The organism is Rhizobium sp. CCGE 510 (assembly GCF_000292525.1).
Lineage (GTDB): Bacteria > Pseudomonadota > Alphaproteobacteria > Rhizobiales > Rhizobiaceae > Rhizobium.
The window spans coordinates 224,666-279,331 of sequence record NZ_AEYF01000040.1 but is presented as its reverse complement, the minus strand read 5'-3'; the positions used below and the strand labels follow the sequence as shown (position 1 = coordinate 279,331).

General features: G+C 61.8%; 57 protein-coding genes and 1 tRNA gene (2 of these 58 only partly in view). 31 read left to right on the top strand and 27 right to left on the bottom strand.

Annotated features, from left to right (window positions below; all coding sequences use genetic code 11):
• On the top strand, positions 1-407 hold the final stretch of the coding sequence (locus RCCGE510_RS19505) for a methyltransferase domain-containing protein (protein ID WP_007632763.1). The gene continues 478 nt to the left of window position 1, outside the view; 407 of the gene's 885 nt are visible here — the last part of the coding sequence; its start codon lies beyond the left edge, outside the window; the stop codon is at positions 405-407.
• Positions 408-422: 15 nt separating this feature from the next.
• Here the strand turns inward: RCCGE510_RS19505 and RCCGE510_RS19500 are convergent, their stop codons facing one another.
• The 6 genes from RCCGE510_RS19500 to RCCGE510_RS19475 form a co-directional block, all read right to left on the bottom strand.
• Positions 423-590, bottom strand: a complete 168-nt coding sequence (locus RCCGE510_RS19500) for a Flp family type IVb pilin (protein ID WP_007632762.1) — start codon at positions 588-590, stop codon at positions 423-425.
• Positions 591-660: 70 nt separating this feature from the next.
• Positions 661-978, bottom strand: a complete 318-nt coding sequence (locus RCCGE510_RS19495) for a hypothetical protein (RefSeq protein WP_007632761.1) — start codon at positions 976-978, stop codon at positions 661-663.
• 227 nt (positions 979-1,205) lie between these two features.
• Positions 1,206-1,619 carry an 8-oxo-dGTP diphosphatase MutT gene (mutT, locus tag RCCGE510_RS19490; protein WP_007632760.1) on the bottom strand — a complete coding sequence of 138 codons (414 nt, stop codon included), beginning with the start codon at positions 1,617-1,619 and terminating at the stop codon, positions 1,206-1,208.
• Positions 1,616-2,422 (bottom strand): GNAT family N-acetyltransferase, encoded by an 807-nt coding sequence (locus tag RCCGE510_RS19485; protein ID WP_007632759.1) that lies wholly within the window; start codon positions 2,420-2,422, stop codon positions 1,616-1,618. Before RCCGE510_RS19485 ends, mutT begins: the two co-directional genes overlap by 4 nt.
• Positions 2,403-3,644 (bottom strand): bifunctional glutamate N-acetyltransferase/amino-acid acetyltransferase ArgJ, encoded by a 1,242-nt coding sequence (gene argJ, locus RCCGE510_RS19480; protein WP_007632757.1) that lies wholly within the window; start codon positions 3,642-3,644, stop codon positions 2,403-2,405. The genes RCCGE510_RS19485 and argJ overlap by 20 nt, the downstream gene beginning before the upstream one ends.
• Before the next feature lie 216 nt (positions 3,645-3,860).
• Positions 3,861-4,742: a peptidylprolyl isomerase gene (locus RCCGE510_RS19475; protein WP_007632756.1), complete on the bottom strand. Its 882-nt coding sequence runs from the start codon at positions 4,740-4,742 to the stop codon at positions 3,861-3,863.
• Positions 4,743-4,987: 245 nt separating this feature from the next.
• On the opposite strand from RCCGE510_RS19475, the gene secA reads away from it, so the two are divergent.
• The 3 genes from secA (at position 4,988) to RCCGE510_RS19460 (ending at position 10,578) form a co-directional block, all read left to right on the top strand.
• A complete protein-coding gene (gene secA / locus RCCGE510_RS19470) occupies positions 4,988-7,705 on the top strand; it encodes a preprotein translocase subunit SecA (protein ID WP_007632755.1) in 2,718 nt (905 codons plus the stop codon).
• 179 nt (positions 7,706-7,884) lie between these two features.
• Positions 7,885-9,300, top strand: coding sequence for an oligosaccharide flippase family protein (locus RCCGE510_RS19465; protein ID WP_037079260.1), 1,416 nt, complete (start codon positions 7,885-7,887; stop codon positions 9,298-9,300).
• Positions 9,301-10,578 carry a GNAT family N-acetyltransferase gene (locus RCCGE510_RS19460; protein ID WP_007632753.1) on the top strand — a complete coding sequence of 426 codons (1,278 nt, stop codon included), beginning with the start codon at positions 9,301-9,303 and terminating at the stop codon, positions 10,576-10,578.
• On the opposite strand, the gene RCCGE510_RS19455 is transcribed toward RCCGE510_RS19460, so the two are convergent.
• Entirely contained in the window at positions 10,575-12,206 is a 1,632-nt protein-coding gene (locus RCCGE510_RS19455) for an AMP-binding protein (protein ID WP_007632752.1), read from the bottom strand. The two genes, RCCGE510_RS19460 and RCCGE510_RS19455, sit on opposite strands and share 4 nt — an antisense overlap.
• Positions 12,207-12,456: 250 nt before the next feature.
• Here RCCGE510_RS19455 and RCCGE510_RS19450 point away from each other — a divergent pair, with 250 nt between their 5' ends.
• Positions 12,457-13,437, top strand: coding sequence for an aldo/keto reductase (locus RCCGE510_RS19450; RefSeq protein ID WP_007632750.1), 981 nt, complete (start codon positions 12,457-12,459; stop codon positions 13,435-13,437).
• A 46-nt stretch (positions 13,438-13,483) separates the two neighbouring features.
• Here RCCGE510_RS19450 and RCCGE510_RS19445 read toward each other — a convergent pair whose 3' ends face one another.
• Positions 13,484-14,062, bottom strand: a complete 579-nt coding sequence (locus RCCGE510_RS19445) for a TetR/AcrR family transcriptional regulator (protein ID WP_007632748.1) — start codon at positions 14,060-14,062, stop codon at positions 13,484-13,486.
• A 128-nt stretch (positions 14,063-14,190) separates the two neighbouring features.
• Here RCCGE510_RS19445 and RCCGE510_RS19440 point away from each other — a divergent pair, with 128 nt between their 5' ends.
• Together RCCGE510_RS19440 and RCCGE510_RS19435 are read left to right on the top strand one after the other, a co-directional pair.
• Positions 14,191-15,486 carry an MFS transporter gene (locus tag RCCGE510_RS19440; protein WP_007632746.1) on the top strand — a complete coding sequence of 432 codons (1,296 nt, stop codon included), beginning with the start codon at positions 14,191-14,193 and terminating at the stop codon, positions 15,484-15,486.
• 125 nt (positions 15,487-15,611) lie between these two features.
• Positions 15,612-15,696, top strand: a tRNA-Leu gene (locus tag RCCGE510_RS19435).
• Between the two features lie 182 nt (positions 15,697-15,878).
• Here RCCGE510_RS19435 and RCCGE510_RS19430 read toward each other — a convergent pair.
• Both RCCGE510_RS19430 and RCCGE510_RS19425 read right to left on the bottom strand, forming a co-directional pair.
• On the bottom strand, positions 15,879-16,166 hold the full coding sequence (locus tag RCCGE510_RS19430; RefSeq protein WP_007632744.1) for a hypothetical protein: 288 nt from the start codon (positions 16,164-16,166) through the stop codon (positions 15,879-15,881).
• A 169-nt stretch (positions 16,167-16,335) separates the two neighbouring features.
• Positions 16,336-16,620: a hypothetical protein gene (locus tag RCCGE510_RS19425; RefSeq protein WP_007632743.1), complete on the bottom strand. Its 285-nt coding sequence runs from the start codon at positions 16,618-16,620 to the stop codon at positions 16,336-16,338.
• 200 nt (positions 16,621-16,820) lie between these two features.
• Here RCCGE510_RS19425 and RCCGE510_RS19420 point away from each other — a divergent pair, with 200 nt between their 5' ends.
• Positions 16,821-18,569 (top strand): cation:proton antiporter, encoded by a 1,749-nt coding sequence (locus RCCGE510_RS19420; protein WP_007632742.1) that lies wholly within the window; start codon positions 16,821-16,823, stop codon positions 18,567-18,569.
• A gap of 38 nt (positions 18,570-18,607) precedes the next feature.
• On the opposite strand, the gene RCCGE510_RS19415 is transcribed toward RCCGE510_RS19420, so the two are convergent.
• Positions 18,608-18,892: a hypothetical protein gene (locus RCCGE510_RS19415; protein ID WP_007632741.1), complete on the bottom strand. Its 285-nt coding sequence runs from the start codon at positions 18,890-18,892 to the stop codon at positions 18,608-18,610.
• A 233-nt stretch (positions 18,893-19,125) separates the two neighbouring features.
• Between RCCGE510_RS19415 and RCCGE510_RS19410 the strand changes: the two genes are divergently transcribed.
• Complete coding sequence (locus RCCGE510_RS19410; protein ID WP_007632740.1) at positions 19,126-19,716, top strand: YqaA family protein; 591 nt, start codon at positions 19,126-19,128, stop codon at positions 19,714-19,716.
• Positions 19,717-19,789: 73 nt separating this feature from the next.
• The gene (locus RCCGE510_RS19405) at positions 19,790-20,305 is read left to right on the top strand and encodes a disulfide bond formation protein B (protein WP_007632739.1); all 516 of its coding nucleotides are present in this window, start codon (positions 19,790-19,792) and stop codon (positions 20,303-20,305) included.
• On the opposite strand, the gene RCCGE510_RS19400 is transcribed toward RCCGE510_RS19405, so the two are convergent.
• Together RCCGE510_RS19400 and RCCGE510_RS19395 are read right to left on the bottom strand one after the other, a co-directional pair.
• A complete protein-coding gene (locus tag RCCGE510_RS19400) occupies positions 20,306-20,863 on the bottom strand; it encodes an HNH endonuclease (protein ID WP_007632738.1) in 558 nt (185 codons plus the stop codon).
• Between the two features lie 111 nt (positions 20,864-20,974).
• Positions 20,975-21,667, bottom strand: coding sequence for a DNA-3-methyladenine glycosylase (locus RCCGE510_RS19395; protein ID WP_007632737.1), 693 nt, complete (start codon positions 21,665-21,667; stop codon positions 20,975-20,977).
• Between RCCGE510_RS19395 and gluQRS the strand changes: the two genes are divergently transcribed.
• Positions 21,666-22,547, top strand: a complete 882-nt coding sequence (gluQRS, locus tag RCCGE510_RS19390) for a tRNA glutamyl-Q(34) synthetase GluQRS (protein WP_007632732.1) — start codon at positions 21,666-21,668, stop codon at positions 22,545-22,547. The genes RCCGE510_RS19395 and gluQRS overlap by 2 nt on opposite strands.
• Here gluQRS and RCCGE510_RS19385 read toward each other — a convergent pair.
• Positions 22,512-23,435: a YihY/virulence factor BrkB family protein gene (locus RCCGE510_RS19385; RefSeq protein WP_007632731.1), complete on the bottom strand. Its 924-nt coding sequence runs from the start codon at positions 23,433-23,435 to the stop codon at positions 22,512-22,514. The two genes, gluQRS and RCCGE510_RS19385, sit on opposite strands and share 36 nt — an antisense overlap.
• Before the next feature lie 76 nt (positions 23,436-23,511).
• Between RCCGE510_RS19385 and RCCGE510_RS19380 the strand changes: the two genes are divergently transcribed.
• The 7 genes from RCCGE510_RS19380 to RCCGE510_RS19350 all read left to right on the top strand — a co-directional run bounded on the left by RCCGE510_RS19380 (position 23,512) and on the right by RCCGE510_RS19350 (position 29,573).
• The gene (locus RCCGE510_RS19380) at positions 23,512-24,345 is read left to right on the top strand and encodes an SDR family oxidoreductase (RefSeq protein WP_007632730.1); all 834 of its coding nucleotides are present in this window, start codon (positions 23,512-23,514) and stop codon (positions 24,343-24,345) included.
• 14 nt (positions 24,346-24,359) lie between these two features.
• On the top strand, positions 24,360-24,563 hold the full coding sequence (locus RCCGE510_RS19375; protein ID WP_007632729.1) for a twin transmembrane helix small protein: 204 nt from the start codon (positions 24,360-24,362) through the stop codon (positions 24,561-24,563).
• Between the two features lie 574 nt (positions 24,564-25,137).
• Complete coding sequence (locus tag RCCGE510_RS19370; protein WP_007632728.1) at positions 25,138-25,716, top strand: cob(I)yrinic acid a,c-diamide adenosyltransferase; 579 nt, start codon at positions 25,138-25,140, stop codon at positions 25,714-25,716.
• A gap of 32 nt (positions 25,717-25,748) precedes the next feature.
• Positions 25,749-26,534 (top strand): rhomboid family intramembrane serine protease, encoded by a 786-nt coding sequence (locus tag RCCGE510_RS19365; protein WP_007632726.1) that lies wholly within the window; start codon positions 25,749-25,751, stop codon positions 26,532-26,534.
• A 178-nt stretch (positions 26,535-26,712) separates the two neighbouring features.
• On the top strand, positions 26,713-27,462 hold the full coding sequence (locus RCCGE510_RS19360) for an electron transfer flavoprotein subunit beta/FixA family protein (RefSeq protein ID WP_007632723.1): 750 nt from the start codon (positions 26,713-26,715) through the stop codon (positions 27,460-27,462).
• Between the two features lie 23 nt (positions 27,463-27,485).
• Entirely contained in the window at positions 27,486-28,415 is a 930-nt protein-coding gene (locus RCCGE510_RS19355) for an electron transfer flavoprotein subunit alpha/FixB family protein (RefSeq protein WP_007632722.1), read from the top strand.
• 276 nt (positions 28,416-28,691) lie between these two features.
• Entirely contained in the window at positions 28,692-29,573 is an 882-nt protein-coding gene (locus RCCGE510_RS19350; protein WP_007632721.1) for a 3-hydroxybutyryl-CoA dehydrogenase, read from the top strand.
• 230 nt (positions 29,574-29,803) lie between these two features.
• Here the strand turns inward: RCCGE510_RS19350 and RCCGE510_RS19345 are convergent, their stop codons facing one another.
• Positions 29,804-30,505 (bottom strand): TlpA disulfide reductase family protein, encoded by a 702-nt coding sequence (locus RCCGE510_RS19345; protein WP_007632719.1) that lies wholly within the window; start codon positions 30,503-30,505, stop codon positions 29,804-29,806.
• A gap of 26 nt (positions 30,506-30,531) precedes the next feature.
• Here RCCGE510_RS19345 and argH point away from each other — a divergent pair, with 26 nt between their 5' ends.
• The 4 genes from argH (at position 30,532) to RCCGE510_RS19325 (ending at position 36,567) form a co-directional block, all read left to right on the top strand.
• Positions 30,532-31,935 (top strand): argininosuccinate lyase, encoded by a 1,404-nt coding sequence (gene argH / locus RCCGE510_RS19340; RefSeq protein ID WP_007632717.1) that lies wholly within the window; start codon positions 30,532-30,534, stop codon positions 31,933-31,935.
• Between the two features lie 152 nt (positions 31,936-32,087).
• A complete protein-coding gene (locus RCCGE510_RS19335) occupies positions 32,088-32,282 on the top strand; it encodes a lipoprotein (protein ID WP_007632716.1) in 195 nt (64 codons plus the stop codon).
• Positions 32,283-32,293: 11 nt separating this feature from the next.
• The gene (lysA, locus tag RCCGE510_RS19330) at positions 32,294-33,562 is read left to right on the top strand and encodes a diaminopimelate decarboxylase (RefSeq protein WP_007632714.1); all 1,269 of its coding nucleotides are present in this window, start codon (positions 32,294-32,296) and stop codon (positions 33,560-33,562) included.
• Positions 33,563-33,900: 338 nt separating this feature from the next.
• Positions 33,901-36,567 carry a TIGR02302 family protein gene (locus tag RCCGE510_RS19325; RefSeq protein WP_007632712.1) on the top strand — a complete coding sequence of 889 codons (2,667 nt, stop codon included), beginning with the start codon at positions 33,901-33,903 and terminating at the stop codon, positions 36,565-36,567.
• A gap of 181 nt (positions 36,568-36,748) precedes the next feature.
• Here the strand turns inward: RCCGE510_RS19325 and RCCGE510_RS19320 are convergent, their stop codons facing one another.
• The 3 genes from RCCGE510_RS19320 to RCCGE510_RS19310 form a co-directional block, all read right to left on the bottom strand.
• Positions 36,749-37,108 (bottom strand): response regulator, encoded by a 360-nt coding sequence (locus RCCGE510_RS19320; protein ID WP_007632710.1) that lies wholly within the window; start codon positions 37,106-37,108, stop codon positions 36,749-36,751.
• 153 nt (positions 37,109-37,261) lie between these two features.
• Positions 37,262-37,804 (bottom strand): hypoxanthine phosphoribosyltransferase, encoded by a 543-nt coding sequence (gene hpt / locus RCCGE510_RS19315; RefSeq protein WP_007632706.1) that lies wholly within the window; start codon positions 37,802-37,804, stop codon positions 37,262-37,264.
• Between the two features lie 135 nt (positions 37,805-37,939).
• Complete coding sequence (locus tag RCCGE510_RS19310) at positions 37,940-38,590, bottom strand: hypothetical protein (protein ID WP_007632701.1); 651 nt, start codon at positions 38,588-38,590, stop codon at positions 37,940-37,942.
• Positions 38,591-38,796: 206 nt separating this feature from the next.
• On the opposite strand from RCCGE510_RS19310, the gene ftsE reads away from it, so the two are divergent.
• The 4 genes from ftsE (at position 38,797) to RCCGE510_RS19290 (ending at position 42,241) form a co-directional block, all read left to right on the top strand.
• Positions 38,797-39,456, top strand: a complete 660-nt coding sequence (ftsE, locus tag RCCGE510_RS19305; RefSeq protein WP_003567051.1) for a cell division ATP-binding protein FtsE — start codon at positions 38,797-38,799, stop codon at positions 39,454-39,456.
• Positions 39,449-40,462 carry an ABC transporter permease gene (locus tag RCCGE510_RS19300; protein WP_037079224.1) on the top strand — a complete coding sequence of 338 codons (1,014 nt, stop codon included), beginning with the start codon at positions 39,449-39,451 and terminating at the stop codon, positions 40,460-40,462. Before ftsE ends, RCCGE510_RS19300 begins: the two co-directional genes overlap by 8 nt.
• A 67-nt stretch (positions 40,463-40,529) precedes the next feature.
• Positions 40,530-41,246, top strand: coding sequence for a YdcF family protein (locus tag RCCGE510_RS19295; protein ID WP_037079221.1), 717 nt, complete (start codon positions 40,530-40,532; stop codon positions 41,244-41,246).
• A 197-nt stretch (positions 41,247-41,443) separates the two neighbouring features.
• Positions 41,444-42,241 (top strand): 1-acyl-sn-glycerol-3-phosphate acyltransferase, encoded by a 798-nt coding sequence (locus tag RCCGE510_RS19290; protein WP_007632695.1) that lies wholly within the window; start codon positions 41,444-41,446, stop codon positions 42,239-42,241.
• Positions 42,242-42,301: 60 nt separating this feature from the next.
• On the opposite strand, the gene RCCGE510_RS19285 is transcribed toward RCCGE510_RS19290, so the two are convergent.
• Complete coding sequence (locus RCCGE510_RS19285) at positions 42,302-42,832, bottom strand: gamma-glutamylcyclotransferase (RefSeq protein WP_007632693.1); 531 nt, start codon at positions 42,830-42,832, stop codon at positions 42,302-42,304.
• Between the two features lie 50 nt (positions 42,833-42,882).
• On the opposite strand from RCCGE510_RS19285, the gene RCCGE510_RS19280 reads away from it, so the two are divergent.
• Complete coding sequence (locus tag RCCGE510_RS19280; RefSeq protein WP_007632691.1) at positions 42,883-43,899, top strand: DUF2125 domain-containing protein; 1,017 nt, start codon at positions 42,883-42,885, stop codon at positions 43,897-43,899.
• A 68-nt stretch (positions 43,900-43,967) separates the two neighbouring features.
• On the opposite strand, the gene RCCGE510_RS19275 is transcribed toward RCCGE510_RS19280, so the two are convergent.
• The 3 genes from RCCGE510_RS19275 to RCCGE510_RS19265 form a co-directional block, all read right to left on the bottom strand.
• Positions 43,968-44,894 carry a prephenate/arogenate dehydrogenase family protein gene (locus RCCGE510_RS19275; RefSeq protein WP_007632689.1) on the bottom strand — a complete coding sequence of 309 codons (927 nt, stop codon included), beginning with the start codon at positions 44,892-44,894 and terminating at the stop codon, positions 43,968-43,970.
• Positions 44,891-45,988 (bottom strand): histidinol-phosphate transaminase, encoded by a 1,098-nt coding sequence (gene hisC, locus RCCGE510_RS19270; protein WP_192815325.1) that lies wholly within the window; start codon positions 45,986-45,988, stop codon positions 44,891-44,893. The genes RCCGE510_RS19275 and hisC overlap by 4 nt, the downstream gene beginning before the upstream one ends.
• Before the next feature lie 88 nt (positions 45,989-46,076).
• Positions 46,077-46,853, bottom strand: a complete 777-nt coding sequence (locus RCCGE510_RS19265; protein WP_007632685.1) for a class I SAM-dependent methyltransferase — start codon at positions 46,851-46,853, stop codon at positions 46,077-46,079.
• A gap of 53 nt (positions 46,854-46,906) precedes the next feature.
• On the opposite strand from RCCGE510_RS19265, the gene gloB reads away from it, so the two are divergent.
• Both gloB and RCCGE510_RS19255 read left to right on the top strand, forming a co-directional pair.
• Positions 46,907-47,677 (top strand): hydroxyacylglutathione hydrolase, encoded by a 771-nt coding sequence (gene gloB, locus RCCGE510_RS19260; protein ID WP_007632682.1) that lies wholly within the window; start codon positions 46,907-46,909, stop codon positions 47,675-47,677.
• A complete protein-coding gene (locus RCCGE510_RS19255) occupies positions 47,677-48,099 on the top strand; it encodes a cupin domain-containing protein (protein ID WP_007632680.1) in 423 nt (140 codons plus the stop codon). The genes gloB and RCCGE510_RS19255 overlap by 1 nt, the downstream gene beginning before the upstream one ends.
• A 2-nt stretch (positions 48,100-48,101) precedes the next feature.
• Here RCCGE510_RS19255 and RCCGE510_RS19250 read toward each other — a convergent pair whose 3' ends face one another.
• Positions 48,102-48,989, bottom strand: coding sequence for an EamA family transporter (locus RCCGE510_RS19250; RefSeq protein ID WP_007632677.1), 888 nt, complete (start codon positions 48,987-48,989; stop codon positions 48,102-48,104).
• A gap of 30 nt (positions 48,990-49,019) precedes the next feature.
• Positions 49,020-49,796 (bottom strand): DUF3108 domain-containing protein, encoded by a 777-nt coding sequence (locus tag RCCGE510_RS19245; protein ID WP_007632675.1) that lies wholly within the window; start codon positions 49,794-49,796, stop codon positions 49,020-49,022.
• A 243-nt stretch (positions 49,797-50,039) separates the two neighbouring features.
• Here RCCGE510_RS19245 and rpmB point away from each other — a divergent pair, with 243 nt between their 5' ends.
• Positions 50,040-50,345, top strand: a complete 306-nt coding sequence (gene rpmB / locus RCCGE510_RS19240) for a 50S ribosomal protein L28 (protein WP_007632672.1) — start codon at positions 50,040-50,042, stop codon at positions 50,343-50,345.
• A gap of 111 nt (positions 50,346-50,456) precedes the next feature.
• Positions 50,457-51,092: a VUT family protein gene (locus tag RCCGE510_RS19235; protein WP_007632669.1), complete on the top strand. Its 636-nt coding sequence runs from the start codon at positions 50,457-50,459 to the stop codon at positions 51,090-51,092.
• Positions 51,093-51,162: 70 nt separating this feature from the next.
• On the opposite strand, the gene RCCGE510_RS19230 is transcribed toward RCCGE510_RS19235, so the two are convergent.
• The 3 genes in view from RCCGE510_RS19230 to cobS are tightly spaced (at most 24 nt apart) and all read right to left on the bottom strand, a layout consistent with a single transcriptional unit that may run on beyond the window.
• A complete protein-coding gene (locus RCCGE510_RS19230; RefSeq protein ID WP_007632667.1) occupies positions 51,163-52,182 on the bottom strand; it encodes an esterase-like activity of phytase family protein in 1,020 nt (339 codons plus the stop codon).
• Positions 52,183-52,206: 24 nt separating this feature from the next.
• Positions 52,207-54,108: a cobaltochelatase subunit CobT gene (gene cobT / locus RCCGE510_RS19225; RefSeq protein ID WP_007632664.1), complete on the bottom strand. Its 1,902-nt coding sequence runs from the start codon at positions 54,106-54,108 to the stop codon at positions 52,207-52,209.
• Between the two features lie 12 nt (positions 54,109-54,120).
• On the bottom strand, positions 54,121-54,666 hold the 3' portion of the coding sequence (gene cobS, locus RCCGE510_RS19220; protein ID WP_007632662.1) for a cobaltochelatase subunit CobS. Its footprint extends 447 nt past the window's final position; 546 of the gene's 993 nt are visible here — the last part of the coding sequence; the start codon falls outside the window, past its right edge; its stop codon occupies positions 54,121-54,123.

The following is a 54,666-nucleotide window of genomic DNA, read 5'->3' as shown; positions in this document are numbered from 1 at the left end:
TGACCGGCGGCGCCAGCCCGCGTGTCATCCCCTTCGCCGATGTGCGCGATGTCGGCAGCCTCTTGCAGCGCGCCGGCTTCACACTGCCGGTGATCGACGCGGAAAACTACACGGTCCGATATGATTCGCTATTTCCGCTGATGCGCGATCTGAAAGCGATGGGCATGAGCAATCCGCTTGCAGCCCGCGGCCGGGTGCCGCTGACGCGCGCCTTCTTCCTGCGTGCAGCCGAGATCTATGCCGAGCGCTATTCCGATCCAGACAGGCGCATCCGCGCGACCTTCTCGATCATCTATGTCTCGGGATGGGCGCCGCACGAAAGCCAGCAAAAGCCGCTGAGGCCGGGTTCGGCCAAGGCACGCCTTGCCGATGCGCTGAAAGTGGACGAGCACAAGCTCAGCCAGTAAGAGCCGGTTGCCTCTTCAATTCGCGGGCATACCGTTGTTGATCACGTTGAAGACATTCTGAAGGGCGCCGGTGAAGAACCCGAGACCCGAAACGAGCGCGCCGCAAATGATCGCGGCGATCAGACCGTATTCGATGGCCGTCGCACCTCTGTTATCTGCAAGAAATGCTTTCAAAAGACGCATGACCCCAACCCCCGGCGCGAACTGACAGCAAACGACCATTCCACGACCATCGGGCGATGGCCGGCATTTTTCAGCAACCGGCGCCGACGCCATAGCCCTGGACGACGCAGACCGAACCGGGCGTATCCTGGAGGACGCTGCGGCGAATCGTATAACGCTTGCCGCTTTCGCTCTTCGGGATCGATCCGGTTGTCATCGTGTCGAATTCAACCGGCGCGCTGGCAAAGACGCTCTTCTTCGAGGAATCCGCAAGCATCGGCGTCAGGATAAGCGTCAGGGCGACCACCGCCGTGCCGAACAGAAGAGCGATATTGAGCGCACCCGTCCTGCGCGAGGCAGACGAAACCCGTTCCTTTTCCCGGACAGCTTTCCAGAAATCATCGTCCATGACGTCAAGCCTTTTAATACACGCACGCCAGATGCTTGATTGAGGCCGATCTTTGGCAGAAGGTGTTAAACGATCCATTAATATCCACAGCCGAAAATGGCTCGACGTGATAATAATCAGGTAACGCTAATACATATCATCGGGAAATTTGCAGCGGTTCCGAGGATACATCATGCAAAAGACAAAGACTAAAGCGCATCATCCGAATCCGGATGGCATGATGCGCTTTAAAGTAAATCCTGCAGCATCGGGATGAGCGGCTCGTCGGCCGGCGGCATCGGGTAATCGCGCAGCGCCTGCGGACGCACCCATTTCAGTGCCTGGCCCTCGCGGCCCTGGGGAATGCCCTCATAGCGCCGGCAGATATAAAGCGGCATCAAAAGGTGGAAGGTCTCGTAGGAATGGCTGGCGAAGGTCAGCGGCGCTAGGCAGGCGATCTTGGTGTTGATGCCGAGCTCTTCTTCGAGCTCCCGCACCAGCGTTTCCTCCGGCGTCTCGCCAGGCTCGACTTTGCCGCCGGGAAACTCCCACAACCCGGCAAGCGATTTGCCCTCGGGGCGCTGTGCCAACAGGATACGCCCGTCGGCATCGATCAGCGCACAGGCGACGACCAGCAATATCTTCCGGCCGGCATCGCTCATCGCGGCTCCTGCTGCCAATAGCAATAATGATAGGCGTCGCGAAAACCGAGGCGTTCATAGAGTGCGATGGCCGGACGGTTGGAGAGCTTCACCTGCAGCCAGGCCGACCGGGCGCTGCGCATGCGCGCCCAGCGCAACGCCGAGGTCAGGATCTCGGTACCCAGTCCCTCGCGCCGCCGCGTTTCGGAGACCGAAAGCGACATGATGCCGGCTAGGTCGTTGTCCTGGACGCAGAGCACGGTCGCAAGCGGGCCGTCCGCCGCGTTCTCGATCATGAACAGGCCCGACGGCGGCTTGATCGCCGAAATGATTTCGGCAAGCGCCGGCTTCAAGCTCAGTGGCGCGCGATCGACGGCGAGGTTGGCATCGACGAAACGGCCGACATCATGGGTCGGCAGGTGATCGAGCGTATCCGGCAGCTCGGCTTCGGCAAGGTCGCAGGTCATCACCACCGTCTCGTCGAACCGCGTCCAGCTCTGCGCGCGCAAAAGCTCGATCAGCACCGGCGAAGCAAGCGGCGTCTGGCGGATGACGGCGGCGCGGCCATAAGCCTCGAACTTCCGCCTTGCCTTTTCCAGGCGGATTTCGACGTCGCGATGATCCGAGGGATCGAGCGGCACAATCGAATTCAACCGATTGGACGGATGGCCGGCGGTCAGCCGTACCTGCCAGCTGCCGTCATATTGCACAGATGCCGCCGGCCAAGCACGGAAACCGACGGCCTCCAGTCTGCGCACCAGCGGTAGATTGTGTGAAGAGATCAATGCCTGCACCAAAGAACGATCAGCTCCGATAGTCGCCATTGATCGCAACATATTCCTTGGTGAGGTCGCAGGTCCAGACGGTTGCCGAACCCGCGCCGAGTCCAATGTCCACTTTGACGGGGATATCCTGCGCCTTCATGACATTCGAGGCCGCTTCCTCGGAATAATCGGGATCGCGTTCGCCATTGACGGCGACCCTGATGTCACCAAACCAGATGGCGAGCCGGTCGCGGTCGGCCATCTCGCCCGATTTGCCGACCGCCATGACGATGCGGCCCCAATTGGCGTCTTCGCCGGCGGCCGCCGTCTTGACCAGCGGCGAATTGGCGATCGACAGTCCGATGCGCTTGGCTGCGGCATCGCTCTCGGCGCCCGTCACGGTGATTTCGAGCATCTTGGTCGCGCCCTCGCCGTCACGCACCACCTGCAGCGAAAGATCCTTCAGCACGTCGTTGAGCGCGGCCCGGAATGCGGCAAGGCGCGGGTCGTCGGCGCGTTCGATACGGGCCTGGCCGTCCTCGATCGCTGCACCCGTCGCAAACAGCATCAGCGTATCGGAAGTGGAGGTGTCGCTGTCGACGGTCATGGAATTGAAGGTCGGACCGACGCCATCGGACAGAAGCACCTGCAGCACCTCGGGCGCGATGTCGGCATCGGTGACGACGAAGGAAAGCATCGTCGCCATATCGGGCGCGATCATGCCGGCGCCCTTGGCAATGCCGTTGATCGTCACGACGACGCCGCCGATCTCAGCGCTGCGGGTCGAAACTTTTGGATAGGTGTCGGTCGTCATGATCGCTTTGGCGGCCTCGAACCAGAAATCGCCGGTCGCCTCGTCCCGCATCCGCTCCAGAACGCCTGAGAATTTGGTGGCGTCGAGCGGTTCGCCGATGACGCCGGTCGAGGCCAGATAGACTTCGTTTTCAGCGCAGCCGACCGCAGATGCAGCCGACTTCGCCGTTAGTGCGGTCGCCTGCCGGCCCTTCAGGCCGGTGAAAGCATTGGCATTGCCGGAATTGACGACGACGGCGCGGGCAGTGCCATGCGGCAAATTGGCCCGGCAGAAATCGACCGGAGCCGACGGGCACTTCGAACGGGTGAAGACCCCCGCAACAGCCGCCGGCTTGTCGAAGACCATCATCAGCACGTCGGTGCGGTTCTTGTACTTGATACCGGCGGAAGCCGTCGCCATGCGCACGCCGCGCAGCGGCGGCATCGAGACGAAGGATTTCGGAGCGAGCGGAGAGACGGAACCGGACATGATGAAGCCTGTCAATGGGCATTTCCAGGCGAAATGGAAACCGGTTCGCCGTCCGGAAATGCAACAACAACGATATTACAGCGCCGCGCGTCTTTTCAGACGCGCAAAGGACGCTGTAACACTTTAAAATTGCTGCATAATTTTGCCCTTAAATCGATTCCGATTTAAGGAATTATGCAGTAAAGGGCCCGGAAAAACCGGGCCCTGATGCGAATATTACTGCTTCGGCGCCGGCGCGACGGGCTCACTGCCCGGCTCCGGCTGCTTGTTGGCCTGATCGTAACCCTTGCGCAGCGTCTCGTCGGTGATTTCGATCTTGGCGGAGGCCTTCGCCTTGTTCAGAAGCTCAAGATACTTGTCGCGCATGACGAGCTGACGAACCTGATCCTGCACCTGCTCGAAGGGCGGCGGCGCGGCGTCGCGCTTATCCTCGACCTTGATGACGTGATAGCCGAAATCGGTTTTGACAGGCGTCTTGGAATAGGTGCCCTTCTCCATCGCGAAGGCCGCGTCCTCGAATTCCTTGACCATGCGGCCGCGCGAGAAATAGCCGAGGTCGCCGCCTTCCGATTTGTTCGGATCGGTGGACTTTTCCTTGGCGAGTTCGGCGAAATCCTTGCCGGCGTCGAGCTGCTTGATGATGTCCTTGGCTTCGTCCTCGGTCTTCACGAGGATATGACGGGCGTGAACTTCTTCCTGCTTCGGCAGAGCAGCCACTTCCTTGTCGTAGCGGGCCTTGACTTCCTCAGGCGTCACGATGTCGACGACATGCTTCTTGAAGTAGGCGTTGTGCAGCTCGCGGTCGGTGAGATACTGCATGCGCTTCTTGAATTCGTCGGTCTGATCGAGCTTCTCGGCCGCAGCGTCGGCAGCGAGCAGCTTCACGTCGATGGCGGCGGAAAGGGCTGCGACCTTCTTCTGGTCATCGGGAAGCTGCGCCAGCTGCGGGTCGAGATTGGCGACGGCGAGGTCGAGTTCCGACTGGTGAATTTCCAGCGTGCCGACCTTGGCGATGACGGCGTCATCGGCATAGGCCGGGGCCTGGAGCGCAACTAAAGTTGCAAACGCCAGTACGGCAAGTTTGTTGGTGCTCAACATGAAATACCCTTCACAGTTACATCGCCGGTTTCAGCATCGCCTGAATCGGCCCAAAATAGCCATCAACACCGGATTGTGGCCTTTCTGTATCCGCCAAATCCGTTGACATCATTCGACCCCCCTCTTATCTGTCACGCAACCTCGCGTCCAGAACAGTTTCCGGGCGTTTTAGCCGCGCGCCTGATTTTCGGCTGGGCCGCGAACAACAAACGTCGGGGATGAATATTTGAGAAAGGACCAGTCATATGGTCAGCTTTGGCGGTCTAGCCCGCAAGTTGTTTGGATCTTCCAATGACCGCCGCGTGCGGTCCTTCCAGCCGAACGTCACTGCCATCAACTCTATCGAAGAGAAGACCAAGGCCCTGACGGACGAGCAGCTCGCGGCAAAGACCGTAGAGTTTCGTGCGCTGCTTGCCGAGGGCAAGACGCTCGACGACATTCTGATCCCGGCCTTTGCCGTCGTGCGCGAAGCCTCGCGCCGCGTTCTCGGCCTGCGACCTTTTGACGTACAGCTGGTCGGCGGCATGATCCTGCATTCCAATGCGATCGCCGAGATGAAGACCGGCGAAGGCAAAACCCTCGTCGCCACCCTGCCGGTCTATCTGAACGCGCTTTCCGGCAAGGGCGTGCACGTCGTCACCGTCAACGATTACCTCGCCCAGCGCGATGCCGCGACCATGGGCCGCGTCTACAGCTTCCTCGGCATGACTACCGGCGTCATCGTCCACGGCCTCTCCGACGAGGAACGCCACGCGGCCTATGCCTGCGACATCACATACGCCACCAACAACGAACTCGGCTTCGATTATCTGCGCGATAACATGAAGTACGAGAAGAACCAGATGGTCCAGCGCGGCCACAACTTCGCGATCGTCGACGAAGTGGACTCGATCCTCGTCGACGAGGCGCGCACGCCGCTGATCATCTCCGGTCCGCTCGACGACCGCTCCGAACTCTATAATACGATCGACGCCTACATTCCGATGCTGGTGCCCAGCGATTACGAGATCGACGAGAAGCAGCGCTCGGCCAACTTCTCCGAAGAGGGCACCGAGAAGCTGGAAAACCTGCTTCGTCAGGCCGGCCTTTTGAAGGGCAACGCACTCTACGACATCGAGAACGTCGCGATCGTCCACCATGTCAACAACGCGCTGAAGGCCCACAAGCTGTTCCAGCGCGATAAGGACTATATCGTCCGCAACGACGAAGTCGTCATCATCGACGAATTCACCGGCCGAATGATGCCGGGCCGCCGTTATTCGGAAGGTCAGCACCAGGCGCTCGAAGCCAAGGAAAGGGTGCAGATTCAGCCGGAAAACCAGACGCTGGCCTCGATCACCTTCCAGAACTATTTCCGGATGTACGCCAAGCTTGCCGGCATGACCGGTACGGCGCAGACGGAAGCAGAAGAATTCGCCAACATCTACAATCTCGACGTCATCGAGGTTCCGACCAATCTGCCGATCCAGCGCCTCGACGAGGACGACGAGGTCTACCGGACCTTCGACGAGAAGTTCAAGGCGATCATCGAGGAGATCCTCGACGCCCACAAGCGCGGCCAGCCGGTACTCGTCGGCACCACCTCGATCGAAAAATCGGAACTGCTCGCAGAGCGCCTGCGCAATCAGGGCTTCGACGACTTCAAGGTGCTGAACGCCCGCTATCACGAGCAGGAAGCCTATATCGTCGCCCAGGCCGGCGTGCCGGGTGCCATAACGATCGCCACCAATATGGCGGGCCGCGGCACCGACATCCAGCTCGGCGGCAACCTCGACATGCGCATCGAGCGCGAACTCGGCGAAGTCGAAGCCGGTCCGGAGCGTGACGCCCAGGTCCAGGCAATCGTCGAGGAAATCAAGGAACTCAAGCAGAAGGCGCTCGCCGCCGGCGGTCTCTACGTCATCGCTACCGAACGCCATGAAAGCCGCCGCATCGACAACCAGCTGCGCGGCCGCTCCGGCCGTCAGGGCGACCCCGGCCGCTCGAAATTCTACCTCTCGCTTCAGGACGACCTGATGCGGATCTTCGGCTCCGACCGCATGGACAGCATGCTGACGAAGCTCGGCCTCAAGGAGGGCGAGGCAATCGTCCATCCGTGGATCAACAAGGCCCTGGAGCGCGCCCAGAAGAAGGTCGAAGCCCGCAACTTCGATATCCGTAAGAACCTCTTGAAGTATGACGACGTTTTGAACGATCAGCGCAAGGTGATCTTCGAGCAGCGCCTCGAACTGATGGAATCGACCAATATTTCCGAGACCGTTTCCGACATGCGTCGTGAGGTGATCGAGGATCTGGTCGAAAAGCACATCCCCGAGCGCGCTTATGCCGAACAATGGGATGCTGCCGGCCTGAAGACCGGTGCTTTGAACATCCTCAATCTCGACCTGCCGATCGACGACTGGGTGAAGGAAGAAGGCATTGGCGAAGACGATATTCGCGAGCGCCTGACGGAAGCCACCAACGCCGCCTTCACTGAGAAAGCCGAGCGTTTCGGTGACGATATCATGCATTATGTCGAACGCTCGGTCGTCATGCAGACGCTCGATCATCTCTGGCGCGAGCACATCGTCAATCTCGACCATCTGCGTTCCGTCATCGGCTTCCGCGGCTATGCCCAGCGCGATCCGCTGCAGGAATACAAGTCGGAAGCCTTCGAGCTGTTCACCGCGCTGCTCAATAATCTGCGCGAGGCGGTGACTGCCCAGTTGATGCGCGTCGAGTTGGTGCAGCAGGCCCCCCCTGAGCCCGAACCGCCGCTGATGCAGGCCCATCACCTGGATCCGACCACCGGCGAGGACGATTTCGCCCCGGCGATCTACCAGGCGTCGGAAGTCATCGTTTCCCCTGAGAATCGTAACCCCGACGACCCGGCCACCTGGGGCAAGATCGGCCGTAACGAGACCTGCCCCTGCGGTTCCGGCAAGAAGTACAAGCATTGCCACGGCGCCTTCGAACAGGTCTGAGGCAAGCCGCAAAGACTGCGAAAATGCCGCCTTCGGGCGGCATTTTCTTTTTTGGCCGCGGCGCCGGAAAACGCAATTTCAGCGTCGAGCAGCAAGCCCGATCCGGAACCGTTTCTTAACCCTGTTCTGTCAAGACTTCGGGACGATTTGCCTGACCTTCAGAGTTTTGCGTGTTCATCATGGCGGTCATAGAAACAGCGGAGAAGATGCTGCCCGCGGGTCTGCGCCCGATCGGCGGCCGCACGCTGCGCATGCTTGCTGCCGTGCTCACCGAACGGGGTGAGAAGGCGGCCGCTCAGCGCATGGCGCTGACGGCCTTTTCGATCCGCATCCTCAGCGCAGCTCTCGCCTTCGTCTCCCAGATCGTGCTTGCCCGGCTGATGGGCGAATATGAATACGGCATCTTCGTTTTCGTCTGGGTGCTGGTCGTCGTCTTCGGCGATCTCTCATGCCTGGGTTTCCACACGGCGATCATCCGCTTCCTGCCGCAATACAGGGCAGCCGGCGCCTTCGAGGAAATCCGCGGCCTCACCGGCACGGCACGCATCTTCGCGCTGCTTTCGGGCACGGCGGTGCTCGCCGCCGGCATGCTCGGGCTGCATTTCTTCGGCCACATGATCCAGGTCTACTATCTCGTCCCGATATTCCTCGGCCTGCTCGCCATGCCGATGATCGCGCTCGGCGACATTCTCGAAGGCACGTCGCGGGCAAACCACTGGCCGGTGATGGCGCTTGGCCCGGTCTATATCGTCCGGCCGATCCTCATCATCCTCTTCATGCTGATCGCCATTGCAAGCGGCGCCGAGCATACGGCCGTCACCGCGATGCAGGCAGCACTCGCCGCAACCTTCGTCACCGCGCTCGGCCAGTATGCCGCAACGCTCTATCGCCTTCGCCGGCACTATGACAAAGGGCCGCACAAGGTCGATTTCCTTGCCTGGATCAGCGTCGCCTTTCCGATTTTCCTGATCGAGGGCGTGAGCTTCCTGCTCACCAATTCCGATGTCGTCGTCGTCGGCATCTTCCTCGAGCCGCACGACGTCGCCATCTACTTCGCCGCCGCCAAGACGATGGCGCTGGTGCATTTCATCAATTTCTCGGTCAAGGCCGCCTCCGGCCCGCGCTTTTCCTCGATCATCGCCGAAGGCGACCATGCGCAGTTGGCTGCTGCCGCCATCGACGCCGCCCGCTGGACCTTCTGGCCCGCACTCGGCGTCGGCCTTGCGGTGCTCGCCGCCGGCCATCTTCTGCTGTCGCTCTTCGGCGGCGCCTTCACTTCGGGTTATCTGGTCATGGCGATCCTGCTTGCCGGCATCCTCGCCAAGTCCTTGGTCGGCCCGGCCGAAACGCTGCTGATGATGGCCGGCAAGCAGAACCTCTGCGTCGCGCTCTACGCCGGCGCGCTGACGGCCAATGTCGGCCTCAACCTTGCTTTGATCCCGCATTACGGCATCGAAGGCACGGCGATCGCCACGGCTTCGGCCATGGCGGTCGAGGCAATCCTGCTGCATCTTGCCGTGCGCCGCTCGCTCGGCATCGTCCTCTTCGCCTTCGCCAGCCCCTCCGCCGCAACGCCAGAAATGAGAGTTCGATAGATGGTGCGTATTCCTCCCGTTACCGAAAGCACCGACAGCGCTGCCAACCGCATGGTGCATGATCTCGCCGCGCTGCATTTTGAAGCGCCGCGGGCCGAGGCGCGCGCCGAGATCGGCCGGCCGGGGCGCGAGCTCTGCCTCTATCCCGGCAAGCTCGGCTATGAACTGCAGGAAGAGCTCGACTTTCTCTCCCACCGGGCGATGGAACCGAACGTCTTCTTCTCCGGCCGCTTTCTTGCTCCCGCCATGCCGCGGCTCGAAGACCGGCAGGTAAACTTTGCCCTGATCCGCGACCATAATGCCGGCCGCAGCCGCATGCGGTTTCTGATGCCGTTTTCGATCGACAAGCCGGGCTTTGCCGTCGGCCCGTCGATCATCCGCGGCTGGTCGAACAGTTTCGGCCCACTCGGCACGCCGCTGGTCGACAGCGAGGATGCCGCCGAGACCCTCGACAACCTCTTCGAGGGACTGACTGCGCGCGATCTCAACCTGCCCGGTATATTGGTTCTTCCGGATCTCAGGCTGAACGGCCTCTTCGTGCGCATGATCAAGGCCGTGGCGCTCAGCCGCAATCTCCCCGTCACCGTCACCAATCCCTACTTGCGCCCGATGCTGCAGAGCGACGAAGAGGCGCCGGCCTATCTTGGCCGCACCATCTCTTCCTCGCACATGCGCGAGATGCGCCGCCAATGGCGTCTGCTGGAAGAACAGGGGACGGCGGTTTATACCGTCGCCCGCCAGCCGCGCGAAATCCACATCCGTTTCGAGGAATTCCTGGCGATGGAAGCCGGCGGCTGGAAGGGCAAGCGGCGAAGCGCTCTCGTCACCGATCGCTATCATACGGCCTTCGCCCGCGAGGCGGTGTCGAACCTTGCCGCCGTCGATGCCGTGCGTATTCACACGATCGATCTCAACGGCAAGGCGATCGCCGCCATCGTCGTTTTGATGATGGGCGGCGAAGCTTATACCTGGAAGACCGCCTATGACGAGAGCTATGCCCGCTATTCGCCGGGCAAGTTGTTGATGAGCGAACTCACCGAATGGCATCTCGACGACGCCAATATCGTGCGCTCCGATTCCTGCGCCGTCTCCGATCATCCGATCATGAGCCGCTTCTGGCAGGAGCGCGAGGAGATGGGGACACTGGTGATCGGCCTGACGCAGAACGGCGACCGTGACATGCGCCAGGTTTCGGCCCAGCTCCACATGTATCGCAGCACCCGCAACATGGCGAAGATGCTGCGCGAGAAGATCATGTCGCTCGCCGGCCGGGGCTAACCTTCAATCGCTGCCCTTTCGCGCAGCAGCCGGCGGATTACCTTGCCGGTGGTCGTCAGCGGCAATGCATCGATGAATTCCACCTCGCGCGGATATTCGTGCATTGAGAGCCGCGTCTTCACCCACTCTCTTATCTCGGCGGCCAGCGCCTCGCTGGGATGATGGCCTGGTGACAGAACGATATAGGCCTTGACGATTTCGGTGCGCACAGCATCGGGTTTACCGACAGCGGCGGCAAGCTGCACGGCGGGGTGCCCGATCAGACAATCCTCGATTTCGGCCGGGCCGATGCGGTATCCCGACGAGGTGATGACGTCGTCGTCGCGGCCTTCGAAGGTGACGTAGCCGTCCGCATCCTGCCGGCCGATATCGCCGGTGAGCATCCAGCCTTTGGCGAATTTTCGCGTCGTCGCCGCCGCATCGTCCCAATAGCCGAGGAACATCACGGGATCGGGACTGGCGATAGCGATCTGGCCGGGTTCGCCGACGGGCAACGCGTCACCCGCTTCGCTGACGATCGCAACGCGATGCCCAGGCACCGCCCGTCCGATGGCACCCGCCTTGGTGACGCCATGGGCAGCGCTCGAAGCGAGCACGAAATTGCACTCCGTCTGGCCGTAGAATTCGTTGACGGTGATGCCGAGCGCGCGCTGTGCCCATTCATAGGTCTTGCGGCCGAGCGCCTCCCCAGCCGAGCCGATCGTGCGCAGCACCAGATCGTATTTCGAGCGCGGATCGGTCACGGATCGCATCAGCCTCAATGCCGTCGGCGGAATGAAGGCGTTGCGCACCCTCATCTCGGCCATGATCCGGTAGGCCGTGTCGGCATCGAATTTCTGCGCCGGCGACGAGACGACGGGGACGCCGAGCAGCAGGCTCGGCAGCAGCGCGTTGAGCAGCCCACCCGCCCAGGCCCAGTCGGACGGCGTCCAGACCTTGTCGTCCACTTTTGGAAAGCCCTCATGGGCGAACTGCATGCCCGGGATATGGCCGGGCAGAACCCGGTGGCCATGCAGCGCACCCTTCGGCGGCCCCGTGGTTCCTGAGGTGAAAATCATCAGCGCCGGATCGTCCGGACTGGTTTTGAGGCCGTCGAAGACGGGGGAGTGGCGGTCCACCAGTTCGCCGAAGGCGGCAGCATCGGCACTCGCCCCGTCGATGCTGACGATATGTTTCAGCGTCGGCAGGCGACCGCGGATCTGGCGGATGCGTTCGAGACCGAAGCCATTGGTGACGACGGCCACCACGCCTGCCGCCTTCAGTCGGTATTCCAGCGCATCGACGCCGAAGAGCAGCGCCAGCGGCAGCGCGATCGCTCGGGTCTTGTAGATCGCCACATGCGCGATCACGGTCTCGAAAGACTGTGGCAAGAGCAGCGCGACGCGATCGCCGCGTTCGATGCCAAGCGAAACCAGCGCATTTGCAAAGGCCGAGGAACGGTCGGCGAGCGCGCGGTAGGTCAGGGTGCGGTGATGGCCGTCCGGGCTGAAATGTTCGAGGCAGACGCGCTCCGGCTCCCTTGCCGCCCAGTCATCGCTAACGGCGCGACCGATGTTGAAATCTTCGGGAATCCGCCACGAGAAATCGCGATAGAGATCGTCGTAGCGATCATGGGACGGCAGTATCATAGGCGAAATCCGGTGAATGCTGCACCAGCTAACACCTTGTACTGCAAATGCGCAAGCGGCCGGTCCAGGCGGCGATGACAGGCTGGCTTCAAAGCCCATCACGCATTGTTGTGCGCTTGGCAGAACGGATTGTTCGTCGTAAGCCCTGCGACTTTGCCGGTTTCCGCGCTAGATCATGGAAAGCCGTCCCCTCGGGGCATCGAATTGGGGGCATCGGATTGGGTCATCAAATTCATCACGGAGCCGTTTCATGGAATATGCAAAATTTGGCAAGACCGGTCTGGAAGTCTCGAAAATCTGCCTGGGCTGCATGACCTTCGGCGATCCTGGCCGCGGCAACCATGCCTGGAGCCTGCGGGAGGAAGAAAGCCGGGCGATGATCAAGCAGGCGATCGGCCTCGGCATCAATTTCCTCGACACCGCCAACACCTATTCCAACGGCTCCTCGGAGGAGATCGTCGGTCGCGCCATAAAAGATTTAGCCAAGCGTGAGGACATCGTGCTGGCGACCAAGGTATTCAACCGCATGCGGCCGGGGCCGAACGGCGCCGGCCTGTCGCGCAAGGCGATCTTCGATGAGATCGACAACAGCCTGCGCCGCCTCGGCACCGATTATGTCGACCTCTACCAGATCCACCGTTTCGACTATGGGACGCCGATCGAGGAAACGCTGGAAGCGCTGCACGATGTCGTCAAAGCCGGCAAGGCGCGTTATATCGGCGCCTCCTCCATGTATGCCTGGCAATTCGCCAAGGCGCTTTACGTCTCGAGGCTGAACGGCTGGACCGAATTCGTCAGCATGCAGGACCATCTTAACCTGCTTTACCGCGAGGAAGAGCGGGAAATGCTGCCGCTCTGCGAGGATCAGAAGATCGCCGTCATTCCCTGGAGCCCGCTTGCCCGCGGCCGGTTGACCCGCGACTGGGACGAAGCGACGGCACGCAGCGAAACCGACGAATTCGGCAAGACGCTCTACACGCAGTCGATCGATGCTGACCGCAGAATAGTCGAGGCCGTGGCCGAGATCGCCCAGGCCCGCGGCATCTCCCGCGCCCAGGTCGCAACCGCCTGGATCTTGCAGAAGAATGCCGTGACCGCCCCGATCATCGGCGCTTCCAAACCGAACCACCTCAGCGACGCCGTTGCCTCACTCTCCGTCAAACTGACCGCCGAAGAAATCGCCGCACTGGAAGCACCCTACATCCCGCACGCCGTCGCCGGCTTCAAATAACCGCCGTCCGGAGCGGGGGATCGAAACCTGGTCTTTTCTGACTGAATTATCTCCCGCTGCCGGGATCGAGTTGCCGGCGCATCGTTACCAGAAACTGCTCGGCAAGCGCCCTGTCCTCGACCGCACGGGCCAGAATGACCGCCCCCATCATCGATGACAGGGTCGTCGCCGCATTGGCGCGGCGTTCCTCTGCGGTCTCGCCGGGAACGATATCGGCGAGTGTGTCGACGAGCACCGACAGCCCGTCGCTGAACACGGCCCGGACAGTACCCCGGCTGCGGCTCACCTCCTGGGTCAGGGTCGCGAAGACGCAACTGCCGCCTGGATCGTCGACCGTGCGCCAGTGGATATAATGGTCGAGAAGCGCCGCCAGCGGCCGCTCCGGCTCATTGGCGATATGTTCCTTCCAGCGCGTTTCGACCTTGTCGATCAGCTTGCGGCTGACCTCGAGCGCCAGGTCGTCCTTCGACCCGAAATGACCGTAGAAACCGCCATGCGTCAGCCCCGCCGCCTTCATGATGTCGGCGACGCCGACCCCGTCGAAACCGTTCTCGCGGAAAAGCACGCCGGCAACGCTCAGGATTTTCTCTCGGTTTTCGGCAAACTTCTCGCGGCTCACCCGCATATTTCATCTCCAGAAATAGTCGCTTGACAAAATATATGACGTCCATCATCAATACGCAAGAAATATGATGGACATCATGTAAATCACGCCTGTCACTTTCGACCCTGAATCCGAACGGAATCTTGCCCATGGTTTCTACAGCCCTCGCCTCCTCCCTTGCCCGCCGCAACATCCACTACGGCTGGGTTGTCGCTGCAGCAACCTTCCTCACCATGCTGGTCACAGCAGGCGCCATGGGCGCACCTGGGGTTCTCATCAAGCCGCTGCAGGACGAGTTCGGCTGGGAGACCTCGCAGATTTCCTCAGCCCTTGCGATCCGCCTGATCCTTTTCGGCTTCATGGGCCCGTTCGCCGCCGCCTTCATGAATTATTTCGGCGTGCGCAAGGTCATCGTTTTCGCCCTCGCCCTGATCGGCGCCGGTTTCATCGGTTCGCTGTTCATGACCACGCTGTGGCAGTTGCTGCTGCTCTGGGGCATTGTCGTCGGCTTCGGCACCGGTCTGACGGCCATGGTGCTCGCCGCAACGGTCTCGACCCGCTGGTTCACCAAGCATCGCGGCCTCGTCGTCGGCATGCTCTCGGCAAGCTCGGCCACCGGCCAGCTGGTCTTCCTGCCGCTGATGGCGGAGCTGACGCAGCGTTACGGCTGGCGCTCGACGGTGTTTTTCGTCTGCGCCATGATCATGGTCGCAGCTCTTGCCGTGCTCGCCTTCATGCGTGACCGCCCGGCCGACCTGAACCTGCCCGCTCTCGGCGAAACCCAGGTAACGCCGCCGCCGGCAAGCACCTCTCTCGGCGTCGCGCTGATGACGCCGATCACCGTGCTCAGAGAAATCTCGAAGACGTCGACTTTCTGGATTCTGTTTGCCACCTTTTTTATCTGCGGCCTCAGCACCAACGGCCTGATCCAGACCCACTTCGTCACGCTCTGCGGTGATTTCGGCATCGTGCCGGTGGCCGCCGCCAGTGTGCTTGCGGTCATGGGCATCTTCGATTTCTTCGGCACCATCGGCTCCGGCTGGCTGTCCGATCGCTTCGACAATCGCTGGCTGCTGTTCTTTTATTACGGCTTTCGCGGCCTGTCGCTGCTCTACCTGCCGTTCAGCGATTTCAGCTTTTACGGCCTCTCCATCTTCGCCGTCTTCTACGGCCTAGACTGGATCGCCACCGTGCCGCCGACCGTCAAGATTGCCGCCGATCGCTTCGGCCCCGAAAAGGTCGGCCTGGTCTTCGGCTGGGTCTTCGCCGGCCATCAACTGGGAGCCGCCACCGCCGCCTATGGCGCCGGCCTCTCGCGCACGGAGCTTTCGAGCTACCTGCCCGCCTTCTTCATCGCCGGCGCCTTCTGCCTGTTGGCGTCGATCCTGGCTATCACCCTGAAGAAGTCCGGCTTGACCAACCCGGCACCCGCCGCCGCCCATTGATATCGAAAACATCCGGCCTCGAAACGAGGCCGGCTCTCTCTACCGGATCAGTTGGGATAAGTTCGCTTGCCCGTCTTGCGCGTGCGGGCGCTCACATGTTAGACAGCCGCCCGTTCACATCCGTTGCCCCATTGGCGGAATTGGTAGACGCGCTCGACTCAAAATCGAGTTTCGAAAGAAGTGCTGGTTCGACTCCGGCATGGGGCACCAGCCTACGCTCTGTGAGCTTCGGCTCGGCGAGCCGAAGCTCACAGAGCGTAGGCTGTCGCGCCGCAGTTCCGTCAGGAACGAAGGCGGACCGGTTCGATCGTTCATCCCGAATACGATCGGGTCGTACCTCCGCATCAACAAACTGACGCGGGAGCACGCAACGAATTGGCGTCCAGGTGAATCTACTTATTCTTCAACAACCACATCTTGCCGGCCATGGTGATGCCGTAGACGTCTTTCGTGACATCGTCATCAAGGTGGCGCCGCTCGAGAAAACCAGGCTCCTTCAGCTCACCAAGCGTCTTGGCGGTGACCGATTTGATTTTCTGAGGCCGCTCTTTCCAGCGGTCGGTCTTAGCGTAGGTCACCGTCGCGTTCTGATGCGTCCATTTATTGGCTGGCTGAGGGTAAAGGTCTCCATCCCTGGCGAGTTTCAGTGCGGCAATCTGGGACGGCGTAAGTTCAATCATACTCGAAAATCCTGTGCAGGCGGTGTTTGCGCTGGGAATGCGCTTGAACCAAAGGCGTGCTCATAACACCGACGGACGAGTTTCACCACTGCATTGCGATATTCGCGCCACGAAAGGCGAAAACCCGGCTCATTGGAACCGGGCTTCGCTTTCGTCGGGTTATTCCTGGTCAATCGCAACGCCGAACCGTTTTGGTCACTTCGCCGTCGTCGGTCTGGCGGGTAACGCTTCTGGTTTCGCAGCCATTATCGCGATGGCGGCGGTGTTCACGTTCGCGCACCGCACCGAAAGTGACGCCACGCTCGCTGATGGTGATGCCGGGTCTTGCCCGCTCATGACGGTAGCCGTCGTCATAGGAACGCTCCCGGACATAGACGCTGTCGGCGAGTGCAGGCGCTGCAAACGAGCAGGCGGCAAGGGCCGCTACAGTACAGTTGAGGATGATCTTCCGCATGTCGTTTCTCCTTTCTTGATGAAAGAGCAACGAGAAAAGAGACAAGTGGTTCCAACATCGCCGGAGGCCACACCGTGCGGCAGACGAGTTCTATGTCTCACGGGCAAGACCGCGAACAAGAGCAGTGCACCGAAATCAACTGTTTAATTTCGCCTGCACTTCGTACAGAGTGGCCGCCGCTATCACAGGAAGGGGCGGACGTGCATCAGGAAGTAGGGCTCATCGCGACGGTCGCCGTCAGTTTCGTCTTCGCGGCGATCCTGGGCTATGCCGCTGACCGGCTTCGGCTGCCGCCGCTGGTCGGCTACCTCTTCGCCGGCATCCTGATGGGGCCGTTCACGCCGGGCTTCGTTGCCGATACCGCCCTTGCCGGTCAGCTCGCCGAAATGGGCGTCATCCTTCTGATGTTCGGCGTCGGCCTGCATTTTTCCGCCTCCGACCTGCTGGCCGTGCGGGGCATCGCCGTACCGGGCGCGATCGGGCGCATCATCCTCGCCACCCTGATGGGCATCGGCCTTTGCAAACTCTGGGGTTGGAGCCTCGGCGCCGGCATCGTCCTGGGTCTCAGCCTGTCGGTGGCGAGCACCGTCGTTCTGCTGAAGGCGCTGGAAGAGCGCAATCTCGTCAACGCGCCGAGCGGGCGCGTCGCCGTTGGCTGGCTGATCGTCGAGGATCTGGTGATGGTGCTGGCGTTGGTGCTGCTGCCGGCCCTTGCAGAGCTCCTGGGCGGCAACGCCGCCGCTACGACCAACCACGGCCTCGGCGAGCTTTCCCTGGTGCTGACGATCGGCCTGACGCTGCTGAAGGTGGCAGCCTTCGCCGCCATGGCGATCTTCCTCGGCCCGCGCATCGTGCCCTGGCTGTTGACGATGATCGCCCGCACCGGCTCACGTGAACTCTTCACGCTGACGGTACTCGCGATCGCGCTTGGCATCGCCTTCGGCTCGGCGGCAATCTTCGGGGTCTCCTTTGCGCTCGGCGCCTTTTTTGCCGGCGTCGTGATGAGCGAATCCCAGCTCAGCCACAGGGCAGCGGCCGACTCGCTGCCGTTGCAGAACGCCTTTTCCGTGCTGTTCTTCGTTTCTGTCGGCATGCTCTTCGACCCGTCGATCCTGGTGCGCCAGCCGCTGGCGGTGATCGGCGCGCTGGCCCTCGTCATCCTCGGTAAGGGCATCATCACTTTCGCGATCGTCGTAATGCTGCGATATCCGATCGGCCTGGGGCTGACCCTGGCCGGCGGCCTTGCCCAGATCGGCGAATTCTCCTTCATCCTCGCCGGCCTCGGCGTCTCGCTCGGGCTGCTGCCGCATGAGGGCCAGGATCTGATCCTTGCCGCCGCAATCCTGTCGATCACGCTCAATCCGATCGTAATCTTCGCGACCGACGGACTGAAGAAATATATCCATTCGAAATGGCCCTCCCTTTGGGAGAGCTACGGCAGGAAGAGGCAGAAGGCGCTCGGCAAAGAACTGGAAAAGATCAGGGCGCTCGGCGAGGAACGCGAACGCGAGCATCAACTGAAGATGCAGCAGCTGATCGAGACTTTCCCGCTGTTCTCTGAGGTCGATGAAGACGCCCAGGAGGAACTGCTGCTGCTCTTCAAGGCGAAATCCGCGCCGCCGGGCGAGCGCGTCATCCGCAGCGGCGATCGCGGCGACGGCATGTATTTTATCTCATCGGGAGCGGTGGAAGTACGGCTCGCCAGTGGCGCGATCCGCCTGGAGCCCGGTGCCTTTTTCGGTGAAATGGCGCTTCTGACCGGCGGACGGCGGACCGCCGACGTCATCGCCGTCGACTTCTGCCAGTTCGAGGTGCTTGAGCGGCGCGACTTCAACATGTTCATGGCGCGTCATCCCAATCTGCGCGCCGCCGTCAGCGAAATGGCCCAGAAACGCACGGAGATGAACGACCTGCGTCAGCATTGGGAAAAATCGATGGATCTCTCCTGACCCAACACGGGCGCATCTCTCGGCGATAGCGCGATTGCTCAGCCTGCCGGCCAATAGCCATCGGCGCGGAAATCCTCCGGGATCGGATCGAGTCGCGACAAGCTCTCGGCCGCAAAATCGATCTGCAGCGACAGGTATTTAAGCGACGCCAGCATCGGCACGCCGGTCGCGAATTCCCGGATGCGCGACAGATGATAGCCGCTTTCGCTCAGCCGCCGCGCCGCCTCGCGGCGCACATCGTCTCGGCTCGTCTTGCCGCCCTCCTCGAACCGCTCAACCATTCGCACGGCCTGCCCGCGGCCGCCTTCGATCACTTTGAACATTCTTCGTCGCCCCACATCAGCTGCCCGAAAGCCGCCCACACTCTTCGGCATCATGCTTTGACACAGCTTGCCGCAGAATCGCCGATTCGCCATCCCGTGAAATCTTGGGAGAGGCGCCGATGTCCCACATCACGAAAATTTTTGGACAGGGTGGCACGAAGGACACGGGCGAGCATTTACAGCGCCGCGCACGGCCCCTAAAGCTTTTCGCACTGCAACAGGAAGGGAACGGAATGCTCCGCAGACTTTACGACTGGACCATGTCTCTGGCCTCACGCAAATCGGCCGAAGTCTGGCTCGCCGTCATCGCCTTCGTCGAAAGCTCCATCTTTCTCGTACCCGCCGATGTGCTGTTTCTGCCGATGGCGCTTTCCAAGCCGGAACGCTCCTATCGCTACGCGGTGATCGCGACCGTCGCTTCCGTGCTCGGCGGCATCGCCGGCTGGGCGCTCGGCTATTACGCCTATGAGACGGTGGCGCGGCCGGTTCTCGAATTCTACGGCAAGCTCGACGCCTTCGAACAGATGAAGGCCTATGTCACCTACGAGACGATCCTGCTGCTGCTGGTCACCTCGGGGCTTGCGCATCTGCCGCCGATCAAGATCGTCACCATCCTGTCCGGCGTCATTCACGTCAATCTGGGCCTTTTCATTGTTTCGGCGATCATTGCCCGCGGCGCGCGCTTCCTGTTCCTCGCCTGGCTGCTGCGCCGCTACGGCGAGCCGATCCGGGACTTCATCGAAAAGCGCCTCGGCCAGATCGTCGGCTTCGGTGCCGCTGCCGTGATCGTGTTATACCTCGCCTACCGCTATCTCGCTCACTAGAGCATAAGGTTGTCCGAAAACCGCTGGCGTTTTTCGGCATCGTGCCTCTAAGCCAACTTCGCGGAGTTCCGCCATGACTGCCACTTCCTCGCCGCTCGCCCGCCCCGGCTTTGTCTATTCCATGTTGCTCGCCATCGGCATGGCGGCCGCGGTCGGTACGGCGCTCGGTTTCCAGTATATCGGCGGCTACATTCCCTGTGCACTCTGCCTGCTGCAGCGCCAGCCCTATTATTACGCCATCCCGATCGCCATCCTCGCCGCTATCTCCGAGCTCGTCGGCCTGCCGAACTGGATCACCCGCGCGCTCATTCTCGCCGCCGGCATGCTGATGCTGGTTACGGCGGGCATGGGCGTCTATCACGCCGGCGTCGAATGGCATTTCTGGGCCGGCCCGGCCACCTGCTCGACGACGGCAAGCAGCATGACGACCAATGCCGGCGATCTGCTCGGCGAGCTCAACACGATCAAGGGCCCGTCCTGCACCGATGCGGCGCTTCGGGTGCTCGGCCTGTCTTTTGCGGGCTGGAATGTGATTGCCGGAATCCTGCTCGCCGCCTTCGCCTTCGTTGGCGTTCGCAAGGCCGCTTGATCACGGCTGCAATTCGGTATCCCAGTAGAGATAGTCGAGCCAGCTATCGTGCAGATAGTTCGGCGGGAACAGCCGGCCGTTATTGTGCAGATCCTGCACCGTCGGCTGATAGGGCTTCTGCGACGGGAACATACTTGCCTGTTTGGGAAGCTTGCTGCCCTTGCGCAGATTGCAGGGCGAACAGGCTGCCACGACATTCTCCCAGGTGGTCTCGCCGCCATGCGCACGCGGGATGACGTGGTCGAAGGTCAGATCGTCGTGGGCGCCGCAATACTGGCATTCGAACCGGTCGCGCAGGAAGACGTTGAACCGGGTGAAAGCGGGATTGCGGGACGGCTGAACGTAAGTCTTGAGGCACACGACACTCGGAAGCCGCATCGAAAAACTCGGCGACGAAACCGAATGCTCATATTCCGCGATGATGTTCACACGGTCGAGAAATACCGCCTTGATCGCGTCCTGCCAGGACCATAGCGACAAGGGATAATAACTCAGTGGCCGGAAGTCAGCGTTCAGGACGAGCGCTGGCAGGGCCTGTGGGGAGACTGCAATCGTCAAGGGACTCTCCTGATCGATTCGGCATCTGCACCTGTATATTAGGCCGGTTGTTACAGGATTGTGAAGTCCAATAAATTCAGAGGATAAAGGCAATTTGAAGAGTGTAGCCGATCAGCCTGTCGGCACCATGTCGCGGCGCGTTTTGGTGGCGTAATAGGCCCAGAAAAGCCGTGCCGCCACAGAGCGCCATGGCGACCAGACTTCCGCCAAGGCAGCCAGCGCCTTTGCTTCCGGCCGGGCCGCGAGACCGAATGCCGCACCGACGGCTTTCTGCAGCGCGACATCGCCGGCCGGAAAGACATCGGCATGGCCGCCGCAGAACATCAGATAGACCTCCGCCGTCCACGGACCGACGCCCTTTAGCGCAGTGAGTTCGCCAAGCGCTTCTTCAGGCGGTATCAGGCAGAGCCCGGAAAGATCGAGGCGGCCGGAGGCAACGGCTTCGGCGATCCGCGACAAGGTCTCGGCCTTGGCGCGTGACAGGCCGAATTCGCGCCAGGCCTCGGCATGAAGCAGCGCATAGCCTTCGGCGGTCAGGAGACCGTCCGCCGGCAGCATGCGCCGCCAGATCGCCTCGGCGCTGGCGCGCGACACCATTTGCGAGACGATGATATGGGCAAGGCCGGCAAAGCCCGGTTCGCGCAACCGCAGCGGAACAGCCCCTACATCCACCGCAATCGGCACAAGGCGTGGATCGAGACGGAGCAGCGCTTCGAGCCCGTGGCTGACATCGTCTTCGTTGCGGATGATCTGCACATCGCCTCGCAGTGGTTCGAAACCTAAATCCATGGCAGAAGAAAGCATGACCACGAGCGAGCGTCAAAAACCTGTCTTTCGTTTTGCGCCGAGCCCCAACGGTGAGCTGCATCTCGGCCATGCCCTCTCGGCCCTCTTGAACCACGACATGGCGGAGGCCGAGCATGGCCGCGTGCTGCTTCGCATCGAGGATATCGACCAGACCCGCTGCACGCCGGAGTTCGAGGCCGGCATCCTCAAGGATCTCGACTGGTTGGGGATTGGCTGGGAAAGCCCGGTGCGGCGCCAGTCCGACCATTTTCCCGAATATCAGGCGGCACTGCAGGCGCTGATCGAGCGCGGCCTGGTCTATCCGGCCTTCCTGACGCGCGGCGAGGTGAAGACGCGCGTCACAGCCTATGAGGCGGCGGGTAAAACCTGGCCGCGCGATCCCGACGGCACCCCGCACTATCCCGCAACCGATCGCGAGCGCCCGGAAGACGAATGGCGGGAGATGCTGGCCTCGGGAAAAAAACACGCCTGGCGGCTCGATATGCGCAAGGCCCTCGACCTGATCGGCGAGCTGCTGTTCTGGACGGAAACCGGCGACGGCAGATCGGGCGAGATCGCCGCCGAGCCTGACGTCTGGGGCGACGTCATCCTGTCGCGCTCCGACGCCCCGTCGAGCTATCATCTTTCGGTGGTGGTCGACGATGCGCTGCAGGGCGTCACCCATGTGGTGCGCGGGCTCGACCTGTTCCCCGCCACATCGGTGCACCGGCTGCTGCAGGTGCTGCTCGGCCTGCCGCAGCCGATCTATCACCATCACCGCCTCATTCTCGATGCGGCCGGCCGCAAGCTTTCGAAAAGCGAAGGCGACAGCGGGCTTGGCGAACTGCGCGCCCGCGGCCTGTCAGGGGCCGATATTCGCCGCCTTGTCGGGCTCTGATGCCCGTTCGGCACGCTCCCTGCCGACGATCGAAAGCGTGCGGGAGAACATCCGGAAGACGCGGAATTTGATCAGCGCCGCATTGATCTCCGCCCCGATGATGAAGATGACGCCGACCATGTAGAGGAAGATCAGCACGATCATGACCGAGGCGAGGCCGGCATAGGTTGCGGTATAATTGGCGAAAGTCGCCAGATAATAGGCAAAGATCAGCGCGCCGGCGAGCCAGAGGAGCAGGGTCAGCAGCACGCCGGGGATGACGTCGAAGACTCGTCGCTTGCCGGCCGGCAACCAGAGATGCATGACCAGCAATCCCACAGTCAGAACCAACAGCGTGCCGTAGATGCGCCAGCTGAAAACGATGTCGAGCGTATCGGCAAACAGCGGAAACCAGTTCCTGGCATAGTCGAGCGCCAGCGGCACGGCGACCAGCAGGATGCTGATCGCCGCAAAGATGATGACCGCGATCAGCACGTAGCCGAGGCTCGCGAGGCGGGTGAAATACCACGGCCGCGTTTCCTGCACCCGGTAGGCGCGGTTGAGCGAGATGCGCAGCGCCTCGACGCCGTTCGAGGCGAAATAGGCGGCCGCCAACACCGAAATCGTCAGCAGCCCGCCGCGCGGAATTGTCAGCACCTGCAGCACCTGGTCGGCGAGCGGCTTGGCGATCGCCTCGGGCCACGTGTCGAAGATCAGGTGGATCGCGGTCGAGGAAAATTGATCGGCGCCGAGGAAGCTGGCAAGCGCCGTGCCGAAGATCAGGAAGGGGAAAACCGCAAGCAGGCTGGACAGCGCCACATGGCTCGCCATGGCAAAGCCGTCGTCCTCGACCATATGACAGATCGCGTCGTAGACCACGTCGTAGATCGTGCGCAGCGCCTTCGGCATTCCGTCTCCGGCTTTCCCAATTGTATCCTCTGGCCGAATATGGGAAACGAGTCCCATTTTGTACAGGAATCATTCCATGGCGGGAGAGCGCACCATCGTCGTGACCGGATGTTCGTCCGGCATCGGCGCCCATTGCGCGCGGGCTCTGAAAGCCGATGGCTGGCGCGTCTTTGCCACGGTGCGCAAAGCGGAAGATCTGCCGGGGCTGGAGGCAGACGGCATTGAAGCCTTCCTGATGGACTATGCCAGGTCCGAGACGATTTCGGAGTTGGTCGAGGCGGTTCTGGAACGCAGCGCCGCCCGCATCGACGCACTCTTCAACAATGGCGCCTACGGCCAGCCGGGCGCAGTCGAGGATCTTTCGACGGCCGCGTTGCGCGCCCAGTTCGAGGCGAATTTCTTCGGCTGGCACGAACTGACGCGGCAGATCATCCCGGCGATGCGCAAACGCCAGGAGGGGCGGATCGTGCAGTGCTCGTCGATCCTCGGCGTTGTGCCCTACCGCTATCGCGGCGCCTACACCGCTTCCAAATTCGCGCTCGAAGGCCTCAGCATCACGCTTCGCATGGAGCTGCAGGGCAGCGGCATCCATGTGAGCCTGATCGAGCCGGGACCGATCGCCACACGTTTCACCGCCAATGCGCTCGCAAAGATCAAGGAGCATATCGACCTTGAGAATTCACCGCACGCGGCCGACTATGTCAGGCAACTTGCAAGACTAGACGGATCGGGGCCGGTCAGTCGCCATAAGCTTGGTCCGGAAGCGGTCTATTCCGTATTGAAACTCGCATTGAACTCCAAAAATCCAAGGCCACATTATCCTGTAACGACACCGGCTAAGCAGGGCATGTTCCTGAAGCGGCTGCTTCCGGCAGACCTCTTCTACCGCCTGATGCGCTGGACGGACTGAGAAAGCTGAATGCCATGTCCACGGTCACCTATATCCTTGCGATCATCGTCATGGGCGCCGTCGCCCTCGTCCTGATCCGCGGCCTCTTCAACATGATGAAGGGCGGCGACGCAAACCGTTCCAACAAGCTGATGCAGCTTCGCGTCCTGCTGCAGGCAATCGCCGTCATCCTGATCATGCTGACACTCTGGCTGACCGGCGGCGGGCGGCCGACGTGAGGAACCGTCGGAGGGGCTTTTTGATGATGAACGCCAACACATCCTCCCTCATTCCTGTGCTCGTCACAGGAATCCAGCCACCGCGCGTCCGCGTGGTGAATGACCACTGCCTGCCATTGAAAAAGTCTTCCGCGCCCAAGGACTTGGGCGCACTGGATTCCTGTGACAAGCACAGGAATGAGGGAGGTGAGGTAAGCGGCTTGAGGCAACACCCCGGCGCGATGTGCGTCAGTATGCCGGGGCGGGTTTGGCGAGAAGGCCAACCCCGCTCTCCGTCATCCTCGGGCTTGACCCGAGGATCCATCCCCGTAGCTGCTGGTGAATGCGGCGTGGATGCTCGGGTCAAGCCCACGGCTGTCCGGCTCGTACCAATGGCTGCCCCTCACCCTAACCCTCTCCCCGTTCTGACGGGGAGAGGGGACGTGCCCCGTCAGACGTGGGTGAGGAGCGGAGAGAGTGCCGCATATTGCCTTCTCCCCGTAAAAACGGGGAGAAGGTGGCGGCAGCCGGATGAGGGGCTGGCCTCGCCGATCTCATGCCTTGCGACAACCCTCCCCCTATCAGGCGGTGCGGCATGGTAAAACTCAACAAGATCTACACCAAAACCGGCGATGACGGCACCACCGGGCTGGTTTCCGGCCCGCGCCGGACGAAGGACGATCTCCGCGTCGAGGCCTATGGCACGATCGACGAGGCGAATTCCGCGATCGGCCTGGCGCGGCTGCATACATCAGGCCTGCCCGAACTCGACGCCATGCTGATGTCGATCCAGAACGATCTCTTCGATCTCGGCGCCGATCTCGCCACACCCGATACCGGCGAGCCGCCGGCCTATGAACCGCTGCGGATCGTCGAGACGCAGGTCGACCGCGTGGAGCGCGAAATCGACCAGTTGAATGCCGGCCTGCAGCCGCTGAAATCCTTCATCCTGCCGGGCGGCAGCCCGGCAGCTGCACATCTGCATCTTGCCCGGACGATTGCGCGGCGCGCCGAACGTTTGATGGTGGCGCTTGCCCGCACCGACGGTGAAATCGTCAGCGAAGCGGCGATGAAATATGTCAATCGGCTCTCCGATTTCCTCTTCGTCGCAGCGCGTCATGCAAATGATCGCGGCCATGCGGATGTCCTTTGGGTTCCGGGAAAAAACAGATAGGCTTGCCGCGATCGCGATTGCCGGGGGGCCTTATGTTCATACCTTTTCACGACGCCAATACGCTGAAATATATCAAGGTTCAGTGGGTGACGCTCGGACTGATCGCGCTCAATATCGCGGTCTGGCTCTTGACCAGCCTGGAGAGCGAGCAGGCCGCCCAGGCGACGACCGTCGGGCTCGGCTACATCCCGGCGATCGCCTTCGGCGACGCGGTGCTGGCGCAGGGGCTAGAAATCGTGCCGGAACCGTTGACCTACCTCACTTATGCCTTCGTCCATTCCGGCTTCTGGCATCTGGCGTCCAACATGATTTTCCTCTGGGTCTTTGGCGACAATGTCGAGGACGCGATGGGGCACCTGCGCTTCCTGATTTTCTACGTCGTCTGTGCGGCCGCCGGCGCGCTCTGCCACGGTCTGCTGGCCATGGCCTCGCAAGCAGCGCTGGTCGGCGCCTCGGGAGCGATCTCCGGCGTTGTCGCCGCCTATGTCATGCTGCATCCGCGCGTCAAGGTCTGGGTGCTGGTATTCTTCCGCCTGCCCCTGCCACTGCCTGCCTTTATCCCGCTGCTTTTGTGGATCGGCCAGCAGTTCCTCATGCTGGCGATCGCACCGGATGGCGACGTTTCCTGGGGCGCACATGTCGGCGGCATTCTTGCCGGCGCTCTCCTGATCCTGGTGTTGCGCCGGCCCGGCGTACCGCTGTTCGACCGGGAGATCGTCACGCCCCGCGCGGTGAGAAGCGATCCTGGCGCCGACCCCGCCATCGCCGCCGGCGCGGATGGGCGCACAGTCCAGCGCCTTCCCTGGGGTCGACGCTGACAGCAACATTGATGTGAACGTAAACGTTCATATACTGCCCGGCGAATCGTCTACCTGCGGCATGGAAGCGTTGTATTTGGAGGAAAAGCGCGTATCCATGTCGCCATTCGACAATCGGAGCGGCGCGCGAGCGTGCATTTTCGCTGAAGCCAGTTTTCCCGTGAAGGAAGGACCCCCCATGAAGATTCTCGTGCCCGTCAAGCGGGTTGTCGACTACAACGTGAAGATCCGGGTGAAGCCGGATGGCACGGGTGTCGAGCTTGCCAATGTGAAGATGTCGATGAACCCGTTCGACGAGATCTCGGTGGAAGAGGCGCTGCGGCTGAAGGAAGCCGGCAAGGCCGAGGAAGTGGTGGTCGTCTCGATCGGTCCTGCCAAGGCCGAGGAGACGCTGAGGACGGCGCTGGCCATGGGCGCCGATCGGGCGATCCTGGTCGAGACCGACGATGCGGTCGAGCCGCTCACCGTTGCCAAGATCCTCAAGGGCATCGTCGATGCCGAGCAGCCGGGTCTTGTCATCGTCGGCAAGCAGGCGATCGACGACGATTCGAACCAGACCGGCCAGATGCTGGCGGCGCTTCTCGGCTCGGCCCAGGCGACCTTCGCCTCGAAGATCGAGATCGGAGACGGCAAGGCTGAGGTCACCCGCGAAGTCGATGGCGGCCTGCAGACGATCGAGATCAAGCTGCCGGCGGTCATCACCTCGGATCTGCGGCTGAACGAACCGCGTTATGCCTCGCTGCCGAATATCATGAAGGCGAAGAAGAAGCCGCTCGACAAGAAGGCTCCGGCCGATTTCGGCGTTGATACCACGCCGAGGCTGAAAGTGCTGAAGACCGAGGAGCCGTCGGGCCGCAAGGCCGGCGTCAAGGTCAAGTCGGTCACTGAACTGGTCGACAGACTGAAGAACGAAGCCGGCGTGCTTTAAGCCAGGAAAGAGAGAACACCATCATGACCATTCTTCTTCTGGCCGACCACGACAATCAAAGCCTTTCCGACCAGACCGCCAAGGCGCTGACGGCGGCAAGCCAGATCGGCTCCGACATTCATGTTTTGGTTGCCGGCAAGGGCGCCAAGGCTGCAGCCGATGCCGCGGCCAAACTCGCCGGTGTGGCGAAAGTGCTGCTGGCCGAAAGCGACGAACTCGCCAACAATCTGGCCGAGCCGCTTTCCGACCTGATCGTTTCGCTGGCCGGTTCCTACGACACGATCATCTCGGCTGCCACCTCGACCGGCAAGAACGTGCTGCCGCGCGTCGCCGCCCTGCTCGACGTTGCCCAGGTTTCCGAAATCATCGAAGTGATCTCATCCGACACCTTCAAGCGGCCGATCTATGCCGGCAATGCCATCCAGACGGTACAGGCAAGTGATGCGAAGAAGGTGATTACCGTGCGCACCGCCTCCTTCGCGTCTGCCCAGACAGGCGGTTCTGCCTCTGTCGAGGCAATCCCGGCGATTTCGGACCCGGGTCTGTCGCGTTTCGTCAAGGATGCGCTGTCGGCCTCCGACCGTCCGGAGCTGACGTCGGCGAAGATCATCATCTCCGGCGGCCGGGCCCTCGGCTCGGCCGAGAAGTTCCGCGAGGTCATCCTTCCCGTTGCCGACAAACTCGGCGCTGCCGTCGGCGCCAGCCGCGCTGCCGTCGATGCCGGTTATGCGCCGAACGACTGGCAGGTCGGCCAGACCGGCAAGGTGGTGGCGCCTGATCTTTATATCGCCGCCGGCATCTCAGGCGCCATCCAGCACCTGGCCGGCATGAAGGACAGTAAGGTCATCGTCGCCATCAACAAGGACGAGGAGGCGCCGATCTTCCAGGTCGCCGACTATGGATTGGTCGCCGATCTGTTCGAGGCTCTGCCGGAATTGGAAAAGGCGCTCTAAGCGCGTGCCGCACAAAACTGTGAAGCGGTTTTCCCAGGCAAAGCGCGAAGCGCTTTTGCCGCAACGACATGCGTAAAGCGAAGACCTAAAGCGCGAGAAGCGAATCGAAAGATTCGCCACGCGCTTTAAACGCGTCAAATGCTTTTCCTTCGCACTTGCGAATGACTGGAAAATTATCTTTTATCGGGCTACTACTGCTGCCGGGCGATCCTTCGTCCGGCAGTATTGCTAAAAAATGCGGCAGCGCGGGGGCGAATGCCGTGCGGGGGTTTGGAGATGAATGCGGTGTTGAAGAATATTGGTATTATCGGCGCCGGGCAGATGGGCTGTGGCATCGCGCATGTTTCGGCTGCCGCAGGTTACAGGGTTCACATCTACGATCTCTCCCAGGATCGCATCGAATCCGGCCTTGCCACCGTCAACGGCAACCTTGCTCGCCTGGTGACCAACGGCAAGATGACCGAAGAGGAACGCAAGTCGACCTTGTCGCTCATCACGGGCTCGTCCGATGTCAACGATCTCGCCCCGTCCGATCTCGTCATCGAGGCCGCCACCGAGGATGAGAGCGTCAAGCGCAAGATCTATGCGCAGGTCTGTCCGGTCCTGAAGCCGGAAGCGCTGCTTGCCACCAACACATCTTCTCTTTCCATCACCCGGCTCGCTGCCGCCACCGACCGCCCCGAACGTTTCATGGGCATACATTTCATGAACCCGGTGCCGGTGATGAAGCTGGTCGAATTGGTGCGCGGCATCGCGACTGATGAGAAGACCTTCTCGGCCGCCAAGGAATTCGTCGGCACGCTGGAAAAGACCATCACCGTGGCCGAGGATTTCCCGGCCTTCATCGTCAACCGCATCCTGCTGCCCATGATCAACGAAGCGATCTATACGCTCTATGAAGGCGTCGGAACGGTCGATGCCATCGATACGGCGATGAAGCTCGGCGCCAACCATCCGATGGGGCCGCTGCAGCTTGCCGACTTCATCGGCCTCGACACCTGCCTTTCGATCATGCAGGTGCTTCACGACGGCTTGGCGGACTCGAAATACCGTCCCTGCCCGCTGCTGGTGAAATATGTCGAGGCCGGCTGGCTCGGACGCAAGTCCGGACGCGGCTTCTATGACTATCGCGGTGAAGTGCCGGTCCCGACGCGGTAAGCAGATATTACCCGAAAGGGCGAATGGACCGGCCGCCCGCGACATGCTTTCTTGCCGTGAACGGGAGGAAACGCCATGTCGCCTGAAACACCGATGTTCCTGCTGCAATGCTGCGTGCTCATCGGACTTGCGGGTGTGTTCCTCATCAAGGGAGACGGAGACTCCTGACGGGCTCCTTAAGGCATGTCGCGCAAAAGTGTGCAGTGGTTGACATGCGTAAACACAAAGACCTAAAGCGCATCGAGCGAATCTGAAAGATCGCGACCCGCTTTAGGACCGATAGCGCCCTTGATCAGCGCCTTGGCATCTTCGCTGTCCCAGGCAGCCGGGCCGTTCATCGCCGAAATCAGGCAGCCCTTGTCGTCGAGCAGCAGTGTCACCGGCAGACCGAAAGCCAGGCCTTCCTTCTTCAGGCTATTGAAGACGCCGATCGTATTGTCGCGGTAAAGCTGCAGCGCATCGACACCGATCTCGTTCAAGAAGGCCTTCGGCTTCTCCTCGTCACCGGTATCGATATTGACCGGCACGACCTGGAACTTGTCGCTTCCCATACCCTTTTCCAGCGCGTTCAGCGCCGGCATCTCCTCGCGGCAGGGCACGCACCACGTGGCCCACAGATTGAGAAGCACGGTCTTGCCGGCAAAATGGTCGAGCGTCATCGCCGTGCCGTCGGGGCCGTTGAAGGTAACCGCAGTCAGCTTGCGCGGTTGGTTGGCGGCGACCATGGCGGCGACCTGCCCCTTCATCAGCGGCGTCAGATTGGCAGCGCGATCCCTAGCCAGCGAGCATTCGGCTGAAGCGGTATCGCCGATGCCATTGCCAATCCCCGTCTCCTTCACGTATACCGCTGCCGCACCGGCAACAACGCCTGCAACGGCGGCGATTGCGATCAATTTTACGGACGGCAGGCCGAAGGGTTTTCTCGTCGTCATTTCATTCTCCAGGACGGGCATCTTCCATGGCCGAGAGCAAAACCGATACCAAATCCTCCAACCAGATGTGGGGCGGGCGCTTCGCTTCCGGCCCGGACGCGATTATGGAGGAGATAAATGCCTCGATCGGTTTCGACAAGAAGCTATTCGCGCAGGATATCCGCGGTTCGATCGCCCACGCGACCATGCTCGCCCATCAGGGGATCATATCAGCCGACGATAAGGACAAGATCGTTCACGGGCTAAACACGATCCTGTCAGAAATCGAAACCGGTAATTTCGAATTCTCGCGGCAGCTCGAAGACATCCATATGAATGTCGAGGCGCGCCTGGCGACGCTGATCGGACCGGCGGCCGGCCGGCTGCACACCGCCCGCTCGCGCAACGATCAGGTAGCGCTCGACTTCCGCCTCTGGGTGAAGGAAGAGCTTGAGAAGACCGAGAAGATGCTGACCGGCCTCATCGCCGCCTTCCTCGACCGCGCCGAGGAACATGCCGAAAGCGTCATGCCGGGCTTCACCCATCTGCAGACCGCCCAGCCCGTGACCTTTGGCCATCACTGCATGGCCTATGTCGAAATGTTCGGCCGCGACCGCTCGCGCGTCCGCCACGCCATCGAGCATCTGGATGAAAGCCCGATCGGCGCCGCCGCCCTTGCCGGCACCGGCTATCCGATCGACCGTCACATGACCGCCAAGGCGCTCGGTTTCCGCGAGCCGACCCGCAACTCCATCGATACGGTCTCCGACCGCGACTTCGCCATCGAGTTCCTGTCGATCGCCGCAATCGCTGGCATGCACCTTTCGCGTCTGGCGGAAGAGATTGTCATCTGGTCGACCCCGCAATTCGGTTTCGTCCGTCTCTCCGACGCCTTCTCGACCGGCTCCTCGATCATGCCGCAGAAGAAGAACCCCGATGCCGCCGAACTGGTGCGCGCCAAGACCGGCCGCATCAACGGCTCGCTGGTGGCCCTGCTGACGATCATGAAGGGCCTGCCGCTCGCCTATTCCAAGGACATGCAGGAAGACAAGGAACAGGTGTTCGACGCGGCCGAGAGCCTGGAGCTGGCAATCGCCGCCATGACCGGCATGGTGCGCGATATGACGGTCAACACCGCGCGCATGAAGGCCGCAGCCGGCTCCGGCTATTCGACAGCGACCGATCTTGCCGACTGGCTGGTGCGCGAAGCAGGCCTCCCCTTCCGCGATGCCCATCACGTCACCGGCCGCGCTGTGGGGCTTGCCGAAAGCAAAAGCTGCGACCTTGCCGAACTGCCGCTCGCAGATCTTCAAGCGATCCATCCCGACATCACCGACAAGGTCTACGACGTGTTGACCGTCGAGGCCTCGGTCGCCAGCCGCAAGAGCTTCGGCGGCACGGCGCCGTCCGAAGTACGCAAGCAGATCGCCTTCTGGCGTGCCCGCAACTGAGGGATACCAGGCGGCGAAAGCCGCCGCAGCCTTGCCGCATACGCGAGAAGGCCGTCCAACAATCAGGGTGCACAAGGCGGATAAACTTCGCTATGAAGATCTCCATCATTCGATATGAATGATGCCATCAAATGCCGCCGAAGAGGATATCCATGCAGAAGAGCTTGCCGCACCTCGTCCGCCTGACGGCGGTTCTCGCCGTCATCGGCCTTGCCGTTGCCGGATGCGGGCGCAAGGGTGATCTCGATCCGCCGAGTGCTGCGGCAACCAAGGAAGGCGACGTTTCCAAGCCGACGAAAAAGCCGGGAACCGTCGACAAGCCCTTCCTTCTCGATCCCCTTCTTTAAGGCACAAGCCCGTGAACCATTTCGAGTACCGAGACGGCGTCCTGCATGCCGAGAACGTCCCCGTTCCCGAGATCGCCAAGGCGGTCGGCACACCCTTTTATGTTTATTCCACCGCAACGCTGGAGCGCCATTACCGCGTCTTTTCCGAGGCCTTCGCCGACATGGACTCGATGGTTTGTTACGCGATGAAGGCGAACTCGAACCAGGCGGTGCTGAAGACACTTGGCCGCCTCGGCGCCGGTATCGATGTCGTCTCGGAGGGCGAACTGCGCCGCGCGCTCGCCGCCGACGTTCCCGCCAGCCGAATCATGTTTTCAGGTGTCGGCAAGACGCCGCAGGAGATGGATTTCGCCCTCGAGGCAGGCATCTACTGCTTCAACGTCGAATCCGAACCTGAGCTCGAAATTCTCAACCAACGCGCTGTCAGCGCGGGCAAGAAGGCGCCGGTCTCCTTCCGGATCAACCCTGACGTCGATGCAAAAACTCATTCGAAGATTTCGACCGGCAAGAAGGAAAACAAATTCGGCATCTCCTGGGAGCGTGCCCGCGCCATCTATGCCCATGCCGCCAAGCTGCCGGGCATCGAGGTCAACGGCATCGACATGCATATCGGCAGCCAGATCACCGAATTGCAGCCCTTCGACGACGCCTTCAAGCTGCTGCACGATCTTGTCGCGACGCTGCGCGCCGACGGCCATACCATCCACCACGTCGATATCGGCGGCGGTCTCGGCATCCCCTATAAGGACGACAACAATCCGCCGCCGCTGCCGGATGCCTATGCGGCCATCGTCAAGAACCAGCTGCGCGGCCTCAACTGCAAGATCATCACCGAGCCCGGCCGCCTGATCGTCGGCAATGCCGGTATCCTGGTGACCGAAGTCCTCTATGTGAAGGATGGCGGCGAAAAGACCTTCGTCATCGTCGACGGCGCGATGAACGATCTCATCCGCCCGACGCTCTACGAGGCCTATCATGAGATCCGCCCGGTGACGATTTCGGCGGCGAACGCCCCGCGCATCCGCGCCGACGTCGTCGGCCCGGTCTGCGAGACCGGCGATTATCTGGCGCTCGACCGCGAGATGGCGATGCCGAAACCCGGCGACCTGATTGCCGTCAGCACTGCCGGCGCTTATGGCGCGGTCCAGGCCGGAACATATAACAGCCGGCTGCTGGTGCCCGAAGTTCTGGTCAGAGGCAGCGATTTCCATACGATTCGCCCGCGCAGAACCTATGCCGAACTGATCAGCCTCGACTCCGTTCCCGCCTGGCTAGACTAGGAGTTGTAGCATGAAGCAGAAAAGCGTGTGCAGTTTTCTTAAGCCATCATGCTCTAACTATGTAATTTAGAACAGGATTCGGATTTTAGGCCGAGCGGGCCTAAAATCATCCTGTACTAAAGCAGGTCGCACAAAGCGCGAGGAGCAATCGGAAAGATCGCGACGCGCTTTAAGCAGCCATCACTTTTTGGCGAATTAACATGAAAAGCCGGTATTGCCGGCCGCTCGCCCTCGCCTTCGCCACAAAGAGTGTTATCCTTGTCAGTCATGAGCGTATTGCCCTGCAATCGCCGGAAGCGCCCTCTGTTTCAGAACACCAGATCGCGGAGACCGGACCGATGACAAGCCCCTCAAGGCAGAGGAAAGGTGCATTTGCGCTCCGCCCCTCGCTTGCCCGGCTGGTGACGACAAAACGCCTGCTGGCGCGTGTCGTGCTGTTTTTCGAGCAGTTGCTGCCACCTTTGATGCCGGTTCTGGCGGTTATCGCCTTCTATCTCTCCGTCTCCTGGTTCGGCATCTTTCGCAGCGTGCCGGACTGGCTACGAATTCTGCTGCTGATTGTCTTTGCCGCCGCTTTTGTCGTCTCGCTCCTGCCCTTCCGTACCCTGCGCTTGCCGAAGGTCGCCGAAGCCGACCGCATGCTGGAAGAGCGCAACGGCCTGTCGCACCAGCCAGTCACCGTCCAGGAAGACGAGCCGGCCTTCGACACGCCCTTTGCCCGGGCGCTCTGGCGTGAGCACCAGACGCGCATGGCCGAAAAGATCGCGGCACTCGATGCCGGACTGCCCAGGCCTGATATCGCCGTGCATGACCGTTTCGCGCTGCGCGCCGTGCCGGCGCTGCTGCTGGTCACCGCCTTTGCCTATTCGCTGTCGATCAACGGCGGCTCGATCGGTGACGCGTTGCAGGCAGCACCCGAGCACGTCACCGTCGATCCTACGGTGCGCATCGACGCCTGGGTGACGCCGCCCGCCTATACCGGCCGCGCCCCGGTCTATCTGACCGCCGACGGCAGCGAGCAGGCGTCGATCGGCATTCCGCAGTTTTCAGGCCTCACCGTGCGCGTCAGCGGCGGCAAGACAGCCGAAAAAGTCGTGTTTCGTAAAGCGAATGGCGAGGCGCAGGATATCGCCGTGCAGGCGGATACCAAGCCGCAGCAGCCGGCGGCAGCAGGCGGCGAACAGCCGACCGCTCCAGCCGGCCAGGTCTCGGCCAGCCAAGCTCCTGCCGCCCAGACGCATGTGATGAAGCTCGAGGAGAACGGCGCACTCGAAGTCAACGGTCGCCGCTGGAACTTCGAGGTCCTCCCCGACAAGGCGCCGGAAATTGCTTTCGACGGCATGCCGAAACCCAGCGTCAACGGCGCGCTTGAAATCGGCTTTACCGTCAAGGACGATTACGGCGTCCAGGAGGCGCATGCGGAGATCGTTCCTCTGGAAAACGATCCGACGGCAACGCCGCTCTATCCCCTGCCGGAATACCGGCTGGACATCCCCCGCCGCAACGCCCGCGACGCCAAGGGCGTGACCAGCCGCAACCTGACCGAACATCCGCTTGCCGGCAAGCGCGTGCGCGTCACGCTCATCGCCAAGGATGCCGCCGGCCAGACCGGCCGCAGCCCGCCGCATGAAATGACCCTGCCGTCGCGGCCCTTCAACGAACCGCTTGCCGCCGCCGTCGCCGAAGAACGGCAGGTTTTCGCGCTCGACACCCGTAAGATGCCGCAGGCGATCGCGCTGAACGAGGCGTTGACCATCCGTCCCGAGGAGACCATCCCCAAGCTCACCAACTATCTCCTGCTGGAATCCGCCTTGACGCGCATGAAGCTCGCAAAGGGTGAGGATGCGCTCAAGGATACGGCCCAATATCTCTGGGAGATCGCACTCGGCATGGAGGATGGCGATCTATCGCTTGCCGAGCGCAAGCTGCGCGAGGCCCAGCAGAAGCTTGCCGACGCGTTGGACCGCAACGCCTCCGACGCTGAGATCAAGAAGCTGATGGATGAGCTGCGCAAGGCGATGCAGGACTATATGACCGAGCTTGCCCAACGCATGCAGAACGCGCCGATGCAGCCGAACCAGAACGCGCAGAACATCCTGCGCCAGCAGGATCTGGAACGGATGATGGACCAGATCGAAAATCTCGCCCGCTCCGGCAATCGCGACGCAGCCCAGCAGATGCTGTCGGACATGCAGCGGATGATGAACAACCTGCAGGCCGGCCGGCCGCAGCGCGGCCAACAGAGCCAGGAAAACAGCGAGGCCCGCAAGCAGATCGACAAGCTCGGCGAGATCCTGCGCGATCAGCAGAAGCTGATGGATCAGACCTTTCGCCTCGATCAGCAGCTCAAGGACCGCATGCAGCGCGGCGAACCCGACATGGGTGAAAACGATCCGCTGCTCGACGAGATGAACCCCGGAGAAAACGGCGAACCGCAGGATCAGCAGCAGGGCCAGCGAGGCAAAGACGGCCAGCAGCCCTCCGACCAGATGACCGCCGAGCAGCTGCGCGAGGCATTGAAACAGCTGCGCGCCCAGCAGGATGCGCTCGGCAGGCAGCTCGGCGAATTGCAGAAGGGCCTCGGCGAGTTGGGCATGAAGCCCGGCCCCGGATTCGGTCAGGCGCAACGTGAGATGGAAGGCGCCGGTCGCGAACTCGGCCAAGGCCACGGCCAGCCGGCCATCGAGGGTCAAGGCCGCGCACTCGAAGCACTTCGCCAGGGCGCCCGCGACATGATGAACCAGATGATGCAGGCGCAACAGGGCCAGCAAGGGCAGGGTCCGAACGGCCAGATGAGCCAGGGCGGCGACCAGAATGGCCGCGACCCGCTCGGCCGGCCACGCCCCCCGGGACCGGATTTCGGCGACAACAGTGTGAAGGTTCCCGACGAGATCGACGTGCAGCGTGCCCGAGAAATCCTCGACGCGATCCGCGAAAAGCTCGGCAACAATCCGCCGCAGGAAATGGAACGGCGGTATCTCGAACGGTTGCTGGACATCCAGTAGGGCTTACGCCGCCGTGAGTATCCCCACATTGGCGCAGGGATTTTAGGCCGGATCGGCCTAAAATTTGAATCCGGATCTCATCAAAGAAAGTGCGCGGGATACCGCCCACCATAATGCTCTGATGCATGTCATCAGGACGTGTGCTGTTCCGGGATGACGACATACATGAAAATAAAGAGCTTTAAGCGACCAGCGCCCGGGCGACCGCCTTGCGGATATCGGGAAGCGCGAATGGTTTGGCGACGACGTCGATGATCTTTTCGGCAAGATCGTCGGCCCGTTCGCGCTGCTCGGCATAGCCGGTCATCAGCAGGATCTTCAGGCCGGGAAAGGCGTCTTTTGCCTGATGGGCGAGTTCGATGCCGTCCATCACGGGCATGCGGATATCTGAAAGCAGCAGATCGTAGACCCCTTCCTTGAGCTTCTCCAAGCCCTCGGCCCCGTCGGCCGCCTCGTCGGTCTCGTGGCCATCAAGCCGCAGGGCTCGGGCTACGAAGGACCGCAGGGAGTCCTCGTCTTCCGTGATCAGAATTCTTGCCATATGTGCATTGCTCCGTGGTCAGCCCCGCGACGGAAATCACCAGGATTTCCTTTTCGATCGGTAAAGATCAGGAAGCGATGGACGAGATGGTTAACAACCCGTCTAGAACGGCAAGGCAGCGGCCGGCGTCTTTTCAAACCACTTTGACGTCGCTCAGGCGTCCCCGGTGACCACGCCGACAAAGGGCAGTTCGCGGAAGGCATAGGCCACATCCATGCCGTAGCCGACGACAAAATAGTCAGGGCATTCGAAGCCGACATAATCGGCCTCCAGCTTTTCTTTGCGCTTGACGCGCTTGTCGAGCAGCACGGCGATCGTGACGTTGCGCGCGCCGCGCTCGAACAGCAGTTCCTTGGCAAACAGCAGCGTCCGGCCGGATTCGAGGATATCGTCGATCAACAGGACGTCGCGGCCATGGACGTCGCTGTCGATATCCTTGACGATGCGCACGCCCTGCGAGACCGTGCCGATGCCATAGCTCGACAGCGTGATGAACTCGACCTCCGGTGCAAGCCCGCTATCGTGCAGGGCCCGGATCAGGTCGGCGGCGAAGATGAACGAACCCTTGAGCACGGCGATGACGAGCAGGTCCTGGGTCGGGCCTTTGGCGATCTCCCGCGCCATCGAATGATTGCGCTCGGCGATCTGCTCGGCAGTGAAGAGCGGCTCGATATTTTTTCCGCGCACGACAGGCATAAGGGCTTGCTCCATGAAAAGAAGGGTAAGCCGTTAGCACATATGCGAGCGTGAAACAGCCTCGCCAGCCATGAAATTAACCGGATTGGCGCGACTTACGGCCGGAAGGTTCCCCAATCGACGTCCGAGCGCTCCCTACGGCAGGAACGAAAGCCGGACCTCCGGCAGTTTTCCGCCGGCATGCTGCACACGGGCCGAGAAACCCCGGCTCTGTCCGCCATAGATGACATCGGCCGGCGGATTGATGACGATGCTTGCGGTCAGCCGCTCGTCGGTGACGAGATCGGCACGGATCGGATGCACCGTCTGCGTCGTGCCGCTGTCGTTTTCGAGGATGCCGTTGATGACGAGCATACGCATGCCGTTGGCGTCGCGCGGCGCCACCGTCACATGGGTGAAATGCAGCGGCGCCCCGGAATAGGCCGGCTCGCCGGAGAAGCCGGAAAAGCCGCCCGCAAGCCCGAAGACGAGCAGGGCGAGCGCCAGTACCAGCCCTGCGAAGCTCCGCATCGAGGGGCGCTGCAGGAAGGCTTCCAGGTCGCGGAGAACAGTTGCCGTCACTGGTGTCAGCGCCGGCTGCGCCGCGCGAGCGCCAGCCGCGCGCTTGCGGTTGTCGTTATAGGTCCTTGCGGCAAATTCCTTCGGTCGGACTTTGCCGAGGGTCACGAATTCGGCGTCGGAAATATCGGCAGGACGCGCCGCGCGGTACTGGCGCGCGGCGGGTTCCGGCGGCAGGAAATCATAGGCCTGGCCCGGCGTCCGGCGGCTGAAGGAGGATGCTTCCATGATGGCTGCCTCGCAGATGTCCACATGGTTTCGCTGCCAGGGGAAATCTTGGCATTGAAACGAATCTCGCTCAGTCGTAAATTTTAATGGTTAATGCTTCGCAAAGATCGCCATCAAACGGGCGTCTTTCCGGCAAAATTTACCGGCTGTTAACGGTGTTGGTTAACAAGTCACGCGGTGAAACCCACAACAGACTGAGCTGCCCGTTGATCCACTTCGAGAATGTCGGTTTGCGTTATGGCATGGGCCCGGAAATCCTCCGGGACCTGACCTTCGACATTCCGAAGAAATCCTTTCAGTTTCTGACCGGCCCATCGGGCGCCGGCAAGACGTCGCTGCTGCGGCTGCTCTTCATGTCGCTGCAGCCGACGCGCGGCCTGATCCGCATGTTCGGGCGCGACATTTCCGAAATCCCCCGCCCGGAGCTGCCGCTGCTGCGCCGCCGGGTCGGCATCGTCTTCCAGGATTTCCGCCTCCTCGATCATCTGACAACCTATGAGAATGTCGCCTTGCCCTTACGCGTGCGCGGCAAGGATGAGAGCTCCTACAAGACCGACGTCCTGGAACTGTTGAAATGGGTCGGCCTCGGCGAACGCATCAACGTGCTGCCGCCCGTGCTGTCCGGCGGCGAGAAGCAGCGCGCCGCGATCGCCAGGGCGCTGATGGACCGGCCGGAGGTGCTGCTTGCCGACGAACCCACAGGCAACGTCGACCCGCCGATGGCCAAGCGCCTGCTCAATCTTTTCCTCGAGCTGAACCGCCTCGGCACCGCCGTTGTGATCGCCACGCATGACCTGGCGCTGATGGAACAGGTGGAAGCTCGCCGCATGATCCTCTCGGGGGGGCATCTCGATATCTATGACTGAGCCCGCACCCAGAAACCCGGACAAGTCGTCGGTCAAGGCTGAGCAGAAGCGGCCGGAAATGCGCGTGCGTCCGACTGCGCCGATCCTGCCGCCCTCCAACATCCAGGGCAGTGCGTTGATGGTGGTGATCGCAATCATGGCCTTTCTCGCTTGCCTGACGCTCGGCGGCGTCAGCATGGTGCGCTCGACGGCTGCAAGCTGGGAGAGCCAGATTTCCCGCGAAATCACTATCCAGATCAAGCCGGACGACAATCTCGACATGGAAAAGGCGCTGACCCAGGCGCGAGACCTGGCGCTGACCTTCGTCGGCACCAAGGGCGGCCAGATCGTCGACGAGGCGGCGACCGCCCGCCTGCTCGAACCCTGGCTCGGCCCCGGTCTCGATCTCAAGGATCTGCCCGTTCCCCGCCTCGTCATCATCACCATCGACGAGAGCAATCCACCGGATTTCGATTCGATGCGGGCGCTGCTGAAAGACAGCATACCGCAGGCCAGCCTCGACGATCACCGCACCTGGGTCGATCGGCTGGTGTCCATGGCGCACACGACCGTCATGATCGGCACGGGCATCCTGCTGCTGGTTTTCACGGCGATGGTGCTCACCGTCGTCTTCGCCACGCGCGGCGCGCTGTCGGGCAATCGTCACGTCGTCGAAGTGCTGCATTTCGTCGGCGCCGAAAGCTCCTTCGTCGCCACCGAATTCCAGAAGCATTTCCTGAAGATCAGCCTCAAGGGCTCGGCAATCGGCAGCGCCCTTGCCGCTCTCTTCTTCGCCACCGCCGGTTTCTGGCAGAGCCGCACCCTCGCCACCCCGGAAACGGACCAGGCAACAGCGCTCTTCGGCACCTTCTCCGTCGGCGTGCTCGGTTATGCCGGCATCTTCGCGACGATGATCGTCATTGCGCTCCTCACCACCATCACGGCACGACTGACCGTCATGCAGACGATCTACGAAATCGATACATTACGCTCGGACCCGACCCGCACCGACGGCATCGCAAGTTGATCGTGACCATGCCGTTTTGCCATGAAACCGTCTGTTCTGCGCCGCAATCAGCGTATAGTCACGATTCATGACCATGGGAGATACGACACCCAACCCGATTCACCAGGACCCAGGGCTCGACCGCCCGGCGGGTTTGCCGCCGCGGCGCGGTCTGATCCGCCGCCTGCTGCGTTGGGGCGGTTTTGCCTGCGTGCTGGCGATCGCCGTGGTGTTCGGCGGTTTCCTGCGTTTCGCCGATTCGGTGACGACGCTCAAGCCCCCGGCCGAGCCGAAGGCCGATGCGATCGTGGTGCTGACGGGGGGTTACCAGCGCATCGACCAAGCCGTGGAACTGCTGCAGAAAGGCGCCGGCAAGCGTTTGCTCATTTCCGGCGTCCACCCGACGACCACGCCGGCGCAGATCCGCAAAATGACGCAGGGCTCGGCCGATCTTTTCTCCTGCTGCGTCGATATCGGCTATGATGCGATCGACACGATCGGCAATGCCGAGGAAGCTTCGAACTGGATCCACGCCAAGGGATACCGCAGCGTCTTGATCGTCACTAACAACTACCACATGCCGCGAAGCCTTGCGGAACTCTCTTATGTCGATCCCGATATCGAGTTCATCGCTTATCCCGTGGTCAATTCGGATTTGAAGAGCCGCAACTGGTTCACCGACCCGAATGCGATGCGGGTCATGCTTGCCGAATATGTAAAAGTGCTGCTGACCGGCGCCCGCAACATCACCGGCTTTGGTCGCCACACCGGGCTGCGCTCGGCAAACGCGTCCGGCGAGAACTGACGCTTTTGCTGGAGCATGACGCCGGAAAGTGTGAGCGGTTTTCTCATGACATATGCTCCAACTCTTTAATTTAGAACAGGATTCAGATTTTAGGCCCGGCCTAAAATCTGAATCCTGTTCTGGGACGTCATCAAACGCTTTTTATGCCGAGCAATATCGTGTAGGCCGGTCGCGTGAGCATGCCTCGGGAAAGTTACATGATCGCCCTGCGTTCCGTCCTCTTCAACACGATCTTCTACGCCAACCTCATCATCCGGATGATCGTTCTCTCGCCATACTATTTCCTGGCGCCCCGACTGACCGCCTATGCGATCCCGAAGAATTGGGCACGCTCCAACCACTGGCTGATGCGGGTGATCGTCGGCACCACCTTCGAGATCGAAGGCCTGGAGAACTTGCCCGACGGTAGCTACATCCTGGCGCCGAAGCACCAATCCTTCTGGGATACCTACGCGCTGCTGCCCTGGCTGAAGGACCCGGTCTACATCCTGAAGCGGGAGCTGATGTGGATTCCGCTGTTCGGCTGGTATGCGAAAAAGCAGCGGGTGATCCCGGTTGATCGCGGCGCCCGCGGCAAGGTGATGGTGGAGGTGTTGAAGCGCACCAAAGAAGAGCTTTCGACCGGCCGCCAGCTGATCATTTATCCTGAGGGGACCCGTCGCCCGCCGGGCGCCGAGCCGGTCTATAAGTATGGCATCGCCCGCATGTACCGTGATCTCGCCATCCCCGTGGTGCCGATCGTCATGCATCCCGGTCTCTTCTGGCCGCGGCGCAGCATTCGTCGTTATCCCGGTCATTTCAAGGTGAGTATCCTGCCGCCGATCATGCCGGGAATGGATCCGGACGCGTTTTTCGCTCATCTGATCGAGGTGTCGGAGCGGGCAAGCGACGAGCTTCTACTTGAAACCGTAGAACGCAATCCGCATGTGCCGCTGCCCCCGACCGCAGTCGAAAGGCTGGCCGAGCTGCGCAGGCTGAAGACGGCGACCGCCTGAAGCATGTCGCGCAACACTGCGCAGCGGTTTTTGCGATAATAATCGCGGCGCCTGTGAGGATCAGGCGGCGCGCAGCCGCTCCACTTCGTCGACGACCTGCTCCAGCCAATGGTCGCGGATGCCCATCTGCTTCAAATGCATCGCCGTATTGAAGACATAGGCATCATTCGGGCCCGACTGGCCCTTGGCCCGGTTCACCACCCGCGCCGCCTCAAATGCGTCGAGCGTACCGGCATATTGCTCATGGTCGCGATCAGCAATGTAGGTAACCGCCTCGACCCTTCGGCCTCCGGCAAATTGCAGCCGCACCCGGCGCTCCAGGTAGACATTGGTAACCAGCTCGCGGGCGCGCAGATAATCGATCACCTCGTCCCATTTTTCCGGGGAAATGCGGAAAGCCATGCCGCGGCAGGCGCCGCCCCTGTCGAGGCCGAGAACCAGGCCCGGACTGTCGCGCGTACCGCGATGGACAAAGGAACGGACGCAGAGCGAACGCCGGTAGCCGTAGATCAGAGCCTCTGCGCGCTCCATGAACTCGAAGCCCGGATTCCACATCAGCGAACCGTAGCCAAATACCCAAATTTCGTCCATATCGCACGCCAGACCGGAATCACATTTACGATTCACCATTGGAGAACATCATGGCAGCGTCAAGCCAATCCGGCAGCAGCCAATCCAGCAGCGGTAAAAAATTCTGGTTGCTGGGTGGCGGCGTTCTCCTAGTGATCGCGCTTTATACCGGCGGCTGGTTCTATGCGGCATCGACGCTGAAGACCACGGTGCTGAAAGCGATCGCGCCGCGCGACCAGGCAGGCGTCAGCGGCGAATGCTCCGATATCGAATTCCGCGGCTATCCTTTCCGTATCGGCCTGTTCTGCTCCAAGATCGATGTCGACGACCACGTCAACGGCGTCTCGGCCACCTTCGGCGCGTTGCGCTCGGCAGCGCAGGTCTATGCACCGGGCAATATCGTCTGGGAGCTCGATTCGCCGGCCGAAATCCGCACCAGCAATGGACTTTCGATCTCGGCCCAATGGGCAGACCTGCAAGCAAGCCTGGCAACCAGGATGCGGGGCGTCGACAGCAGCTCAACGGTCATCACGGGCCTGAAGGCGACGGCGATCTCTTCCTTCACCGGCCAGACCATCAGCTTCGATGCCGCTCGCACCGAAATTCATCTGCGCCAGAACGGTGCCGATCTCGACGGCGCGATCTCGGTGCAGGATGCCAACACCGCGATCAAGGACTGGCCGCAAATCTTCCCGAAACTGTCTGCCAGCATCGATCTCACCGTCGCCGGCAAAGCCGGCCTGATCGACGGCAGTGATCCGAACGGCCTCAACGGTGCCGCAGGCGAACTGCGCCGCATCGTCGCCGACATTGGCGACGGCAAGGTGATGACGCTCACCGGCCCCTTCTCCTTCGACGAGCAGGGTCTGCTCTCGGGAAAATTCAAGCTGGAGATCGAACAGCTCGGCCCCTGGGGCGACAGCCTGAAACAGGCCTTTCCGGATATCGCCTCGACCGTCAAAACGGCGACCAAGCTCTTGAAATCGCTTGCCGGCGGCAAAGACAAGGTCTCAGTCGATCTCGTCGTCGATCACGGCAACGCCACCGTCAGCGGCTTCATCCCGCTCGGCCGGATCCCGCCGATCTGACCCAAACAATGATGAAGGAAACCCGGAGGTGACGTGCTCGCGCGCGCCACCTCAACCATCGCGGATGGCTACTTCTTGTTGTCCAGCGCGTGGCGGCCGAAATCAGGCGCGTCGACATCCTGGCCGGCCTGGACGATCGAGCGGCGGATGGCGCGTGTGCGGGTGAAAAGTTCGAAGATCTTGTCGGCCTCGCCCCAGCGGATCGCGCGCTGCAGATAGGCGAGATCCTCCGAGAAGCGCGCCAGCATCTCAAGGATCGCATCGCGATTGTGCAGGCAGACGTCGCGCCACATGGTCGGGTCGGAAGCCGCAAGTCGGGTGAAATCGCGAAAGCCGGAGGCGGAGTATTTGATGACTTCCGACTCGGTCACCGTCTCCAGATCGTCGGCGGTGCCGACGATGTTGTAGGCGATGATATGCGGTAGGTGCGAGACGATCGCCAGCACCTTGTCGTGATGCTCCGCATCCATTTCGTCGACCTTAGAGCCGAGTGCTTCCCAGAAGCTGCGCAGCCGCTTCAGCGCCGTCTCGTCGGTACCGGCGACCGGCGTGAAGATGCACCAGCGGCCTTCGAAGAGGCCGGGGAAGCCGGCATCGGGGCCGGATTTTTCGGTGCCGGCCAGCGGGTGGCCGGGAATGAAATGCACATTGTCAGGCATATGCGGCAGCATCTGCGCGATGACCGAGGCCTTTGTGGAGCCGACATCGGTGACAACAGCCCCGGATTTCAGGTTTGCCGCTATCTCCTTCGCCACACTTTCCGAGGCGCCGACCGGCACCGAGACGATCACCAGATCGGCATCCTTGACGGCATCGGCCGAAGACGTCGTGTAGCGGTCGCCGAGACCGAGCTCTTCGGCCCGCTTCAGCGTATCGGCGCTACGCGTCGCGACGACGATCTCCTTTGCAAGGCCGAGCCGCCTGATGTCGTAGGCAAGCGAAGAACCGATCAGACCGATGCCGATCAGCGCGATACGATCGAACTGCACGTTCATGCCTTGCGTCCCATGAATTCGGTGAGCGCGGCGATGACGCCGCGGTTGGCCTCTTCCGGGCCGATGCTCATCCGCAGCGCATTGGCAAAGCCATAGCTGCGCACGGCGCGCAGGATGTAGCCGCGGCTCGTCAGCAGATCGTCAGCATCGGCGGCGCGCTTGCCGTCGATCTCGGGGAAATGGATGAGGACGAAATTGGCGACAGACGGCGTCACCTTCAGGCCGATCGCTTCGAGCGCCTGGGTCAGCGTCTCCACCCACATCTGGTTGAAGGAGACGGCCTGCTGGATGAACGCCTGGTCGCGGATCGCCGATGCACCGGCGGCGATTGCCGGCGCGTTCAAATTGAACGGCCCGCGGACGCGGTTCACCGCGTCGACGATCTCGGCCGGCGCATACATCCAACCGACCCGCAGCGCCGCAAGTCCGTAGGCCTTCGAGAAGGTGCGGGTCATCACCACGTTGGCATTGGAGGACACGACCTCGATGCCGGCTTCATAATCGTTGCGGCGCACATATTCGGCATAGGCAGCATCGAGCACGAGCACGACATGCTTCGGCAACCCGGCCTGCAGGCGGCGGATTTCGCTGACTGGGACATAGGTGCCGGTTGGATTGCCGGGATTGGCGATGAAGACGATCTTGGTCTTCTCCGTCACCGCGGCAAGGATCGCATCGACATCGACGGTATAGTCCTTCTCCTTGACGACGACAGGCGTGGCGCCGGCGCCAAGAATCTGGATCTTGTAGACGAGAAAGCCGTGCTCGGTGATGATGCCCTCGTCGCCGGCGCCGAGATAGACGTGGCAGAGCAGGCCAAGCAGCTCGTCGGAACCGTTGCCGCAGAGAATGTTTGCCGGGTTGAGGCCGTGCACGGCGGCAATCGCCTCGCGCAATTCAACCGCCTGCCCGTCCGGGTAACGCCCCAGATTGTCGGCAGCCGCTTTGAACGCATCGATCGCCTTCGGGCTGGCGCCGAGTGGCGTTTCGTTGGACGAAAGCTTGTAGACGCGGGCAACACCCGGCGCATGTTCCTTGCCCGGCACATAGGATGCGATATCGAGAATACCGGGACGCGGAACGGGCTTGCTCATCTCAACGCTCATGGATCGACCTTGGAAATGCCGGAAATTACCAGTCGCATTAAAGCGGAATGCGGTTCTTGTCGAGAGCCGGGCGGCGTCACCGGCTGCGTGTGGTCGGCACGCCATGCGGCGCCAGAACCGGCACGAAGACACGGCGGGAGGCGCGTGCGGCGACCGGCAGCCCCTGATAGAGCCGCTTCTGCGCCTCGACGATGATGACGCCCGAAAAAGCCGGCCACAGCGTCCGACCGATCCGCTCGAAGGCGCGGCGAAGGCGCAGGATGGTCCTGAGCTTCGAGGGCGGGAAGAACAGCGCTTCGGCCGTCGCGCCGGGCGTGAAATTCGTCTCGCGCAGCAGATGTGTCAGCTGGCCGCGCGAATAGGGCCGGCCCGAGCCGAAGGGCGTGTGCTCCATGCGGGCCCAGACGCCGCGCCGGTTCGGCACGACGATGATCAGCCGTCCGCCCGGCGCCAGCACCCGCCAGAGTTCCTTCAGCGTCTCGCGCGGGTTTTCGGCAAATTCCAGCGAATGCACCATCAGCACCCGGTCGATCGAGGAATCCGGCAGCGGCAGTTCCTCGTCGAAAATCAGCGCCGTCGACGAGAGCGAGCCCATCGGCCAGTTCACCGCGCCCTGCCCGGCCGGCATGAAGGCGAAAGTGCGCTCGGTATCGGCCTGGAAGCGGTCGAGGAAGGGCACGGCATAGCCGAGACCGACCAGGCGCTCCTGCGGCAGCCGCACCCAGAGCGAAGACAGCGCCATGGCGATCGACTGCTCGGCAAGGCGCCCGAGCTCGGAGTGGTAGAACTGGCGTAGGTCGACGATATCGGCGTGCATTGCGATAAATGTTATCAGCGGGCGGTTGGACTTCAAGGCCGGAACCTCTACATTTCCGCGAGACTCGCATGACAAGGGATTATTGAACGATGAAACCTTTGGAATTAGACATTTTTCTCTGCCGCACCGACAATTTCGGCGTCCTCGTCCACGATCCGGAGACAGGCTTTACCGCGGCGATCGACGCACCGGAGGAGGCGCCGATCCTGCAGGCGGCGACACGTCGCGGCTGGAAAATCACCCATATCTTCACCACCCATCATCACACCGACCATGTCGCCGGCAACCTGGCACTGAAGGAGCAGTTCGGCTGCGAGATCATCGGCCCGATCAACGAGGCGATCGCCATTCCCGGCCTCGACCGGACGATGGCCGACGGCGACAGCTTCCTTTTCGGCGATCACACGGTCAACGTCATCGAAACACCCGGCCACACCGCCGGCCACATCTGCTATCACTTCGTCGACGACAAGCTGCTCTTTGCCGCCGACACGCTGTTTGCGCTCGGCTGTGGCCGGCTGTTTGAACGTCCGGCCGCCGACATGTGGCATTCGCTGCAGAAACTCGCCGTGCTGCCCGATGAAACCGCCGTCTATTTCGGCCACGAATACACCTTGTCCAATGCCCGCTTCGCACTGACGGTCGATCCCGGCAATGAACGCCTGAAGAGCCGCGCCGCCGAGATCGAGGCCTTGCGCGCCGACGGCAAATTCACCATACCGACGACGCTGGGCCTGGAAAAGGAAACCAACCCGTTCCTGCGTGCCGCCGATCCGGCGATCCGCCGCAATCTGCTGATGGAAGGCAAGACCAACGAGGAGGTCTTTGCCGAGATCCGCAAGCGCAAGGACAATTTCTGATGTCTCCGGAAGACATCATCCGCGAACTCGCCATGCAGCCGCATCCGGAAGGCGGCTGGTACGCCGAGACCTTCCGCGATACGGCGGGTGGAGAACGCGGCCACTCGACGGCGATCTATTATCTCCTGACCAGAAGACAGCGCTCGCACTGGCATTGTGTCCATGACGCGGTGGAGGTCTGGCATTATTACGCCGGCGCGCCGCTCTCGCTGCATCGCTCCGAAGACGGAACGGCAAGCGAGACCCTGACGCTCGGAACCAACCTGCCTGCCGGCGAGCGGCCGCAGGCGATTGTTCCGGCCAATTGGTGGCAATCGGCCGAAAGCCTCGGCGATTTCACCCTTGTGGGATGCACCGTCTCACCCGGCTTTGCGTTTTCGAGCTTCGAGATGGCGCCATCAGGCTGGGCGCCCGGCGGCTGAGATCATTCCGCCACGACGGGCGGCTGGATCTCGGGGCGGAACATCTCCCGGGCGGCGAGCACCGCCCCGCCGGTGACGAGCAGGCAGGCAAGCGCGATGCGCCAGCTCGGCTCGGCAAATCCGAACAGCGTCAGGATCAGCGTCGAAAGCAGCGGTGCGGCATAACTTGCCGCGCCGAGGATCTGGATATCGCCGTTCTTGACGCCGTAATCCCAGGCGTAAAAGGCAGCCCCGACCGGCAGGAGGCCGAGCCCGGCGACGGCGAGCCATTCGAAACCCGTCGCCGGCCAGACGGTCGTCTCCAGACCGAGATGGCAAACGAGCGACAGGATCGAGGTCGCCAGGCAGAAACCGGTGACGACATCGGTGGAGACGGCGTCGAAATGCCGGGTCAGCAGCGAGTAACCGGACCAGGTGAAGGCGCAGAGGAAAGCGGCAGTGTAACCGACGGCATAGGCGCCGTTAAAATCGATGCCGTTGCGGCCGACGATCAGGAAGGTGCCGCAAAGCCCGGCCAGCGCGCCGGCGACATGATACCAGCGCAGCCGCTCGCCCGGCAGCAGCGCCGAGCCGATGACGATCAAGAGCGGCCAGAGATAGGCGATCAGCCCCGCCTCCACCGCCGGCGCGTTTCTGAGCGCGGTGAAATAGAGAAAATGATAGCCGAACAGCCCCGCAATACCGGTCACCCAGACCTTGGCCGGCTGCTTCAGCAGCGCCAGCCGCGACGGGTTGAGGGCAAGCACCACGAGGCCGGGAAGGCTGCCGATTGCAAAACACACCGCAGAAAGCTGGAACGGCGGCATCTTGCCGGAGGCGGCCGTCAGCAGCGCCAGGAACGACCACATCAAAATGGCGGTAAAACCGATCAACGTCGCGCGAAGCTTCACCCGTCCCCCTTTGACGGAGGATGATCTCCGTCAGCTGCTGCCGTATTTGACGGCAGTGATCGTCACCATTCCATATTCGGTGGGAATGCGCACGTAGACGGGAGCGTATACATTTGCCGCCTCCGACTTGGCAAACCAGATTTCCATCCGGTCGCTCTTGCTGAGATAGACGATGTCCTTGCGGCCCTTCTTATAGCCCGAGCGCGGCACGAAGCGCACGCTGCAGACGGTCGCCTTGCCTTTGAAGCCGTTGGTCGAGAAATCCTCGTCGCCCTTCGGCGACAGCACCAGATCCATGCGCGTCTCGCCGTCGAAGATCGGCAGGGTCTGCGAGCAGACCTTGGTATCGCCGGTGAAGATCAGGCCGGAGATCGGATCGAGCACCGAGCGCATGTCGCGCGGCGTCACGTCGATCCAGTTCTTCGGACGCTTCGGCGGCGGTGTCGTCGTCGCCGAGACGATGTTGCCGTCACGGTAGCTGACCTCGTAAACGCGGGCTTTCTTGCCGCTCTTGTAGTACAGCGAATAATTCTGCGCCTGCAGCCTATCGTTGCGCACGACGCCGGTGACGCTGGTTTTGGCCGAAATCGTCGTGATCAGATCGGCAAGACCGGCCGAGTTGATGCTGCCGGCAATATTATAGCTATGATCGTCCTCGATCTTGGTCAGGAAGGCGGCGCGGGCGATCGGCAGGCCGGCAAGCGTCACCCGGTATTCCGTCCGATGCTGGATTTCGGCCGCCGATGCCGGTATGGCAAGCAGCGCTGCGATGGCCGAAATGAAAATCCGTCTGCCCGAATGAGCCATGAATCAAGCCTTGTCTTGCCGCGCGCCGGCAGCCTTTGCCAGAGCGCTCTATACTCCTGCCATGAAGGGAAGAAAACAGCAGCTTTTTGACAGAATTGCGGGAAAGGCCAAGGTTTGGCTTGACGCGCGCAGCCTGCCTGACTATAGAACCGCAACTTTCCAATCATGCCCGTTGGATTGCGCGCCTGGTTTTGACCGGGGATGGCAATTCGATGGCCCGACAAAAACAAGAATAGGTGTTCCATGTCCCGCGTGTGCGAATTGACCGGCAAGGCCGTCCTGACTGGTAACAATGTCAGCCATGCCAACAACAAGACCAAGCGCCGGTTCCTGCCGAACCTGTGCCAGGTAACCCTGATTTCCGACGCCCTCAACCAGCGTTATCGTCTTCGCGTTTCGGCTGCAGCCCTTCGCTCCGTCGAGCATCGTGGCGGCCTCGATGCCTTCCTGCTGAAGGCCAACGAAACCGAACTGTCGATGCGCGCGCGCCTGCTGCGCCGTCAGATCGTCAAGAAGACCGCCGAAGCAGCCGTTGCTGTTGCTGCATAAGCTTCTGCCCTTCTTTCATACGGCTTTAAAGGCTTGAACGGATGATACCGGACAAGCCTTTTGCTTTGCCGGCCCATCGCTCCAACTGGTGGCATCACCCAGGATAAAAAAATGCTGAAGACCCGCTATACCGTCGCCTATGTCGCGCTGATGACGCTTGTCGTCGTCGCCTCCAACTTCCTCGTCCAGTTTCCACTGAACGCCGAAGTCGCCGGCATCAACCTTGCCGACATCCTGACCTGGGGCGCCTTCTCCTATCCGATCGCCTTCCTGATCACCGATCTGACCAACCGCCAGTTCGGCCCGCAGGCAGCCCGCAAGGTCGTCCTTGCCGGCTTCGTCGTCGGTGTGACGCTCTCCTTCTTCACCTCGGCGCCGCGCATCGCCATTGCCTCCGGCTCGGCCTATCTCGCCGGCCAGCTGCTCGATATCGCCGTCTTCAACCGCCTTCGCCGTCAGGCCTGGTGGCGCGCACCGCTTGTGGGATCGCTGATCGGCTCGGCGCTGGATACGGTAATGTTCTTCTCGCTGTCCTTCGCCGCGTTTTTCGTCTTCCTCGGCCCGAACGAGCCCTTCGCGCTGGAAGCAGCACCCGTCCTCGGCGTCTTTGCGACGGAAGCGCCGCGCTGGATTTCCTGGGCGATCGGCGATTTCGCCGTCAAGATGATCGTCGGCCTCGTCATGCTCTTGCCCTACGGCGCGCTGATGAACGTGCTGCGGCCGATGCAGGCAGCCCGCGCCAGCTAATTCAAGCCGCTGTAACACTTTGAATCCACGCATCGGCCCGCAAATCGATTCCGATTATTGGGCCGATGCATCAGTCTGACGCTTTGTGTGCGGTCTCTTCGGTCAGCCGGAATTCCAGCATCAGATTGCGCTGCAGGATCGAATGATTGTCGTCCGACACCAGGATGATATGGGTGGTGCCGTCGGCGGCCTGGAACGTGTCCAGCCCTTCCATATTGTCGATCTGAGAATTGAAATTGCCTTCGAGCAGCAATTCGCCGTCGACGACGGCGCCGGGCCTGATATCGCCGCCCTTGATGCGCCGAATCCGCATGCCGATGCCTTCGGCCATATTGAAGCGGCGCTCCAGCAGCAGAAAGTCGCCGTTCGGCAGGAAGGCGCCGTCGGTGACGTCGAAGCTGCCATCCCGCGCCACCGAGAAACGCCCTTTCAGCGGACCGTTCAGAATAGCCGCGACCCGGTTGCCGTCGCTATCGAGACCGCGTTCGGAGACGATCACCACGCCGCCCTTGAGCGCGCTCGATGCCGGCGCCACGGCGATGGTCTCGATGCCGCGGTTGTCGCTCAGCATCTTCCGCGGGATGAGGATGGGCAGAGTGGCGATCGCGCCCGAATCGGAAAACCCCGGATCGGGATAAACATCGACGCGGTGATCCTGCTCGAAGGAGACCAGGATCCTGTTGCCGTCGAGCGCCAGACCCTCGGCATCCATATGCCCCTTGCCCTCGAAGCTGCGCCCGGCGATGTTCTTCATCGGGGTGATCTCGACATTGGAAAGACCGGAAAGCCTGCCCTTGGCGTCGCGCTCTGTGCTGCCGGTCAGCCATTGGCCGGTATCGAGCACGACGACGAAATTTTTTTGATCCGGCCGGAAACGGATGGAGGAGAGCGAGCCGAACAGGGCTCGGCTGGAAACCATCTCCAGCCCGCCGAGAAATTCCAGCGACCCGAAGTTCGTCTGCGGAGAGCCGATCCTGAAATCAGAGATTTGCCGGCTAATGACCGGCACGTCGCCGGCCCATGATGGAGAAGCGCCGGCCGCGATGAAGAGAGCGATCGACGCCGCACGGCAAAGGCGCTTGCCCGTCATTCCGAATGCTTCCCTAAAGCGGCATCAGCCGGCACGACGGAGCCGGCCGCCACGCGGCGGAGCGGATTGATCTTCGAACAGCGAGGCAAGCTGCTCGGTCATCGCGCCGGCGAGCTCGTCGGCGTCGACGATCGTCACGGCGCGGCGATAGTAACGCGTCACATCATGACCGATGCCGATCGCCAGCAACTCGACGGGCGAGCGCGTCTCGATCTGCTCGATGACGGCGCGCAGGTGCCGCTCGAGATAATTGCCCGGATTGACCGACAGCGTCGAATCGTCGACCGGCGCCCCGTCCGAAATCATCATCAGAATGCGGCGCTGCTCGCGGCGTGCGAGCAGGCGATTATGCGCCCAGATCAGCGCCTCGCCGTCGATATTTTCCTTGAGCAGGCCCTCGCGCATCATCAGCCCGAGATTGGCGCGTGCCCGCCGCCACGGCGCATCGGCCGATTTGTAGATGATATGGCGCAGGTCGTTGAGGCGACCGGGTGTCTGCGGCTTGCCGCCGGCAAGCCAGCTCTCACGCGCCTGTCCGCCCTTCCATGCCTTGGTGGTAAAACCGAGGATCTCGACCTTGACGCCGCAGCGCTCCAGCGTGCGGGCGAGAATATCGGCGCAGGTGGCGGCAACCGTGATCGGCCGGCCGCGCATCGAGCCGGAATTGTCGATGAGCAGGGTGACGACGGTGTCGCGGAACTGCGTGTCGCGCTCCATCTTGAAGGACAGCGCCTGCATCGGATCGATGATGATACGCTGCAGCCGGGCCGGATCGAGATAACCCTCTTCCAGGTCGAAATCCCAGGAGCGGTTCTGCTGCGCCATCAGCCGGCGCTGCAGCCGGTTGGCGAGGCGGCCGACAGCACCCTGCAGATGCGCCAGCTGCTTGTCGAGGAAGGCGCGCAGGCGCTCCAGCTCGGCCGCATCGCAGAGCTCCTCGGCGGTGATGATCTCGTCGAATTCTTCGGTAAAGACGTGATAATCGACCTTCTCGTTGAAATCGGCAAAAGGCGTGTTCGGACGGCGGGTTTCGCCGGGCGTTTCCGAATCGTCCTCACCCTCTTCCATCATGTCGTCGTCGGAAATTTCGGCGCCTTCGGTCTCGCCGTCTTCCATCTGCTCGTCGGCGACTTCGCTGTCTTCGACGGGGGCGGCATCGGTGCCGGCATCCTCGTCGACCTCGTCCTGGTCCTGCTCGTCGCCGCTCGGCTGGTCTTCCTGATCCGACTGGTCGTCATTATCGGCGTCGCTGTCATCGTCGCCGTATTCCTCGGCCATTTCCATGGCCGACAGCATGTTGCGGATGACCTTGGCGAAGGCTTGCTGGTCGTTGATCGCGCTCGACAAATTGTCGAGTTCGGACCCCGCCTTGTCCTCGATGAAGCCGCGCCAGAGGTCGAGAACCTTGCCGGCGGAGGCGGGCGGCCGCTGGCCGGTCAGCTTCTCGCGCACCATCATCGCAACGGCTTCGCCGACCGGTGCGTCTTCCTGGCGCTCGATGCCGGCGAAATTCGCCTTGGAATATTTCTCTTCGGTCATGGAGCGCAGGTTCGACGCCATGCCCTCCATGCGCAGCGCGCCGATCGACTCGACACGTGCCTGCTCGACGACATCGAAGATCGCCCGGGCATCCGAGCCCTGCGGCGCCATCGTCGAATGCACCTTTTCGTCATGGCAGGCGAGCCGCAGCGCCATGGAATCGCCGAGCCCGCGGGTGACCGCCAGCTCATGCGCCGTCGGCCGATTGGAAAGCTCCGGCAGCCGGATGCGCTCGCCGGTCATCCCGGGCCGTTCATTGGCGAAGGTCACCTCGACATCGCCGTCGCCGGCGATCGAGCGCACGCAGCCGGTTATCGCCCGGCGCAATGGCTCGACGTCGACAGGTGCGCCGGGCTTTGCTTTCGAATTGTCACCGCGAGCTGCCATGATCGGTCGGTCTCAGGCTCCGAGAACGATATTGGCGGCACTTTCCTTCAGCTCGACGCCGAAGGCCCGCTGATAATGCTCGGCGACCAGAGGACGCTCCAGCTCATCGCACTTGTTGAGGAAGGTGACGCGGAAGGCGAAGGCGAGATCGCCGAAGATCTCGGCGTTTTCAGCCCAGGTGATGACGGTACGCGGGCTCATGACGGTGGAGAGGTCACCGTTCATGAAGGCGGCGCGCGTCAGGTCGGCGACCCGGACCATCTTCGACACGGTGTCACGGCCTTCCTTGTCCTTGCCGAAGCTCTTCACCTTGGCGGCGACGATATTCACTTCATGATCATGCGGCAGATAGTTCAGCGTCGTCACGATCGACCAGCGGTCCATCTGCGCTTGGTTGATCTGCTGCGTGCCGTGATAGAGGCCGGTGGTATCACCGAGGCCGATCGTATTGGCGGTCGCAAACAGCCGGAAGGCCGGGTGCGGCCGGATGACGCGGCTCTGGTCGAGCAGCGTCAGGCGGCCGGAGGATTCGAGCACGCGCTGGATGACGAACATCAC

Bases quoted from the DNA above. Each gene is read 5' to 3' on its own strand.
- RCCGE510_RS19500 (WP_007632762.1), bottom strand. From the start codon at position 590: ATGCGTCTTTTGAAAGCATTTCTTGCAGATAACAGAGGTGCGACGGCC.
- RCCGE510_RS19495 (WP_007632761.1), bottom strand. From the start codon at position 978: ATGGACGATGATTTCTGGAAAGCTGTCCGGGAAAAGGAACGGGTTTCG.
- mutT (WP_007632760.1), bottom strand. From the start codon at position 1,619: ATGAGCGATGCCGGCCGGAAGATATTGCTGGTCGTCGCCTGTGCGCTG.
- RCCGE510_RS19485 (WP_007632759.1), bottom strand. From the start codon at position 2,422: ATGGCGACTATCGGAGCTGATCGTTCTTTGGTGCAGGCATTGATCTCT.
- argJ (WP_007632757.1), bottom strand. From the start codon at position 3,644: ATGTCCGGTTCCGTCTCTCCGCTCGCTCCGAAATCCTTCGTCTCGATG.
- RCCGE510_RS19475 (WP_007632756.1), bottom strand. From the start codon at position 4,742: ATGTTGAGCACCAACAAACTTGCCGTACTGGCGTTTGCAACTTTAGTT.
- secA (WP_007632755.1), top strand. From the start codon at position 4,988: ATGGTCAGCTTTGGCGGTCTAGCCCGCAAGTTGTTTGGATCTTCCAAT.
- RCCGE510_RS19465 (WP_037079260.1), top strand. From the start codon at position 7,885: ATGGCGGTCATAGAAACAGCGGAGAAGATGCTGCCCGCGGGTCTGCGC.
- RCCGE510_RS19460 (WP_007632753.1), top strand. From the start codon at position 9,301: ATGGTGCGTATTCCTCCCGTTACCGAAAGCACCGACAGCGCTGCCAAC.
- RCCGE510_RS19455 (WP_007632752.1), bottom strand. From the start codon at position 12,206: ATGATACTGCCGTCCCATGATCGCTACGACGATCTCTATCGCGATTTC.
- RCCGE510_RS19450 (WP_007632750.1), top strand. From the start codon at position 12,457: ATGGAATATGCAAAATTTGGCAAGACCGGTCTGGAAGTCTCGAAAATC.
- RCCGE510_RS19445 (WP_007632748.1), bottom strand. From the start codon at position 14,062: ATGCGGGTGAGCCGCGAGAAGTTTGCCGAAAACCGAGAGAAAATCCTG.
- RCCGE510_RS19440 (WP_007632746.1), top strand. From the start codon at position 14,191: ATGGTTTCTACAGCCCTCGCCTCCTCCCTTGCCCGCCGCAACATCCAC.
- RCCGE510_RS19430 (WP_007632744.1), bottom strand. From the start codon at position 16,166: ATGATTGAACTTACGCCGTCCCAGATTGCCGCACTGAAACTCGCCAGG.
- RCCGE510_RS19425 (WP_007632743.1), bottom strand. From the start codon at position 16,620: ATGCGGAAGATCATCCTCAACTGTACTGTAGCGGCCCTTGCCGCCTGC.
- RCCGE510_RS19415 (WP_007632741.1), bottom strand. From the start codon at position 18,892: ATGTTCAAAGTGATCGAAGGCGGCCGCGGGCAGGCCGTGCGAATGGTT.
- RCCGE510_RS19410 (WP_007632740.1), top strand. From the start codon at position 19,126: ATGCTCCGCAGACTTTACGACTGGACCATGTCTCTGGCCTCACGCAAA.
- RCCGE510_RS19405 (WP_007632739.1), top strand. From the start codon at position 19,790: ATGACTGCCACTTCCTCGCCGCTCGCCCGCCCCGGCTTTGTCTATTCC.
- gluQRS (WP_007632732.1), top strand. From the start codon at position 21,666: ATGACCACGAGCGAGCGTCAAAAACCTGTCTTTCGTTTTGCGCCGAGC.
- RCCGE510_RS19395 (WP_007632737.1), bottom strand. From the start codon at position 21,667: ATGCTTTCTTCTGCCATGGATTTAGGTTTCGAACCACTGCGAGGCGAT.
- RCCGE510_RS19385 (WP_007632731.1), bottom strand. From the start codon at position 23,435: ATGCCGAAGGCGCTGCGCACGATCTACGACGTGGTCTACGACGCGATC.
- RCCGE510_RS19380 (WP_007632730.1), top strand. From the start codon at position 23,512: ATGGCGGGAGAGCGCACCATCGTCGTGACCGGATGTTCGTCCGGCATC.
- RCCGE510_RS19375 (WP_007632729.1), top strand. From the start codon at position 24,360: ATGTCCACGGTCACCTATATCCTTGCGATCATCGTCATGGGCGCCGTC.
- RCCGE510_RS19370 (WP_007632728.1), top strand. From the start codon at position 25,138: ATGGTAAAACTCAACAAGATCTACACCAAAACCGGCGATGACGGCACC.
- RCCGE510_RS19365 (WP_007632726.1), top strand. From the start codon at position 25,749: ATGTTCATACCTTTTCACGACGCCAATACGCTGAAATATATCAAGGTT.
- RCCGE510_RS19360 (WP_007632723.1), top strand. From the start codon at position 26,713: ATGAAGATTCTCGTGCCCGTCAAGCGGGTTGTCGACTACAACGTGAAG.
- RCCGE510_RS19355 (WP_007632722.1), top strand. From the start codon at position 27,486: ATGACCATTCTTCTTCTGGCCGACCACGACAATCAAAGCCTTTCCGAC.
- RCCGE510_RS19350 (WP_007632721.1), top strand. From the start codon at position 28,692: ATGAATGCGGTGTTGAAGAATATTGGTATTATCGGCGCCGGGCAGATG.
- RCCGE510_RS19345 (WP_007632719.1), bottom strand. From the start codon at position 30,505: ATGACGACGAGAAAACCCTTCGGCCTGCCGTCCGTAAAATTGATCGCA.
- argH (WP_007632717.1), top strand. From the start codon at position 30,532: ATGGCCGAGAGCAAAACCGATACCAAATCCTCCAACCAGATGTGGGGC.
- RCCGE510_RS19335 (WP_007632716.1), top strand. From the start codon at position 32,088: ATGCAGAAGAGCTTGCCGCACCTCGTCCGCCTGACGGCGGTTCTCGCC.
- RCCGE510_RS19325 (WP_007632712.1), top strand. From the start codon at position 33,901: ATGACAAGCCCCTCAAGGCAGAGGAAAGGTGCATTTGCGCTCCGCCCC.
- RCCGE510_RS19320 (WP_007632710.1), bottom strand. From the start codon at position 37,108: ATGGCAAGAATTCTGATCACGGAAGACGAGGACTCCCTGCGGTCCTTC.
- hpt (WP_007632706.1), bottom strand. From the start codon at position 37,804: ATGCCTGTCGTGCGCGGAAAAAATATCGAGCCGCTCTTCACTGCCGAG.
- RCCGE510_RS19310 (WP_007632701.1), bottom strand. From the start codon at position 38,590: ATGGAAGCATCCTCCTTCAGCCGCCGGACGCCGGGCCAGGCCTATGAT.
- RCCGE510_RS19300 (WP_037079224.1), top strand. From the start codon at position 39,449: ATGACTGAGCCCGCACCCAGAAACCCGGACAAGTCGTCGGTCAAGGCT.
- RCCGE510_RS19295 (WP_037079221.1), top strand. From the start codon at position 40,530: ATGACCATGGGAGATACGACACCCAACCCGATTCACCAGGACCCAGGG.
- RCCGE510_RS19290 (WP_007632695.1), top strand. From the start codon at position 41,444: ATGATCGCCCTGCGTTCCGTCCTCTTCAACACGATCTTCTACGCCAAC.
- RCCGE510_RS19285 (WP_007632693.1), bottom strand. From the start codon at position 42,832: ATGGACGAAATTTGGGTATTTGGCTACGGTTCGCTGATGTGGAATCCG.
- RCCGE510_RS19280 (WP_007632691.1), top strand. From the start codon at position 42,883: ATGGCAGCGTCAAGCCAATCCGGCAGCAGCCAATCCAGCAGCGGTAAA.
- RCCGE510_RS19275 (WP_007632689.1), bottom strand. From the start codon at position 44,894: ATGAACGTGCAGTTCGATCGTATCGCGCTGATCGGCATCGGTCTGATC.
- hisC (WP_192815325.1), bottom strand. From the start codon at position 45,988: ATGAGCAAGCCCGTTCCGCGTCCCGGTATTCTCGATATCGCATCCTAT.
- gloB (WP_007632682.1), top strand. From the start codon at position 46,907: ATGAAACCTTTGGAATTAGACATTTTTCTCTGCCGCACCGACAATTTC.
- RCCGE510_RS19255 (WP_007632680.1), top strand. From the start codon at position 47,677: ATGTCTCCGGAAGACATCATCCGCGAACTCGCCATGCAGCCGCATCCG.
- RCCGE510_RS19245 (WP_007632675.1), bottom strand. From the start codon at position 49,796: ATGGCTCATTCGGGCAGACGGATTTTCATTTCGGCCATCGCAGCGCTG.
- rpmB (WP_007632672.1), top strand. From the start codon at position 50,040: ATGTCCCGCGTGTGCGAATTGACCGGCAAGGCCGTCCTGACTGGTAAC.
- RCCGE510_RS19235 (WP_007632669.1), top strand. From the start codon at position 50,457: ATGCTGAAGACCCGCTATACCGTCGCCTATGTCGCGCTGATGACGCTT.
- RCCGE510_RS19230 (WP_007632667.1), bottom strand. From the start codon at position 52,182: ATGACGGGCAAGCGCCTTTGCCGTGCGGCGTCGATCGCTCTCTTCATC.
- cobT (WP_007632664.1), bottom strand. From the start codon at position 54,108: ATGGCAGCTCGCGGTGACAATTCGAAAGCAAAGCCCGGCGCACCTGTC.